61 protein-coding genes and 1 tRNA gene (2 of these 62 only partly in view) are annotated in these 55,189 nt (G+C 67.5%); 41 read left to right on the top strand and 21 right to left on the bottom strand.

The window, feature by feature from the left end:
- On the top strand, positions 1–480 hold the final stretch of the coding sequence (locus tag PBN85_RS16150) for a dicarboxylate/amino acid:cation symporter (RefSeq protein ID WP_271299625.1). It extends 741 nt beyond the left edge of the window; 480 of the gene's 1,221 nt are visible here — the last part of the coding sequence; the start codon falls outside the window, past its left edge; its stop codon occupies positions 478–480.
- Between the two features lie 116 nt (positions 481–596).
- Here the strand turns inward: PBN85_RS16150 and PBN85_RS16155 are convergent, their stop codons facing one another.
- Complete coding sequence (locus PBN85_RS16155; protein ID WP_271299626.1) at positions 597–2,198, bottom strand: peptide MFS transporter; 1,602 nt, start codon at positions 2,196–2,198, stop codon at positions 597–599.
- 117 nt (positions 2,199–2,315) lie between these two features.
- Here PBN85_RS16155 and PBN85_RS16160 point away from each other — a divergent pair, with 117 nt between their 5' ends.
- Both PBN85_RS16160 and PBN85_RS16165 read left to right on the top strand, forming a co-directional pair.
- Positions 2,316–2,894, top strand: coding sequence for a nitroreductase family protein (locus PBN85_RS16160; RefSeq protein ID WP_271299627.1), 579 nt, complete (start codon positions 2,316–2,318; stop codon positions 2,892–2,894).
- Positions 2,895–2,946: 52 nt separating this feature from the next.
- Complete coding sequence (locus tag PBN85_RS16165; protein ID WP_037535159.1) at positions 2,947–3,303, top strand: GntR family transcriptional regulator; 357 nt, start codon at positions 2,947–2,949, stop codon at positions 3,301–3,303.
- Between the two features lie 161 nt (positions 3,304–3,464).
- On the opposite strand, the gene PBN85_RS16170 is transcribed toward PBN85_RS16165, so the two are convergent.
- Positions 3,465–4,283, bottom strand: a complete 819-nt coding sequence (locus PBN85_RS16170; protein WP_037535160.1) for an arylamine N-acetyltransferase family protein — start codon at positions 4,281–4,283, stop codon at positions 3,465–3,467.
- Between the two features lie 147 nt (positions 4,284–4,430).
- Positions 4,431–6,149, bottom strand: coding sequence for an acyl-CoA dehydrogenase (locus tag PBN85_RS16175; RefSeq protein ID WP_271299628.1), 1,719 nt, complete (start codon positions 6,147–6,149; stop codon positions 4,431–4,433).
- Positions 6,150–6,185: 36 nt separating this feature from the next.
- Here PBN85_RS16175 and PBN85_RS16180 point away from each other — a divergent pair, with 36 nt between their 5' ends.
- On the top strand, positions 6,186–7,109 hold the full coding sequence (locus PBN85_RS16180; RefSeq protein WP_271299629.1) for an L-threonylcarbamoyladenylate synthase: 924 nt from the start codon (positions 6,186–6,188) through the stop codon (positions 7,107–7,109).
- Positions 7,110–7,448: 339 nt separating this feature from the next.
- Here PBN85_RS16180 and PBN85_RS16185 read toward each other — a convergent pair whose 3' ends face one another.
- Positions 7,449–8,477, bottom strand: a complete 1,029-nt coding sequence (locus tag PBN85_RS16185) for a flagellin N-terminal helical domain-containing protein (RefSeq protein ID WP_037535163.1) — start codon at positions 8,475–8,477, stop codon at positions 7,449–7,451.
- 268 nt (positions 8,478–8,745) lie between these two features.
- Here PBN85_RS16185 and PBN85_RS16190 point away from each other — a divergent pair, with 268 nt between their 5' ends.
- Genes PBN85_RS16190 through fliS form a run of 18 tightly spaced genes read left to right on the top strand, consistent with a single transcriptional unit; the run spans position 8,746 to position 25,219 of the window.
- A complete protein-coding gene (locus PBN85_RS16190) occupies positions 8,746–10,056 on the top strand; it encodes a sigma-54 interaction domain-containing protein (RefSeq protein WP_037535164.1) in 1,311 nt (436 codons plus the stop codon).
- Positions 10,053–10,406, top strand: coding sequence for a flagellar hook-basal body complex protein FliE (gene fliE / locus PBN85_RS16195; protein ID WP_037535165.1), 354 nt, complete (start codon positions 10,053–10,055; stop codon positions 10,404–10,406). The genes PBN85_RS16190 and fliE overlap by 4 nt, the downstream gene beginning before the upstream one ends.
- A gap of 3 nt (positions 10,407–10,409) precedes the next feature.
- On the top strand, positions 10,410–12,089 hold the full coding sequence (fliF, locus tag PBN85_RS16200) for a flagellar basal-body MS-ring/collar protein FliF (RefSeq protein WP_037535166.1): 1,680 nt from the start codon (positions 10,410–10,412) through the stop codon (positions 12,087–12,089).
- Positions 12,086–13,108 carry a flagellar motor switch protein FliG gene (gene fliG, locus PBN85_RS16205; RefSeq protein WP_271299630.1) on the top strand — a complete coding sequence of 341 codons (1,023 nt, stop codon included), beginning with the start codon at positions 12,086–12,088 and terminating at the stop codon, positions 13,106–13,108. Before fliF ends, fliG begins: the two co-directional genes overlap by 4 nt.
- On the top strand, positions 13,101–13,850 hold the full coding sequence (locus tag PBN85_RS16210; RefSeq protein WP_037535168.1) for a FliH/SctL family protein: 750 nt from the start codon (positions 13,101–13,103) through the stop codon (positions 13,848–13,850). The genes fliG and PBN85_RS16210 overlap by 8 nt, the downstream gene beginning before the upstream one ends.
- Entirely contained in the window at positions 13,844–15,169 is a 1,326-nt protein-coding gene (locus tag PBN85_RS16215) for a FliI/YscN family ATPase (RefSeq protein ID WP_271299631.1), read from the top strand. The genes PBN85_RS16210 and PBN85_RS16215 overlap by 7 nt, the downstream gene beginning before the upstream one ends.
- The gene (locus tag PBN85_RS16220; protein WP_271299632.1) at positions 15,162–15,593 is read left to right on the top strand and encodes a hypothetical protein; all 432 of its coding nucleotides are present in this window, start codon (positions 15,162–15,164) and stop codon (positions 15,591–15,593) included. The genes PBN85_RS16215 and PBN85_RS16220 overlap by 8 nt, the downstream gene beginning before the upstream one ends.
- Positions 15,594–15,632: 39 nt before the next feature.
- Positions 15,633–18,062, top strand: coding sequence for a flagellar hook-length control protein FliK (locus PBN85_RS16225; RefSeq protein WP_271299633.1), 2,430 nt, complete (start codon positions 15,633–15,635; stop codon positions 18,060–18,062).
- Between the two features lie 22 nt (positions 18,063–18,084).
- The gene (locus PBN85_RS16230; protein WP_271299634.1) at positions 18,085–18,696 is read left to right on the top strand and encodes a flagellar basal body-associated FliL family protein; all 612 of its coding nucleotides are present in this window, start codon (positions 18,085–18,087) and stop codon (positions 18,694–18,696) included.
- Positions 18,697–18,700: 4 nt separating this feature from the next.
- Positions 18,701–19,639, top strand: a complete 939-nt coding sequence (locus PBN85_RS16235; RefSeq protein ID WP_037535172.1) for a flagellar motor switch protein FliM — start codon at positions 18,701–18,703, stop codon at positions 19,637–19,639.
- Complete coding sequence (gene fliN / locus PBN85_RS16240) at positions 19,636–19,938, top strand: flagellar motor switch protein FliN (RefSeq protein WP_037535173.1); 303 nt, start codon at positions 19,636–19,638, stop codon at positions 19,936–19,938. The genes PBN85_RS16235 and fliN overlap by 4 nt, the downstream gene beginning before the upstream one ends.
- Before the next feature lie 9 nt (positions 19,939–19,947).
- Complete coding sequence (locus PBN85_RS16245; RefSeq protein WP_037535174.1) at positions 19,948–20,202, top strand: flagellar biosynthetic protein FliO; 255 nt, start codon at positions 19,948–19,950, stop codon at positions 20,200–20,202.
- Positions 20,199–21,077, top strand: coding sequence for a flagellar type III secretion system pore protein FliP (gene fliP / locus PBN85_RS16250; RefSeq protein ID WP_271299635.1), 879 nt, complete (start codon positions 20,199–20,201; stop codon positions 21,075–21,077). The genes PBN85_RS16245 and fliP overlap by 4 nt, the downstream gene beginning before the upstream one ends.
- Before the next feature lie 10 nt (positions 21,078–21,087).
- Positions 21,088–21,357: a flagellar biosynthesis protein FliQ gene (fliQ, locus tag PBN85_RS16255; protein ID WP_037535176.1), complete on the top strand. Its 270-nt coding sequence runs from the start codon at positions 21,088–21,090 to the stop codon at positions 21,355–21,357.
- Between the two features lie 3 nt (positions 21,358–21,360).
- A complete protein-coding gene (gene fliR / locus PBN85_RS16260; protein ID WP_037535177.1) occupies positions 21,361–22,131 on the top strand; it encodes a flagellar biosynthetic protein FliR in 771 nt (256 codons plus the stop codon).
- On the top strand, positions 22,131–23,270 hold the full coding sequence (locus PBN85_RS16265; protein WP_271299636.1) for an EscU/YscU/HrcU family type III secretion system export apparatus switch protein: 1,140 nt from the start codon (positions 22,131–22,133) through the stop codon (positions 23,268–23,270). Before fliR ends, PBN85_RS16265 begins: the two co-directional genes overlap by 1 nt.
- A gap of 49 nt (positions 23,271–23,319) precedes the next feature.
- Positions 23,320–24,819, top strand: coding sequence for a flagellar filament capping protein FliD (gene fliD, locus PBN85_RS16270; RefSeq protein WP_271299637.1), 1,500 nt, complete (start codon positions 23,320–23,322; stop codon positions 24,817–24,819).
- A gap of 1 nt (position 24,820) precedes the next feature.
- Positions 24,821–25,219 carry a flagellar export chaperone FliS gene (fliS, locus tag PBN85_RS16275; RefSeq protein WP_037535180.1) on the top strand — a complete coding sequence of 133 codons (399 nt, stop codon included), beginning with the start codon at positions 24,821–24,823 and terminating at the stop codon, positions 25,217–25,219.
- A gap of 12 nt (positions 25,220–25,231) precedes the next feature.
- On the opposite strand, the gene PBN85_RS16280 is transcribed toward fliS, so the two are convergent.
- Positions 25,232–26,083, bottom strand: coding sequence for a LysR family transcriptional regulator (locus PBN85_RS16280; protein WP_271299638.1), 852 nt, complete (start codon positions 26,081–26,083; stop codon positions 25,232–25,234).
- Positions 26,084–26,244: 161 nt separating this feature from the next.
- Here PBN85_RS16280 and PBN85_RS16285 point away from each other — a divergent pair, with 161 nt between their 5' ends.
- Positions 26,245–26,838 carry a hypothetical protein gene (locus PBN85_RS16285; protein ID WP_271299639.1) on the top strand — a complete coding sequence of 198 codons (594 nt, stop codon included), beginning with the start codon at positions 26,245–26,247 and terminating at the stop codon, positions 26,836–26,838.
- Here PBN85_RS16285 and PBN85_RS16290 read toward each other — a convergent pair.
- Genes PBN85_RS16290 through argH form a run of 5 tightly spaced genes read right to left on the bottom strand, consistent with a single transcriptional unit; the run spans position 26,805 to position 31,428 of the window.
- Positions 26,805–27,758, bottom strand: coding sequence for a CorA family divalent cation transporter (locus tag PBN85_RS16290; RefSeq protein WP_271299640.1), 954 nt, complete (start codon positions 27,756–27,758; stop codon positions 26,805–26,807). The two genes, PBN85_RS16285 and PBN85_RS16290, sit on opposite strands and share 34 nt — an antisense overlap.
- A complete protein-coding gene (locus tag PBN85_RS16295) occupies positions 27,755–28,519 on the bottom strand; it encodes a precorrin-2 dehydrogenase/sirohydrochlorin ferrochelatase family protein (RefSeq protein WP_037535183.1) in 765 nt (254 codons plus the stop codon). Before PBN85_RS16295 ends, PBN85_RS16290 begins: the two co-directional genes overlap by 4 nt.
- On the bottom strand, positions 28,516–29,793 hold the full coding sequence (gene lysA, locus PBN85_RS16300) for a diaminopimelate decarboxylase (protein ID WP_271299641.1): 1,278 nt from the start codon (positions 29,791–29,793) through the stop codon (positions 28,516–28,518). The genes PBN85_RS16295 and lysA overlap by 4 nt, the downstream gene beginning before the upstream one ends.
- A 22-nt stretch (positions 29,794–29,815) precedes the next feature.
- A complete protein-coding gene (locus PBN85_RS16305) occupies positions 29,816–30,064 on the bottom strand; it encodes a hypothetical protein (RefSeq protein ID WP_037535185.1) in 249 nt (82 codons plus the stop codon).
- Positions 30,061–31,428, bottom strand: coding sequence for an argininosuccinate lyase (gene argH / locus PBN85_RS16310; RefSeq protein WP_271300915.1), 1,368 nt, complete (start codon positions 31,426–31,428; stop codon positions 30,061–30,063). The genes PBN85_RS16305 and argH overlap by 4 nt, the downstream gene beginning before the upstream one ends.
- A gap of 16 nt (positions 31,429–31,444) precedes the next feature.
- Between argH and PBN85_RS16315 the strand changes: the two genes are divergently transcribed.
- Positions 31,445–32,038: a TlpA family protein disulfide reductase gene (locus PBN85_RS16315; protein ID WP_271299642.1), complete on the top strand. Its 594-nt coding sequence runs from the start codon at positions 31,445–31,447 to the stop codon at positions 32,036–32,038.
- Between the two features lie 294 nt (positions 32,039–32,332).
- Here the strand turns inward: PBN85_RS16315 and PBN85_RS16320 are convergent, their stop codons facing one another.
- Complete coding sequence (locus PBN85_RS16320) at positions 32,333–32,890, bottom strand: isochorismatase family protein (RefSeq protein WP_271299643.1); 558 nt, start codon at positions 32,888–32,890, stop codon at positions 32,333–32,335.
- 7 nt (positions 32,891–32,897) lie between these two features.
- Complete coding sequence (locus PBN85_RS16325) at positions 32,898–33,731, bottom strand: DUF429 domain-containing protein (protein WP_271299644.1); 834 nt, start codon at positions 33,729–33,731, stop codon at positions 32,898–32,900.
- A gap of 216 nt (positions 33,732–33,947) precedes the next feature.
- Between PBN85_RS16325 and PBN85_RS16330 the strand changes: the two genes are divergently transcribed.
- The 9 genes from PBN85_RS16330 (at position 33,948) to PBN85_RS16365 (ending at position 42,642) form a co-directional block, all read left to right on the top strand.
- Complete coding sequence (locus PBN85_RS16330; protein WP_271299645.1) at positions 33,948–34,292, top strand: hypothetical protein; 345 nt, start codon at positions 33,948–33,950, stop codon at positions 34,290–34,292.
- Positions 34,289–37,366: a phage/plasmid primase, P4 family gene (locus PBN85_RS16335; RefSeq protein WP_271299646.1), complete on the top strand. Its 3,078-nt coding sequence runs from the start codon at positions 34,289–34,291 to the stop codon at positions 37,364–37,366. The genes PBN85_RS16330 and PBN85_RS16335 overlap by 4 nt, the downstream gene beginning before the upstream one ends.
- A gap of 777 nt (positions 37,367–38,143) precedes the next feature.
- A complete protein-coding gene (locus PBN85_RS16340; protein ID WP_271299647.1) occupies positions 38,144–38,440 on the top strand; it encodes a hypothetical protein in 297 nt (98 codons plus the stop codon).
- Positions 38,437–38,898: a hypothetical protein gene (locus tag PBN85_RS16345; protein ID WP_271299648.1), complete on the top strand. Its 462-nt coding sequence runs from the start codon at positions 38,437–38,439 to the stop codon at positions 38,896–38,898. The genes PBN85_RS16340 and PBN85_RS16345 overlap by 4 nt, the downstream gene beginning before the upstream one ends.
- Positions 38,899–39,022: 124 nt before the next feature.
- Positions 39,023–39,688, top strand: a complete 666-nt coding sequence (locus PBN85_RS16350; protein WP_271299649.1) for a hypothetical protein — start codon at positions 39,023–39,025, stop codon at positions 39,686–39,688.
- On the top strand, positions 39,685–40,215 hold the full coding sequence (locus tag PBN85_RS19025; RefSeq protein ID WP_443026753.1) for an HK97 family phage prohead protease: 531 nt from the start codon (positions 39,685–39,687) through the stop codon (positions 40,213–40,215). Before PBN85_RS16350 ends, PBN85_RS19025 begins: the two co-directional genes overlap by 4 nt.
- A gap of 1 nt (position 40,216) precedes the next feature.
- Complete coding sequence (locus PBN85_RS16355; protein ID WP_271299650.1) at positions 40,217–40,597, top strand: hypothetical protein; 381 nt, start codon at positions 40,217–40,219, stop codon at positions 40,595–40,597.
- Positions 40,594–41,094, top strand: a complete 501-nt coding sequence (locus tag PBN85_RS16360; protein WP_271299651.1) for a S49 family peptidase — start codon at positions 40,594–40,596, stop codon at positions 41,092–41,094. Before PBN85_RS16355 ends, PBN85_RS16360 begins: the two co-directional genes overlap by 4 nt.
- A gap of 189 nt (positions 41,095–41,283) precedes the next feature.
- Positions 41,284–42,642 (top strand): hypothetical protein, encoded by a 1,359-nt coding sequence (locus PBN85_RS16365; protein ID WP_271299652.1) that lies wholly within the window; start codon positions 41,284–41,286, stop codon positions 42,640–42,642.
- Positions 42,643–42,724: 82 nt separating this feature from the next.
- Here the strand turns inward: PBN85_RS16365 and PBN85_RS16370 are convergent, their stop codons facing one another.
- The 5 genes from PBN85_RS16370 to PBN85_RS16390 all read right to left on the bottom strand — a co-directional run bounded on the left by PBN85_RS16370 (position 42,725) and on the right by PBN85_RS16390 (position 46,392).
- A complete protein-coding gene (locus PBN85_RS16370; RefSeq protein WP_271299653.1) occupies positions 42,725–43,279 on the bottom strand; it encodes a hypothetical protein in 555 nt (184 codons plus the stop codon).
- Complete coding sequence (locus PBN85_RS16375; RefSeq protein WP_271299654.1) at positions 43,276–44,022, bottom strand: hypothetical protein; 747 nt, start codon at positions 44,020–44,022, stop codon at positions 43,276–43,278. Before PBN85_RS16375 ends, PBN85_RS16370 begins: the two co-directional genes overlap by 4 nt.
- A 338-nt stretch (positions 44,023–44,360) precedes the next feature.
- Positions 44,361–45,242 (bottom strand): hypothetical protein, encoded by an 882-nt coding sequence (locus PBN85_RS16380; protein WP_271299655.1) that lies wholly within the window; start codon positions 45,240–45,242, stop codon positions 44,361–44,363.
- Positions 45,243–45,392: 150 nt separating this feature from the next.
- Positions 45,393–45,623: a hypothetical protein gene (locus PBN85_RS16385; RefSeq protein WP_271299656.1), complete on the bottom strand. Its 231-nt coding sequence runs from the start codon at positions 45,621–45,623 to the stop codon at positions 45,393–45,395.
- Between the two features lie 70 nt (positions 45,624–45,693).
- On the bottom strand, positions 45,694–46,392 hold the full coding sequence (locus PBN85_RS16390; protein ID WP_271299657.1) for a DUF4145 domain-containing protein: 699 nt from the start codon (positions 46,390–46,392) through the stop codon (positions 45,694–45,696).
- 509 nt (positions 46,393–46,901) lie between these two features.
- Here PBN85_RS16390 and PBN85_RS16395 point away from each other — a divergent pair.
- Genes PBN85_RS16395 through PBN85_RS16415 form a run of 5 tightly spaced genes read left to right on the top strand, consistent with a single transcriptional unit; the run spans position 46,902 to position 50,003 of the window.
- Entirely contained in the window at positions 46,902–47,375 is a 474-nt protein-coding gene (locus PBN85_RS16395) for a hypothetical protein (protein ID WP_271299658.1), read from the top strand.
- Complete coding sequence (locus PBN85_RS16400; protein ID WP_271299659.1) at positions 47,372–48,154, top strand: hypothetical protein; 783 nt, start codon at positions 47,372–47,374, stop codon at positions 48,152–48,154. Before PBN85_RS16395 ends, PBN85_RS16400 begins: the two co-directional genes overlap by 4 nt.
- 60 nt (positions 48,155–48,214) lie before the next feature.
- Positions 48,215–48,736, top strand: a complete 522-nt coding sequence (locus PBN85_RS16405) for a MerR family transcriptional regulator (RefSeq protein ID WP_271299660.1) — start codon at positions 48,215–48,217, stop codon at positions 48,734–48,736.
- Positions 48,736–48,930 carry a hypothetical protein gene (locus tag PBN85_RS16410; RefSeq protein WP_271299661.1) on the top strand — a complete coding sequence of 65 codons (195 nt, stop codon included), beginning with the start codon at positions 48,736–48,738 and terminating at the stop codon, positions 48,928–48,930. The genes PBN85_RS16405 and PBN85_RS16410 overlap by 1 nt, the downstream gene beginning before the upstream one ends.
- A complete protein-coding gene (locus PBN85_RS16415; RefSeq protein ID WP_271299662.1) occupies positions 48,927–50,003 on the top strand; it encodes a tyrosine-type recombinase/integrase in 1,077 nt (358 codons plus the stop codon). Before PBN85_RS16410 ends, PBN85_RS16415 begins: the two co-directional genes overlap by 4 nt.
- Before the next feature lie 10 nt (positions 50,004–50,013).
- Here the strand turns inward: PBN85_RS16415 and PBN85_RS16420 are convergent.
- Positions 50,014–50,087 (bottom strand) — tRNA-Gln (locus tag PBN85_RS16420).
- A 174-nt stretch (positions 50,088–50,261) separates the two neighbouring features.
- Between PBN85_RS16420 and PBN85_RS16425 the strand changes: the two genes are divergently transcribed.
- Positions 50,262–51,284 (top strand): Ppx/GppA phosphatase family protein, encoded by a 1,023-nt coding sequence (locus PBN85_RS16425; RefSeq protein WP_037535188.1) that lies wholly within the window; start codon positions 50,262–50,264, stop codon positions 51,282–51,284.
- 13 nt (positions 51,285–51,297) lie between these two features.
- Positions 51,298–51,984 carry an RlmE family RNA methyltransferase gene (locus PBN85_RS16430; RefSeq protein WP_037535189.1) on the top strand — a complete coding sequence of 229 codons (687 nt, stop codon included), beginning with the start codon at positions 51,298–51,300 and terminating at the stop codon, positions 51,982–51,984.
- Between the two features lie 518 nt (positions 51,985–52,502).
- Here the strand turns inward: PBN85_RS16430 and rpoZ are convergent.
- On the bottom strand, positions 52,503–52,847 hold the full coding sequence (rpoZ, locus tag PBN85_RS16435; RefSeq protein ID WP_271299663.1) for a DNA-directed RNA polymerase subunit omega: 345 nt from the start codon (positions 52,845–52,847) through the stop codon (positions 52,503–52,505).
- A gap of 123 nt (positions 52,848–52,970) precedes the next feature.
- Here rpoZ and PBN85_RS16440 point away from each other — a divergent pair, with 123 nt between their 5' ends.
- Positions 52,971–54,140 carry a phospholipase D-like domain-containing protein gene (locus tag PBN85_RS16440; protein WP_271299664.1) on the top strand — a complete coding sequence of 390 codons (1,170 nt, stop codon included), beginning with the start codon at positions 52,971–52,973 and terminating at the stop codon, positions 54,138–54,140.
- Positions 54,141–54,149: 9 nt separating this feature from the next.
- On the opposite strand, the gene PBN85_RS16445 is transcribed toward PBN85_RS16440, so the two are convergent.
- A complete protein-coding gene (locus PBN85_RS16445) occupies positions 54,150–54,635 on the bottom strand; it encodes a MarR family winged helix-turn-helix transcriptional regulator (protein WP_037535192.1) in 486 nt (161 codons plus the stop codon).
- A gap of 90 nt (positions 54,636–54,725) precedes the next feature.
- Positions 54,726–55,189: the 3' portion of a class I SAM-dependent methyltransferase gene (locus tag PBN85_RS16450; RefSeq protein WP_037535324.1), read on the bottom strand. It continues 148 nt past the right edge of the window; the window shows 464 of its 612 coding nt (coding positions 149–612); the start codon falls outside the window, past its right edge; the stop codon is at positions 54,726–54,728.

Consider the following 55,189-nt stretch of genomic DNA (forward strand, 5'->3'; position numbering starts at 1 on the left):
GGCGGCGTGCCGATCGGCCGCTTCGCCCGCGCGGTCGCACCGGCGCAGGCGGTGGCGATCAGCACGCAATCGTCGCTCGCCTCGCTGCCGGCGATGCTCAAGGGCGCGGACGAGGTCGGCGTCGCGCCGGCGACCGCGGGGATCGTGTTGCCGGTCGCGGTCGCCATCTTCCGCGCGACCAGCCCGGCGATGAACCTCGCGGTGGCGCTCTACGTCGCGCGCTGGCTCGGCGTGCCGATCGGCACGGGCCAGCTCGCCGCCGGGGTGGCGACCGCGGCGATCACGACGATGGGATCGGTGTCGTTGCCGGGCACGATCAGCTATTTCGCCAGCGTCGCCCCCGTCGCCTTCGCGATGGGGGTGCCGATCGAGGCGCTCGGCCTGCTCGTCGCGGTCGAGACGGTGCCCGACCTGTTCCGCACCGTCGGCAACGTCACGATGGACGTCGCCGTGACCAGCGTGGTGCAGCGGCGGGATTGAGGCCGGCGTTCCGCCCTGCCCTCACCCGTCGATGGCTGCGCCATCTCTCCCTCTCCCGGCGGGAGAGGAAGGGGCCCGCTGCCGCAGCAGTGGGAAGGGTGAAGACAGGCCTCTGATCAGCGGCGTGGCCGCTGCTCGTCCCGCGTATCCACGCCCGCCGCGGCGGGTTCGCCGATCGCCGCCTCGCCGGCGAGCGCATGCTCGGCATCCTCGCCGATCGTGTCGAGGTGCATCAGCCGCGTCACGAACGGCGCCAGCACCAGCACGACGAGCCCCACGCCCATCGAGAACCAGCCGATCCGTCCATAGACGACCAGCACCTGTGCGGGTCCGGCGCCCTCGCCGCCGGTCGCCTGCGCGATCAGCCCGGCGATGAAATTGCCCGCCGCGGTGGCGAGGAACCAGGTGCCCATCATCAGTCCGGTCATGCTCGCCACCGAGAGGCGCGTCATCGACGACAGGCCGATCGGCGAGAAGCACAGCTCCCCCATCGAATGCAGCATGTAGAGCAGGATGACGAAGATCGCCGGGGTGAGGCCGCTCGCCGGCGCGCCGAGGATCAGCGCGAAGAAGCCGGCGCCGACGAGGACGAGGCCGATGCCGAACTTGAACGGCGCCGACGGCTCCAGCCCGCGCTTGCCGAGCGCCGTCCACAGCAGCCCGAACAGCGGCGCGAGCGTGATGATGAAGAAGGAGTTGACCGACTGGAACCACGAGGCCGGCATCTCCCAGCCGAACACCGTGCGGTCGACCGACTGGTCGGTATAGAGGTTGAGCGACGATCCCGCCTGTTCGAACAGCGCCCAGAACAGCGGCGACAGCGCGACGAGGAACAATGCGGCGAAGATGCGATGCCGCTCGACCCGCGGCAGCGCGCGAAACGCGGTGAGCAGGATATAGCCGACGGTCAGCGCCGAGCCGACGATCAGCACCAGCCCGACCGCGCCCTGGCTGCGCACCAGCCACCATGACAAAGCGACGCCGACCAGCGCGCCCGCATAGATCGTCCATTCGACCGACAGGCCGATCGGCGACTTGACGCTGAGCCCGCCGACGACCGGCGGCTCGCCGACATCGTACAATTCGCGGCGCAGCATGACGAAGACGATCAGCCCGAGCGCCATGCCGATCCCCGCCGCGCCGAAGCCCCAGCCCCAGCCCATCCGCTCGCCGAGATAGCCGATCAGCAGCGGGCCGATGAAGGCACCGGTGTTGATCCCCATGTAGAAGATCGAGAAGGCGCCGTCGCGGCGGCTGTCGTCACGCGGATAGAGCTTGCCGACCAGCACCGAGATATTGGCCTTGAGGAAGCCGGTGCCGACGATGATGAAGGCGAGCGCGAGGTAGAAGCCGTTGAGCGCGCTGCCCTGCACGCCGATGGGCGCCTCGAACGCGGCGATCATCAGATGGCCGATGGTGATCAGCACGCCCCCGGCCAGCACCGCCTTGCGCGGCCCGAGATAGCGGTCGGCGATATAGCCGCCGATGATCGGCGTGACGTAGATCAGCGCGGTATAGGCGCCGTAGACCGCGAAGGCGGGCTGTTCGCCGAACAGAAAGTGTTTGGTCAGGTAGAAGACCAGGATGGCGCGCATGCCGTAATAGGAAAAGCGTTCCCACATCTCGGCGAAGAACAGCATGAACAGCCCGAGCGGATGTCCGAGGAGGGTGCGCGCGTGGGCCGGTACGCCGCCCCCGCTCGCCGATGTGATGGCCATAAGGTCTGACAACTCCGACACAAACATGGAGCCTGCCCGATCGGGCGGCGGATCGCGTCAACCTAACGGCTGATCCCCTGCTGTAAACATCGCCGCCAGCGGCTATGGGCGGGCATCATGTTCAACGACACCGCCACGCCGCTCTCGCTGCTCACCACCCGCCGCTCCGGCAAGCCGCGCGATCTCGTCGCCCCCGGCCCCGATGCGGCGCAGCTCGATCAGATGCTCGCCATCGCCGCGCGCACCCCCGATCACGGCAAGCTGTCGCCGTGGCGGTTCGTGGTGATCGACGATCGCGATGCCTTGTCGCAGCTGCTGGCCGACGCCTATCGTGCCGAACGCCCGCAGGCGCCGCGCGGCGACACGGATGCGCTCGACCAGTTCGCGCGGCAGGCGCCGGAGCTGGTCGTGGTGCTGTCCGCGCCGGTGACGACCAGTCACATCCCACTGTGGGAGCAAGAATTGTCCACGGGTGCAGCGACGATGAACCTGCTGCATGCCGCGCATGCGATGGGCTTCGCCGCGGGCTGGCTGACCGGCTGGCCGACCTTTTCCGATCGGGTGCGCGACGCATTCGGCGCCGCGCCGGAACGGATCGCCGGCTTCGTCTTCATCGGCACGCCGGGACGGCCGCTCGACGAACGGCCCCGCCCGGATCTCGCACGCATCGTCTCGCACTGGCCCAAGGCGGGATGACGCCGCGTCGGTGCGCGATGGACCTTTGTCGGGAATAGTGTATTAAGTCAGCATGACAGCGCTCAGCAACGAGGACAGCCCGGTCTATATCCGGCTACGCGGCACCATCGCGGCAGGCATCCTGCGCGGCGACTATCGCGCCGGCGACCAGCTTCCCTCGGTGCGCGCCTTCGCCGCCGAACATGGCGCCAACCCGCTCACCGTCGCCAAGGCCTATCAGAGCTTCCAGGACGACGGCTATGTCGAGGTGCGCCGCGGCGTCGGCATGTTCGTGCTGCCCGGCGCGGCGGAAAATCTGCGCGCCGCCGAACGCGCCGCTTTCGTCGAGACGCAATGGCCGCGCATCCGCAGCTATATCGACCTGCTCGGCCTCGACGCCGCCGACCTGCTCGCCTGCGAACGGGCGTAGCCCCGCGGGCAGCAAGCCCGGCGCAGGTGTTTCGAGCCTCATACCCTCATCCGTCAGCCCCGGGCCCGTCGAAGGGCGGCTTGCCCGGGTGAGCCAACGTGTGGGAGGGGGCGGGCTTCGACAGGCTCAATCCGAACAGCGGGGAGCCCCCCGCCCCCGGTTCAGAACAACTCCAGCGCCGCCACCTCGTCCGGCGTCAGGTCGATCCCGAACATCAGCGACATCCGCATGCGATAGACGCGGGGGTCGGTGATCTCGGCGACGCTGCTGTTGTCGCCGGCGCGGCGGTGATAGCGGCGGTCGGTCAGCCCGGCGAGGCCGTGCGGCAGAACGATGCTGGCGATGGTCCGCTGGGTGAAGCGGCTCTCCGGCGCGGTCGCGGTCCAGTGGTTGGACAGCGCGAGATCGGCGTCGAACACCTCGGCCTCGTGGAAGCTATATTGCCGCTGCCAGCCCTCGCCGGTGCCGCGCCCGTCGGTCGAGCCGGGATCGCCGCGGCGGCTGAGCATCCAGCCATGCTCCGCGTCGCGCTCGAGTTTGAACGCGGCGCCGTCGGGGGCCTCCGCCTGCCAGCCGTCGGCCAGGGCCATCACCGGCGCGTAGCTGCCGCCGAAACCGGGGTCGGCGATCCAGTCGCGGCCGTCGATCGTCACCAGGCTGAACGTGTGCGTCAGCGGCGGCGCCTGCTCGGCGCCGAGCCAGACGCGGGCGAGCAGCGGGCGGACGGTGAAGCCGAGCGCGGTCAGCGCATCCATGAACAGCCGGTTCTGCTCGAAGCAATAACCGCCACGCTTGCCGGTGACGAGCTTGGCGAACACCGACGCGCCGTCGATCGCGATGCCGCGGCCGAGCCGCACGTCGAGATTCTCGAACGGGATCGACAGGCGATGCTCGCGCTGCAACCGGCCGAGCCCCTCGGCATCCGGGGTGACGCGCGCGGGCAGGCCGATGCGGGCGAGATAGGCGTCGAGATCGAACATGGGGTTTCCTTAAAATCCTCCCCGCTCGCGGGGAGGGGGACCAGCCGCAGGCTGGTGGAGGGGGGCTGCCGCACACGTAGCGCCTGCGGAAGCCCCCCTCCGTCAGCGCTTGCGCGCTGCCACCTCCCCGTATCGGGGAGGATTAGGTCAGGCGGCGAACGCCTCGGCCGGCACCGCGTACAGCACCTCGGCACTGGCGCAAGCCGCCGCCTCCAGCCCCAGCGCCTCGGGCACGATCTGGTCGAGGTAGAAGCGTGACGCCGCACGCTTGACGGTGGCGAAGCCGTCGTCGCCCGCGACCAGCCGGCCGGAGCGCTCCATCAGCCAGCCGCAGACCGCGACCGAGGTCATCGTCAGGAACGGATAGCTCGCGGCGAGCCTGTCGTCGGCATCCGCGGTGGCCAGCCGGCGCGCGATCCGCTCGACCGCGTCGATCAGCGCGACGAGCTGCGGATGAGCCGCCTCGCTGCGCATGTCGGCGACCAGCGCCGCGAAGGCGCCGCCATTGTCGAGCGCCAGCTTGCGCCCGACCAGATCGGCGGCCTGGATGCCGTTGGTGCCTTCGTAGATCGGCGTGATCCGCGCATCGCGGAAATATTGCGCCGCGCCGGTCTCCTCGACATAGCCCATGCCGCCGTGCACCTGGATGCCGAGGCTGGCGACCTCGTTACCGATGTCGGTGCCATGTGCCTTGGCGAGCGGCGTCACCACCTCCAGCCGGTTGCGCGCCGCCGCGTCGCCGAGCGCGGCGCGATCGACCTGCCCCGCGGCATAATAGACGAGCGCGCGCGCCGCCTGCGTCTGCGCCTTCATCCGCAGCAGCATGCGGCGCACGTCGGGATGATCGACGATGCGCACCGCCTCCTTGCTCGCCGCACCGGCCCGCGCCGACTGGACGCGTTCGAGCGCATAGCCGACCGCCTTCTGCGTCGCGCCCTCGGCGATCTGCACGCCCTGCAAGCCGACGTTGAGCCGGGCATTGTTCATCATCGTGAACATCGCGCGCATCCCGCCATGTTCCGCGCCGATCAGCTCGCCGATGCAATCGTCGTGATCGCCGAAGCTCAGCACGCAGGTCGGCGAAGCGTGCAGGCCCATCTTGTGCTCGATCGACACGACGCGGACGTCGTTGAAGTCGCCCGGCCGGCCCTCGGCATCGAGGCGGAATTTGGGGACGAGGAACAGGCTGATGCCGCGCGTCCCTGCCGGTGCATCGGGCGTGCGGGCGAGGACGAGGTGGACGATATTGTCCGCCATGTCGTGGTCGCCGAACGAAATGTAGATCTTGGTGCCCTTGATCGACCAGCGCCCGTCACCGAGCGGCTTGGCGGTGGCGCGCAAGGCGCCGACGTCGCTGCCCGCCTGCGGCTCGGTCAGGTTCATCGTGCCGGTCCATTCGCCGGTGGCGAGATGCGGCAGATACTGCGCCTGCTGCGCATCGCTGCCATGGTGGATCAGCGCCTCGATCGCGCCGACGGTCAGCGTCGGGCAGAGCGCGAAGCCCATGTTGGCGCTGCCCAGCGTATCGAGCACCGCGGTCTGGATCGCGAACGGCAGGCCCTGCCCGCCGAAATCCTCCGGCACGCCGATGGTGCCCCAGCCACCCTCGACGTAATCGTGATACGCCTTGATGAAGCTCGCCGGCATATGCACGCCGTCGGGCGACCATTTGGCACCCACCGTATCGCCCTCGCGATTGAGCGGCGCCCATTCGCCGGCGGCGAACTGGCCGACGCCTTCGAGCACCGCGTCGACCACGTCGGCGCTCGCGGCGGCGAAGCGATTGGTGGCGGCGAGTTCGTCGATGCGGACGACATGCTCCAGCACGAAACGCTGATCGGCCACGGCTGCGGTAAAGGACATCATTCTCTCCTGGTGAGGGAGACGATATAGCCCCGACGGATGGCCGATCCAAACCCGCGCATCTTACCCTACGGCATGGCCGCGCTCGCCGAGGCGGCGGCGCGAATCACCGCCGGCGAATGCGTCGCGGTGCCGACCGAGACGGTCTATGGCCTCGCCGCCGACGCCGGCAACGCCGATGCGGTGGCGGGCATCTATGCCGCCAAGGGCCGGCCGAGCTTCAACCCGCTGATCGTCCACGTTCCCGATCATGCCGCCGCCGAGCGGCTGGTGGTGTTCGACGCCGATGCGCGCGCGCTCGCCGCGCGGTTCTGGCCGGGGCCGCTGACGCTGGTGCTGCCGCTGCGCGACGGCGCGCCGATCGCCTCTTTGGTGACGGCAGGGCTGGCGACGCTGGCGATCCGGGTGCCGCGCCACCGCGCGATGCAGGCGCTGCTCGCCGCGACCGGCCGACCGCTCGCCGCGCCCTCCGCCAATGCGAGCAACCAGCTGAGCCCGACCCGCGCCGCGCATGTCGCGCAGAGCCTCGGCACCCGCGTGCCCTTGATCCTCGACGACGGGGCGACCGAGGCGGGGCTCGAATCGACGATCATCGCCGGGCGGACGATCCTGCGCCCCGGCCCGATCACCGCCGCCGACCTGCCGTTTCCCGCCCTCCCCTATATAAAGGAGTCTGCGATCACCGCGCCGGGGCAGCTCGCCACCCATTATGCGCCGCGCAAGCCCTTGCGGCTCGACGCGACCGAGGCGCGGCCGGGCGAGTGGCTGATCGGGTTCGGTGCGGTCGGCGGGGAGGATACGCTGTCCGCGACGGGCGACCTGCGCGAGGCGGCGGCGCGGCTGTTCGACGCGCTGCACCGCGCCGATGCGAGTGACCGCGCCGCGATCGCGGTGGCGCCGGTGCCCGCCGAAGGACTGGGCGTCGCAATCAACGACCGGCTCGCGCGCGCCGCGCATCGCTAGGCGGGCATCTACCCGCCTGTCATTTCCGCGCAGGCAAGACCTGAATAATACTGGCCAGTGCTCCTGCGGACGCAGGAGCCCAGGGGCGCAAGGCAAGTCAGTCGTTGCTCTGCTTGACCTGGGTTCCTGCTTGCGCAGGAACACTGCGACGCTAGGCAACGACACCCACCTCCGTAGTGTTCGCCGCCGAATACGCATCGCCTGCCTGCCAAAGCCTACCAGACGCCGAAAATCCCGGCGGCACGAGGGCCACCGGGATTCTGGCTTCGCCTGTCCTTGGGGAACAAGCTCGGTCGGCGCCTTTGCCCTTGGGGGGCGGCGCCAGCGCCGATCTGAGGATTACTGGAGCAGCTTGAGCACGCCCTGCTGGCTCTGGTTCGCCTGCGAGAGCATCGCGGTCGACGCCTGGCTGAGGATCTGCGCCTTGGCGAGCGCGGTCGTCTCGGCCGAGAAGTCGGCGTCCTCGATGCGGCTCTTCGCGTCGGTCAGGTTGGTGACGTTGGTGGTCAGGTTGTTGACCACCGACTGCAGACGGCTCTGGCCGGCACCGATCGAGGCGCGGGTCGTGTTGACGGCGCTCAGCGCGGTGTCGAGCGTGGCGAGGGCGTTCTGCGCGTTCGTCGCGTTGCTGACCGAGATACCACCGGTGATGCCGTCGGAACCGGCCGGCTGATACATCTGGTCGCCGGTGGCGAGCGTCTTCTCGGTGCCGATGTCAGCCGAAGTGACGGTCGCGCCGCCGAGCTTGCCGCCATAGGCCACGTCTTCCGCGGTGACGGTGCGCTTGGTGCCGACGAGCGGATCGCTCGCGCCGAGCGCGGTGGTCAGGCCGGCGGTCACCGAACCGGCGGTGACGGTGCCGCTGACCGGAACCAGGTTGAGCTTGTTGATCGTCAGCTTCATCTGGTCGCTCGAATTGGCGCCCGCCTGGATCGCGATGCTCTGGTCGGCCGAGGCGCTGAACAGCGACACGCCGTTGAACTTGGTCTGCGAGATCGTCACCAGCTGCTTCTGCAGCTCGGCGATTTCCGTGCCCATGTTGGTGCGGTCCGAGTCCTGATAGGTGCCCGACGCCGACTGGACGGCGAGTTCGCGCATCCGCTGCAGGATGTTGCTGGCTTCGCCGAGCGCGCCGTCGGCGGTCTGGGCGAGCGCGATACCGTCATTGGCGTTGCGCACCGCCTGGTTCATGCCGCGGACCTGCGCGTTCATCGAGGTCGAGATCGCGAGGCCGGCGGCATCGTCCTTCGCCGAGTTGATGCGCTTGCCGGTCGACAGACGCTCCATGGCGGTCGACAGCTGCATGTTGGCGGTGGTCGAAGCGTTCGCCGCACGCAGCGACGCGATGTTGGTGCCGATAACGGTCATGTGATGTCTCCAAAAGCTGCGGCGCTCCCCGCCGCCCCCAGAGCGGAGGGCCGAGCCGCCAAATGGGGAAACGGCCAAGCCCCCGGGCGATTTAGCGAAAAAATCCGGCGCCGCGATTTTGCCGGCCTCACGCACGCGTCTACGCGCGCGTAGACACGCGGGCGGCACGCGCGTGTCGCGCCCGGAAAAATTTTGCCGGCCTGAAACGGATTTTAATCCCGCATTTACTAGCCGGCCCGCATTGCAGCCTTGTCCTTGGGGGATAGCAATGCGTTCGATTTTTCCTTCCGCTGCGGTGTTGCAGCGTCACTATCCGCTCGTCTCGAGCCTGCGTGCGCAGGGCTTCGGGCTTGGCTCGTTCGAGACGGCGCAGCCGGGTCCGGGCGACCTGTTCCTGATCGCCGAGGGCGAGGCACCGCCGGCGCCGGCGCGCACCGTCATCATCGGCGGTGAGCAGCGCCAGGTGCTGCCGTCTCGCAACGGCAATCCGGCACGGATCGCCTTCGATGCCGAGGATGCCGCGGTTGGCCACGGCTTCGCCCGCGCGCTCGTCGCCGGGGCGGAGATGCCGACCGCCGCCGATCCCGAAAGCCTCGCGCTGCTGGCGCTCGCCGAGCGCGTCGCGCAGGCGGACATCACCGTGCTGATCAACGGCCCGACCGGCACCGGCAAGGAAGTGCTCGCCCGCGCGATCCACAACCAGTCGCCGCGCCGCGATGGCCCGTTCATCGCGATCAACTGCGCCGCTTTGCCCGAAACGATGCTCGAAGCCTTGCTGTTCGGCCATCAGAAGGGCGCGTTCACCGGCGCCTCGTCGGGCGGCGAAGGCTTCTTCCGCGCTGCCGACGGCGGCACCATCCTGCTCGACGAGATCGCCGAGATGCCGCTGCAATTGCAGGCCAAGCTGCTGCGCGTGCTGCAGGAGCGCGAGGTCGTGCCGATCGGCGCCTCGGTGCCGCAGAGCATCGACGTGCGCGTCGTCGCGTGCGCCAACCGCGATCTTCAGGCGGAGGTCGCCGCCGGCCGCTTCCGCGCCGATCTCTACTACCGCCTGTCGGTCTTCCCGCTGTCGACCAAGCCGCTCGCCGAGCGCCCGCAGGACATTCCGGCGCTCGCCGCGACGATGATCCTGCGCCATGCCGGATCGCGCGCGGTGGTGCCCTGGCCGACCGCCGCGGCGATCGAGACGTTGATGGGCCACGACTGGCCGGGTAACGTCCGCGAGCTCGAGAACGTGATCCAGCGCGCGCTGCTGTTCGCCGGCGGCGACACGATCGAGGCGAGCCATATCGTCTTCGACCGGCCGGTCAGCTTCACCTTCCACCGCGATCCTGCGCCGGTGACGCAGCTGTTCGCGGCCCCGGCGCCCGCGCCGGCCGAACCGGCGACCCTCGGCAACGTCGTGCAGATGAGCGAATTCCAGGCGATCCGCGAAACGCTCGCGGCGTGCGGCGGCAGCCGGGTCGAGACCGCGCGCCGGCTCGGCATCTCGGAGCGCACGCTGCGCTACCGCCTCGCCAAGGCGCGCGAACAGGGTGACGATCTCGCCCGGCCGCTCAGCATGGCGGCATCGGCATGACCGGCGTCGCCAATGTCGGCGGCGCGATGAGCGTCGACCGGGTGATGCAGCTGCGCGCGCAGATCCTCGAACGCAATCAGGCGCTGAGCCGCGCCAGCGCGACCGACGGCGCACCGGCGGCAGCCAAGCCGACCAGCTTCGCCGATACGCTTCAGGATGCGCTGAAGGACGTCAACGCCGGCCAGAACAAGGCTTCGGCGCTGTCGGAAAGCTACGAACGCGGTGAGACGGTCGATATCGCCAAGGTCATGCTGGCCCGCCAGCAAGCCTCGGTCGGGTTCGAGGCGACGCTGCAGGTCCGCAACAAATTGCTGTCCGCCTACAAGGACATCATGAGCATGCCGGTGTAATCGATGAGCACTGCCCTCGCCCCCGTTTCGACCTCGGCGCTGCCCGAGAAATTCGCCAACCCGCTGTTGCAGATCAAGGGCGTGCTGGCGCAGCCCGCGGTCCGCCGCAGCCTGCCGATGGCGATGCTCGTCGCGCTGATCGGCGCCGCCGCGCTCGCCTGGATGACCTTTTCGACGCCGACGCAGAAGACGCTGTTCACCGGCCTGACCGATGCCGACAAACAGGCGGTGACCAGCGCGCTGACGCAGGCGAACATCGCCAGCAAGATCGACGAGGGCACCGGCGCGCTGACCGTCAACGAGGATCAGTACAGCAAGGCGCGGATGCTGCTCGCCGGCCAGGGCCTGCCGAAACAGGCGCCGGGCGGCTATGCGATCCTCGACCAGCTGCCGATGGGCGTCAGCCGCGCGGTCGAGGGCGAGCGGCTGCGCCAGGCGCGCGAGACCGAACTCGCCCGCTCGATCGAGGATATCGACGCGGTCGCCGAGGCGCGGGTGCATCTCGCCATGCCCGAAGCCAGCGTGTTCGTGCGCGACAATGCCTCGCCCTCCGCCTCGGTGGTGGTCAAGCTGCAGGGCGGCCGTGCGCTCAGCCAGGCGCAGGTCCAGTCGATCGTCAATCTCGTCGCCTCGTCGGTGCCGGGGATGAAGCCCGAAAGCGTCACGATCGTCGACCAGATGGGCGCCTTGCTGTCCAAGCCGGGTGCCGGCGGCGCCGATGCCGACAGCGACGCGCGGCTCGAGATGCAGCGCAAGACCGAGGACAAGGTCCGCCAGCAGCTCGTCCAGTTGCTCACGCCGCTGGTCGGCGCCGGCAATTTCACCGCCGAGGTGCAGGCCGACATCAACCTCGATCAGACGCAGGCGACGCGCGAAACCTATGACAAGGCCGGCGCGCTGCGCGCCGAGACGGGCAATTGGGTCGGCAATCAGGCGAACGCGCCGGCGACGCCGGGCGGCATCCCCGGTGCGCTGTCCAACACGCCGCCGCCCGCCAGCCAGCTCCAGACGCCGCAGCCCGCGGTCGGGGCGAGCGGCAATCCCGCCGCCGCGCCGACGCCGACCGCCGGCGGCCCCGCCCCCAATCCCAACAAGCAGAGCGACAGCTTCCAGCGCGCCTATGACCTCGGCAAGGAAGTGTCGGTGACGCGGCAGGCGCCGGGCTCGGTCAAGCGGCTGTCGGTGGCGGTGCTGCTGCGCGATCCCGACAAGTCGCGGCGCACCGCGGCGGAGATCACGCAGATCACCGATCTGGTGAAGAGCGCGGTCGGCTTCGATCAGGCGCGTCAGGATCAGGTGACGGTGATCAGCCGCAAGTTCGCCGACACCTCGGCGGATACGAGTGGTCCCGCCTGGTATGACAATGCCTGGCTGCCGGTGCTCGCCCGCAACGCCACCGCGATTCTGATCGCGCTGCTCGTCCTGCTGCTCGGCGTGCGTCCGCTCGCCAAGGGTCTGATGAAGAAGCGCGAGGATGCCACCCCGGCGCTCGCCGGCCCCGGCGGCACGATCGCCGGCGGCGAGAGCGACGGCATCACGGTGCACGAGGCGGTCAGCCTCGACCGGCTCGAGGCGACGCAGACCGTCGACGACCGGATCGGTGCGGTGCGCGGCTTCACCCGTGACAATCCGGCACGCGCCGCGCTGGCGATCCGCGACATGATCAAGGCCGACGCCAAGTGACCGCCGCCCCTGCCCCCGCGCGCACCTATACCGGCGTCGAACGCGCCGCGGTGCTGATGATGCTGGTCGGCGAGGACGAGGCCGCGGCCATCCTCCAGAAGCTCGACCCCGAGGAGGTACGCCAGCTCGGCTCGGCGATGTTCGCGGTCGCCGACGTCTCCGAACAGGAGATGGAGGACGTGCTCGACGATTTCGTCGGCAAGGCGCGCGAGCGCACCGGCGTCACCTTCGAACCGCGCCCGCGCATCGAGGCGGTGATGAATCGCGCGCTCGGCGCCGAGAAGGCGGAGAGCGTGCTCGCCCGCATCACCCCGCCCGAAGCGGCGTGCGAACTCGAATTGCTCGACTGGCTCGACGCCAGCGAGATCGCGCAGATGATCGAGAAGGAGCATCCGCAGATCGCCGCGGTGATGATCGCCAACCTCGACCCCGCGGTCGGCGGCCAGGTGCTCGAACTGCTCCCCGATGCGGTACAGCCCGACATCCTCCACCGCATCGCCCGGCTGGGGCCGATCAACGCCGATGCGATCGACACGCTGAAGACGGTGCTCGCCAACCGGCGCGGCGGCAGCGGCGGCGGCTCGACGAGCGGCCTGTCGCTCGGCGGCACGCGCGAGGCGGCGAAGATCCTGCAGGGCGCGCGCAAGGCCACCGAACAGCGCGTGCTGCCCAAATTGTTCAAGATCGACAAGGATGTCGCCAAGGCGATCGAAGAGGCGATGTTCGTCTTCGACAATCTGCTCGACATGGACGACAAGAATCTCGGCACCCTCATCCGCAACGTCGACGGCGACATCCTGTCGCGCGCGCTCAAGGGCGTCGACGAGAATGCGCGCAACCGCTTCCTCGGCTGCATGTCGGCGCGGGCCGCCGACGGCATCCGCGACGAGATGGAGGCGCGCGGGCCGATGAAGCTCGCCGAGGTGCTGGAGGCGCAGAAGGCGATGATCGGTATCGCGCGCAACCTCGCCAAGGACGGCACGATCATGATGGGCGCGGGCGACGACGATTATGTCTGAGTTCGTCGCCGGCTTCGCCGCCCGTCACGACACCGCCGCGCATCTGTTGCAGGCAGCCTTCGCGCCGCAGGCGGGCTTCTCGCCGCGCGACATGTGGGCGACGCTGGAACGGACGATGGGCGCCGCGCCCGATCCCGAACCGCGCTCCGGCCCGCGCCACTTCAGCCCGGCCGATCCCGGCGGCGACAAGCCGACGCGCGGCTGGGACCCGCTCGACAGCGAGGCGGAGCCGACCGGCTTCATCGATCCGATCGAGACCGCGCATGCCGCCGGCTATGCCGAGGGCCTCGCCGCCGCCGCCGCCGCTGCGCGGGAAAGCGGCGACCGCGACCGTACGCTGCTCACCCAGCTGACCGCCGCGCTCGCCAACGGCCATCAGCTCGACCGCGACCGTATCGCCGGACAGCTGCGCCAGACGGTGCTGCTGCTCGTCAACAAGCTGGTCGGCGAATGCGGCGTCGCGCCGGCGGTGCTGACCGCGCGGATCGAGGCGGCGGCCGAACTGCTCGCCGAGGCGGGCGAATCGGCGCTGCTGCGGCTGCATCCCGACGACCTGCCGCTGGTCGACGGCGCGCTGCCCAAATCGATCTTCGCCGCGGGCGATGCGGCGCTGGCACGCGGCAGCTTCGTGCTCGAAAGCGCCTCGACCCTGATCGAGGACGGCCCGGCGCTGTGGCTCGGCCAGCTCGCCGAGGCGATCGACCGGATCCCCGTGCCGCCGCTGGAGGCGCGCGCGTGTTGAACCGCTTCACCAGCGACTATCTCGAAACGCTCGCCGTCACCGATTTCCGCCCGGCGCCCAAGGTGTCGGGCCGGCTCGCCTCCTATGACGGCCTGCTGATGGAAGCGGTCGGCCTGTCGCTGCCGGTCGGCACGATCTGCGAGATCGGCGAAACCGGCGCCAAGGTCGAGGCGGAGGTGATCGGCTTCCGCAACGGCCGCACCTTGCTGATGAACCTCGGCGGTCCCGCCGCGCTGCTGCCGCGTGCGCCGGTCCGCCCCGTCGGCCCGCCCGGCGAGGCGGAGGTCGGCGCGGCGCTGCTCGGCCGCGTCGTCGACGGCGCCGGCCGGCCGATCGACGGGCTCGGCCCGATCCGCGGCGCGGGCAGCTGGCCGCTCGCCGGCAAGCTGCAATCGCCGCTCGACCGCGGCCGCGTGCTCGAACCGATGGACGTCGGCGTCCGCGCGATCAACGGCCTGCTGACGATCGGCCAGGGCCAGCGCGTCGGCATCATGGCGGGATCGGGCGTCGGCAAGTCGGTGCTGCTCGGCATGATGGTGCGCGCCGCGCAGGCGGACGTGATCGTCATCGGCCTGATCGGCGAACGCAGCCGCGAGGTCGCCGACTTCCTCGAAACCAAGGTCGCCGGTGCCGCGCGCCAGCGGTCGGTGGTCGTCGCCGTACCCGCCAACCATTCGCCGGTGCTGCGCATCCGCGGCGCGCTGCGCGCCACCGCCATCGCCGAAGCCTTCCGCAACGAAGGCAAGAAGGTGCTGCTGATCATGGACAGCCTGACCCGCGTCGCCCACGCCGGCCGCGAGATCGGGCTGGCGCTCGGCGAACCGGCGAGCGCGCGCGGCTATCCGCCCTCCGCCATCGCGATGCTGCCCAATCTGATCGAGCGTGCCGGCACCGACGTGCGGACCGGCGGATCGATCACCGCCATCTACACGGTGCTCGCCGACGGCGACGACGGCAACGATCCCGTCGTCGATTCGGCGCGTTCGATCCTCGACGGCCATATCGTGCTCAACCGCCATCTCGCCGAGCGCGGCGTCTATCCGGCGATCGACATCGGCCCGTCGGTCAGCCGCGTGATGACCGACATCGCTCATGCCGATCACGTCCACGCCGCGCGCGTGCTGCGCCGCCACCTCGCCACCTATGAAGAGAATCGCGACCTGGTGCTGATGGGCGCCTATCGCCCCGGCGCCGATCCCGCGATCGATGCGGCGATCGCCGCGCATCCAGCGGTGATGGAATATATCCGCCAGGGCTCCGACGAGGTCGTCGGGCTCGGCGATGCGATCGCCGAACTGACCGGCGTCTTCGGTGCCTGACGCCAAGAAGCTCGCACGCATTTATCGCGTCCGCACGCTCCAGCTCGGGCTGAGCCGCGCGGACGAAATGCGCGCGCACGAGAAATTCGCGAGCGAGGCGCATCTCGCCCGCCGCATCCAGGCGCTCGCCGATGCGGTGTCGCCGACGCCGGCGTCGCATGACAGCGCCGCCGCGCTCGGCGCGCAGGCGCATTTCCGCGAGCGGCTGCATCAATCCTCCGCCGCGGCGCAGGCGCGCGTCCAGTCCGCCGAGATGTTCGTCAATCGCGCGGTCGAGGCGACGCGCTCCGCCAAGCGCGATCAGAGCGCGATCGAGAAGCTGATCGACCGCGCCCGCCGCGCCGCGGTGGCGAAGGAGATGCGCGCGCTGGAGGATACGCCGCCTGTGTCGCCGCTCAAGGCAAAACGGCACGATCCTTGCTAAGTGACGCGGGACACCCGTGTTGCTGACGAGATTGCCCCGATGATCACCCCCGCCTCCGCGCTGCTCACGATCGCCCCCGGCCAGCCGGGCAAGGGCGTATCCACCGCGGATGGCGACCTGTTCGCGCTGTCGATGCTCGCGGCGGGCGGCGATGCGGCGGATGCCACCGCGCCGATGCTGCCGCCCACGTCCGTGGGGGTGACGCCGATCCGGCAAGAGCTTGCCGCCCCCGGCATGGTGCTGCCGACCGCCCCCGTCGCAACCGTCGCGCCGCCGACGCCTGCCGTCGATCCGGCGCTGGCGTGGCTGGCCGCGGTCGATATGCCGGTGCCCGCACCGCTCGACGTCCCCACCGCACCGCCGACGACGCCGAATGGCGCGACCGCAGCGGCGCTGCCGGTCCGGCCCATGCCGGACGCTGCCGCCCCGACGATCGTGGTGGCCGCGCCGCCGGCACGTCGCCAGCCGGCGGCGCCTGCTGCCGCTGTCGCCGCGCCGGTACCGGCGCAGCCGAGCGCGCCGGACGCACCGACGCCGTCGCTCCAGCCCACCGGCGATGCCGCGCCGGCCGAACCGATCGCACCGACGGAGCCGCCTGCGACCGCTCACGTGGATCCCGATGCGGCTCCCGCGAAACCGGCCGCGCCTCCGCTCCAGACGACGGCGGCCCCGGCGACTCCGCTGCCGGGTGGACGACAGACCGCGCCCAGACTCGCTGCGGTCGCAGATCCGTCGACCACCATGGCCGGCCCGATGCCGGCGGAGGTCGATCTCTCCGCACCGCTGGACGAGGACGAGCCCGCCGAGACGGAGGATGCGGACACCCCCGCAGCCGACACCGCCGCGGTCCTGCCGGCCCCGCCGCAACCGGCGATGATCGCCGCGCCACCGCCTGCCGAAACGCCGGCCCCGCCCCCGCCGGCCCCGTCGACAGCGCCCGCAGTCGCGGCGCGCACCGCCGCACCGGCGACGCGATCGACGGCGGTGCAAGGCGCGCCTCTCGCCGCGCAACCGCAACCGACCTCCACGGTCGCCAGCGCCACGCCGCAGGGCGCGCTACCGGACGCGCAGGCCGACACCGTCGGGCGGCCCTTGGCCGCGCCCGAGCAACGCCCGACGCGCGCCACGCAGCCTGCCGCCGCACCGGCTGCGGACATGGCCGCACAGCCGCCGGTCGCCGCTTCCGTTCCGACGCAGTCCGCGTCGGTCCGGGCGACCGCGTCGACATCCTCCACCGAACAGCGCTCCGATCCTACGCGCCCGCCCACATCCTTTGCCGCAGCACGGCCAGCCATCGCGCGCACGGTCACGGGCGAAGACGCTCGCCTGGCCGTCCCGGTCGCGGCGCCGATGCCGACTGTGCCGGCCCCCGCCGCCGCGACCGCCGTCATGCCGCAAGCCACCCCCGCCGCCGCACCGACGCCAGCGCCGCTGGCGACGCCCGGCGCATTCGTGACGGACGCCGCGCCGGTCGCACCGACGTCAGCGGCAGCGATCGTGCCGATGCCGGCGCCCAGGACCGTATCAGCGCCCGCATCCGCGCCGCCGCCCGCCCCGGTCGCGCCAGCCTCCGCCCCGTTGATCGCCGCCGCCGCGCCGGTCGCGGTCGCCGGCGCACCGGTGATCGCCGCGCCCGCGACGCCCGCCCCCGTCGCGACGCCGCCCGCCGCGCCTGCGTCGACCGCTTCAGCCGTCGCGGCGACCGCCGTTTCCCCCCGTGCCTTCGTCCGCGAGGTCGACGGCCGGCGCCAGAACGTGACGCTCCGCCCGCAGGCCGCGCTGCCGCAGCCCGCCGCGGGCACCACCGCCCCGGCGGCGCAGGTGTTCGGCGCGGCGATCCAGGCGGCCGGACGCGAGGAGCGCCGCGCCGCCGATCCGGCAGAGCTGACCCCGGCGCTCACCGCCACCGGCACCGCTGCCGTCACCACCGCCGCACCGCTCATCACCGACGTGCAGCCGACCCTCGACATGCGCCAGACCGGCTGGCCGACCGCGATGATCGACCATATCGAGACACTGCGCGATGCCGCCAACGCGCAGGACACGCGTATCCGCCTCGTCCCCGATGCGCTCGGCGTCGTCGATATCGCGGTCAAGACGGTCGGCGATGCGATCCACGTCCGCTTCGCCGCCAGCGACGCGACGACACGCAGCCTGATCGAGGAGGCGCAGCCGCGCCTCGCCGCGATCGCCGGTGAGCGCGGCCTGCATATCGGCCAGTCGGTGGTCGAGGCGGCGCCGGTGACGCCGCCCGCCGCCACCTCGCCCCAGACCGGCGCGCAAAACCAGCCGCAGGGCCAGGGCAACGGCACGTCCGCGCAACAGAATAATCCATCGACCGCCCAGCAGGCGCAAACCAACCAGCAGCAACAGCAGCAGCGCCAGCCGCAGGCCACACGTCAGCCGGCCGCCCCGGCCCGCGCCCCCTCCCCCGATCGTGACGCCGCCGACGACGGCCGCGTCGCCTGACCCTGACCGAGGATCCGAAACGATGAGCGACAAACCCGCAGAGGCCCCCAAGAAGAAAGGGGGCAAGATGAAGATCGTGATCATGGCGGTCGCGCTGATCGCGCTGGTCGGCGGCGGCGTCGGCGCCGGCGTCTATGCGGCAAGCAGCGGGCTGATCGGCGGCCATGCCGCCGTGCCGGAGGACCACGGCCCCAAGCTCGTCCCGAAGTCCGAACAGAAGCGTCCCGCCGCGGGCGGCGAAGGCGGTGAGGGGCATGGCGGCGACGCGGCGGCGAGCGGCGGCAAGCACGTCCCCTCGGGCGGCGACGGCGACAAATATGCGTCCAATTACTACACGATGGACCCGCAGTTCACGTCCAACCTGCAGGATTCGGTGCACGTCATCCAGGTCGGCATCGCCATCTCGACCCCCTATGACGACACCGTCATCGAGAATCTGAAGACCAACGATATCGCGATCCGCTCGGCGGTGCTGCTCGCGCTCGGCGACACGCCCGAGGAGCAGGTCTTCACCTCTGCCGGCAAGCAGCAGATGCAGCAGCGGCTGGCCAAGGCGATCAACGCGGTTCTCGAACAAAAAGAGGGATTCGGCGGCGTCAGTAACGTCTACTTTACCAATTTCGTTGTTCAGTGAGCCCATGGTTAACGCCGGATCAACCACGGAACGACGCGCGCGCGAACGCCGCCCTGCCGCCCATGCGGCGGGGCTGGGCGAAGCCAAGCTCAATCCGTTCGGTGATCTTCACACGTTGCAGCACCTCTCCGCGCGCCTCGCGCGGGCGTTGCGCGGCGTGTTCGAGCCGTTGCTGCGGCGCGAGGTGCGCGCCTGGGCGGAGCCGCTCGTCGTCCAGCGCTTCGGCGACTATCGGGCCGAGCGCGCCGACGGACTGACCGCCTGGCTGCCGCTGATCATGGCGCCGCAGGGCGCGACCGGCCTGTGCGTGCTCGACGGCGTGTTCGTGCTCGAGATGCTCGACCTTTTCTTCGGCGGCACCGGCGCTGCGCCGGCGGTGATCCCGACCGAATTCTCGCCCGCCGCCGAGGCGATCGTCGGCAAGATCGGCGCGGCGATCGCCGGGCCGCTGCGCGCCGCCTGGGAACCGCTCGCCAAGATGGACTTCACGCCGACGCGGGTCGAGATCAGCGCGGCGATGCTCGCCACCGACGCCGACGACGCGATGATCGTCACCCGCTTCGGCATCGCCGCGGGCGACGCCCGACCGGTGTTCATCGACCTGCTCTACCCGGTGACCGCGCTCAAGCCGCATGCGCCGACGCTGACCGGCAAGGTGCTCGACAAGCAGGAGGCGGACCCGGCGTGGCGCACCTCGCTGACCCGCGCCGCGATGAACGTGCGCTTCCCGATCCGCTCGGTGCTCGCCGAACCCGTGGTGCCGCTGTCGATGCTGATGAACCTCAAGCCGGGCGACGTCATCCCGATCAGCTTCGGCCCGGAAGTGCCGGTGATGGTCGGCAGCGACTGCCTCGGCCGCGGCACCGTCGGCACCTCGAACGGCCATGCCGCCGTCCGCCTCACCTCCATTGCCCGATTCGACGACGAAGGACCTGACGCATGAACGATATGACCGGCGGCTTCCCGCTCGATGCCGGGGTGGCCGCCAATTTCCGGCTGCTTCAGGACGTCGACGTCAAGCTGACCGTCGAGATCGGCTCGACCCAGCTGACCTTGCGTGAACTGCTCGCGCTCGGCGAGTCGAGCGTGATCGAGCTCGACCGGCAGGCGAACGAGCTGCTCGACGTCTTCGTCAACGGCACGCTGATCGGCCGCGGCGAGGTGGTCACCGTCGGCGACCGTTTCGGCGTGCGGATGACCGAGCTGGTCACGCCGGACAAATCCACCCCCTCGCGCGGCTGAAGACACCCGATGCTCTGGTCCTATATCCTCAAGCTCGTCATCCTGCTGCCGCTGGTCTGCGGCCTGATGATCGGTTGCCTGTACGCGTGGCGCAAGCTCGAGACGCGGATGCCCGGCAAGGCACCCAACCGGCTGATCGGCATCAAGGAAACCATGATGATCTCGCCCGGCCTGCGGCTCGCGGTGCTCGATTTCGAAGGCAGGCGGCTGCTCGTCTCGGTCGGTCGCGGCGGCGTCACCCTGATCGACAAGGCCGACCTGTGAGCGTCACCGTCACCCGCAGCGGCCATGGCCCGGCGCTGATCCGCAGCGCCCGCCCGCGCGGCGCCCGCCCCGCCGCGCGCCGCTGGATCTGGGCGATGCTCGCGATCGCGCTCGCGCTGCTGATCGCGATGCCCGCCTTCGCGCAGGGCCAGCCCGCCGCGCCGGCGCCCGGCGTCGGCGATGCGGTCGACCGCGCGCTCGGCCAGCTGAGTTCGGGCGCCGCCTCGGGCGGCACGCAGAGCGCGCCGCTGTCGCTGTCGCTCCAGGTCCTCATCATCATGGGCCTGCTGACGATCCTGCCGGGCATCCTGCTGATGATGACCAGCTTCACCCGCATCGTCATCGTCCTCGCGGTGCTGCGCCAGGCGCTCGGCCTGCAACAGACGCCGCCCAATCAGGTGCTGATCGGCCTCGCGCTGTTCCTGTCGCTGTTCATCATGGCACCGACGATCAGCCAGATGAACACGCAGGCGATCCAGCCCTATGCCGCCGGCCAGCTCGCCGGCACGCAGATGATCGAGCGCGCCGGTGCGCCGCTCCATGCCTTCATGGTCAAGCAGACGCGGATCAAGGACGTGACGATGTTCGCCGACATGGCGAAGTCCGGCCCCTATAGCTCGTCCGCCGACATCCCCTTCGCGGTGCTGCTCCCCGCCTTCGTCACCTCCGAACTCAAGACCGCCTTCCAGATCGGGTTCCTGATGTTCCTGCCGTTCATCGTCATCGATCTCGTCGTCGCCTCGGTGCTGATGGCGCTCGGCATGGCGATGCTGTCGCCGACGATCATCTCGCTGCCGTTCAAGCTGCTGCTGTTCGTGCTGGTCGACGGCTGGGCGTTGACGATGGGCAGCCTCGCCAATTCGTTCGCGACCTGAGGAGCCAATCATGGACGCCGATTATTTCCTCACCGTCGCCAATCAGACGATGTGGGTGCTCGCGCTCGCCAGCGCGCCGATCCTGATCCCGGCGCTGCTCGCCGGGTTGATCCTCGGCATGATCCAGGCGGCGACCTCGATCAACGAACAGACGCTGAGCTTCGTCCCCAAATTGCTGGTCGTCGCCTTCTCGATCATGATCTTCGGCAGCCTGATCCTCGGCCTGCTCACCGATTTCACCGTCGGCATGTTCGAACGCATCCCGGATCTGGTGAAGTAGTCGATGCTCGGCTTCGGCCTCGCCATCGAACCGCAGATCTGGGCGCTGATCTTCGTCATGGTGCGGATCGGCGCGGCGTTCATCGTCGCGCCGGTGTTCGGCGCGGTGGCGGTGCCGCTGCCGGTGCGCGTCGGCCTGTCGGGCGCGATCGGCATCTTCGTGCTCAAGGTCCATCCGGTGGTGCCGCCGGCGCAGATCTTCGCGGCGGCAACCTTCCTCGCGATCTTCGCCGAGGCGCTGGTCGGCACCGCGATCGGCTTCATCCTGCAGATCGCCTTCGCCGCGCCGATGATCGCGTCGGAGATCATCGGCGGATCGATGGGCATCGGCTTCGCCTCGTCGATCGATCCGCAGAACGGCCGCTCGACGCCCGCGCTCGGCCAGTTCTTCACGGTGATGCTGACGCTGCTGTTCCTGTCGGCGGACGGTCATCTCGTCCTCGTCGAGCTGCTGGTGAAGAGCTATGAGACGATGCCGCCGGGCAGCTGGATCGCGCCCGAACGGCTGCGGCAGATCGCCTTCTTCGGCGGCTATGCCTTTCTCGCCGGACTGCTGCTCGCGTTGCCGGTCGGCTTCCTGCTGCTCTGCCTCAACCTGATCGTCGGCATGGTCAGCCGCGCCGCACCCGCGCTCAACCTCTTCTCGGTCGGCCTGCCCGCCAGCCTCGCCGTCGGCGTCGTCGCGCTCGCCGTCGCCTTCCCGGCGATGGGCGATTACATGCTCGTCATCGTCCGCGAAGGGCTCGCCGCGACCCAAGGTCTGGTGATCGGCTGATGTCGGAGGGTGGCGACAAGACGGAAGCCCCGACGGCCAAGCGCAAGCAAAAGGCCGCCGAAGACGGCAACATCCTCAAGTCGAAGGATTTCGCCACCGCATTGGTGGTCATGGCCGGCGTCGCCTGGCTGATCTTCGCCGGCCCGTCGCTGATCGCGGCGTGCAAGGCGGTGATGGCGGCGAGCTTCCAGTTCGACCGGACCGACGTCGAGGATTTCTCGCCGTGGCGGCCGTTGCAGCAGGCGGGATGGAAGCTGCTGCCGTCGCTGATCACCTTGTTCGCAGTCAGCATGGTCGCGACGATCCTCAGTTCGGCCGGGCTCGGTTCGCTGACCTGGAACAACAAGCTGATCGCCTTCAAGGGCAATCGCATCAATCCCGCCTCCGGCCTCAAGCGGATCATCGGCCCGCAAGGATGGATCGAGCTCGGCAAGTCGCTGCTCAAGGTCGTGCTGCTCGGCGCGATCGGCGCCTATATGCTGTGGTCGTCGAGCCGCGCGACGCTCGGCCTCACCTCGTCGAGCCTCGGCGATGCGGTGACGGAGCTCGGCGGCACCTTCACCGGCATCATGATCGCGATGGCCGGCGGCCTGTTCGCGATCGCGCTGTTCGACGTGCCGGTCCAGATCCTGCAACTGCTCAGCAAGCTGCGCATGACCAAGCAGGAGGTGCGCGACGAGCACAAGGAAACCGAAGGCTCGCCCGAGGCCAAGGGCCATCAGCGGGCGATGCAGCGCGCGCTGGCGAGCGGCGGCGTGCGCAAGGCGGTGGCAGAGGCGCATGTCGTGCTGACCAACCCGACGCATTTCGCGGTCGCGCTGCGCTATGATCGCGGTCAGGATCAGGTGCCGGTGGTCGTCGCCAAGGGCCGCGGCGCGATCGCACTGGCGATCCGCGAGGCGGCGGGTGAGATGCGCGTGCCGGTGCTCGAATATCCGATGCTCGCCCGCGCGGTCTATTACACCAGCCGCGAAGGCCAGGAGGTGCGCGACGACCTCTATGTCGCGATCGCCACCGTCCTCGCCTTCGTCTTCAACGTCAATGCCGCGGCGCGCGGCATCGTCCAGCCGCCGATCGACGTGCCGGAAGGCGCCCGCTTCGACGAACACGGCATCAAGATAACCGGCAACAAAGCCTAAACGTCCGGCGGCGGCGGCCGTTATCAGAGATGAAGCGCGGAGTGCGACGATGACCACCACCACTGCCACCACGACGTCGACCAGCACCGCCACCACCACCGCGACGAGCAGCGCCAGCGTCACCAAGACCGCCGCGCAGCAGGTGCTCACCTCGCTCGATACCGGATCGGGCGTCGACACCGCCTCGCTCGTCACCGCGCTGGTCCAGGCGCAGTTCGCCGCCAAGAACGCCTCGATCACCAGCCGCAACACCGCGCTGACCGCGCAGATCTCGGCCGCGGGCACGCTCAAGAGCACGATCAGCAATTTCGCCACCGCGCTCGGCACGCTCAGCACCGGCGGCACGCTGCAGACGCAGCCGGTCAGCTCCAATGCGACCGCGCTCGGCGTCTCGGCGATCAGCGGCGCCAAGGTCGGCGACCTCAGCACCAGCGTCACCGTCAGCGCGCTCGCCTCGGCGCAGGGCGCGCGGTCCGCCGCGGTCGCCGATCGCACCGCGACGATCGCCACCGGCAAGCTGACGCTCCAGCTCGGCAGCGCCACCTACAACAGCGCCGGCACCGCGATGACCGGCTTCACCGCGGGCAGCAGCGCGGCGGTCTCGATCGACGTCACCGACGGCAGCCTCAACGGCATCGCCAGCGCGATCAACGCCGCCAAGGCCGGCGTCACCGCCAGCATCATCACCGATGCCGACGGCAAGGCGGTGCTGTCGCTCAAGGGCACCACCGGCACCGATCAGGCCTTCACCCTCACCGCAGACGATTCGTCCAGCGCGCTCAGCCAGTTCAACGTCGGCCCGAACAGCGGCATGACGCTGACCGGCACCGCCGCCAATGCGCAGCTGACGGTCGACGGCGTCGCGGTGCAGCGCAGCAGCAACACCATCTCCGACCTGGTCAGCGGCGTGAAGCTCCAGCTCAACGCGGTGACCGGCGGCCCGGTCGCGCTGTCGAGCACGCGGCCGACGAGCGCGGTCGCCCAGGCGGTGGCGGATTTCGTCGACACCTACAATCAGGTCTATGCCAGCGCCAAGGGGCTGACCGATGCGAGCACCGGCGACCTCAAGAGCGACACCGCCGCCAAGACGATGGTGCGCTCGCTCCAGTCGCTGACCACCAAGACACTGGTGTCCAACCCGGGCACCAACGCACCGACGACGCTGGCGCAGATCGGCGTCTCGACCAATCGCGACGGATCGCTGTCGGTCGATACGGCGACGCTCAACAAGATGATGGCCGCCTATCCGGACGAGGTCGAGGCGATGTTCGCGCCCACGACCGGCAATGCCATCGGCCTGTCGAGCACGCTCAACGGCATCTCGCTCGCCGCGGCGAGCAGCATCACCGGGCTCGGCGCCTCGACCACCCGCTATACCAAGGCGCAGACCGATCTCACCGACGAACAGGCGAAGATCACGACGCTGTCGGATGCGATGTCGACCCGGCTGACCCAGCAATTCTCGACGATGAACAGCAAGGTCGCGGCCTACAAATCGACCCAGACGTTCCTCGAAAACCAGATCAAGGCGTGGAATTCGGACAAGTAAGATGGCGTACGCAACGGCTCTTCGCGGCGATCCCTACGCCACCTATCGCCAGATCGACGTCGTCGGCCGCACCGCCGAGGCGCAGGGGCCCGGCCTCGTCCAGCTCCTGTACGAGGAACTGGTGTCGGCGCTGCGCGCGGCGGCCTGGGCGGTCGAGCACAATCAGCTGCGCACCAAGAGCGAGCGCGTGACGCGTGCCACCGCCATCCTGTTCGCGCTCGAATCCGGCCTCGACTTCGAGCGCGGCGGCGAGGTGTCGACGACGCTGGCGCGGCTCTATGCCGGTATCCGCCAGACGGTGATCGCCGCCTCGGTCGGCTACGATCCCGCGCCGTTCCGCGCCGCCGCCAACAGCCTCAGCGAGATCGCCGAAGCGTGGCGCACCGCGCGCGCGGCGTGAGGACGCGGTTGGTCAACGGTTCGATACGACGTGATTGGTCATGCAACGCCGGATGTCGTCGGCAATCGCCGTCGCCGCCGGGGTCGCGCCGCGGTTGACCAGCACGAATTGCGCAGGGGGCAGTGCCGGCAAACCGTCGACCTCGCGCAGATCGGCTGCCCGGCAGGCCGATCGCGTCATCGGCATGATCCCCAGCCCGGCGGCGACCGCCATCAACAGGCCCTCCCCGCTCGGACTCTGGCAGGCGATCCGCCAGCGTCGGTCGGCCCGCGCCAGCGCCTCGATCGCCGCGGCACGATAGGGGCAGGCGTCGGGATAGACCGCCAGCGACAGGATGGGTTGCGTCGCGTCGACGTGCGCCGCCGCCGCCCAGACGAGCGGTTCCGTCCATAACGCCTCGCCGCGCGGGTCGCTGCCGCAGCGGCTGCCGAGCACGACATCGAGTCCGCCCTGATCGACCAGGTCGAGCAGATCCCCCATCAGGCCGATCTGCAACGCGACTTCGACCCCGTCGTGCGACGTGCCGAAACGCCGCAGGCATTCGATCAGCGGCCCCTTCGCCATCCCTTCGCTCGCTCCGACGCGGATTCGGCCGCGCAGGTGGCGGCGGGCGTCGAGACTGAGGCGCGCCTCGGCAGTCAGCGCCAGGATACTGCGCGCATAGCCAGCCAGCTGCCGTCCCGCCGCTGTCGGCACCACCGTCCGCGTCGTCCGGTCGAACAGGCGATGGCCGACATCCGCTTCCAGTCTCCGCAAATGGGCACTCACCGCGGATTGGGTCAGGTGCAATGTCGCAGCGGCCTGCGTGAAGCTGCCGGTATCGGTGACGGTGAGGAAGCTTCGGAGGAGGACCGGATCGAGCATCAATCGATCATTAACCGCACTGAATGGCGCTAGCAATCGTCGTTTGTTTGCTGAATGCCGGCCATGCATAGCGCTTGGCATTCCGATACCGAATGAGGTGCAGCATGCCCGCTCCCGCCAACGCCGCCCACGCCCCCGTCATCCGGTGAGGGGGATGGCGATTGACCGGCATCGTCACAGCAGTCGTCCTAGCGTCAGCCTTGGTCCTGATCGTCGGGATCGGCGGCAGCATGGGGGCGCGCTCCGCCCTCCGCATGACCGCGCGTGCCTCGCTCGTCCTGTTCCTCAGCGCCTTCACCGCATCGGCGCTCCATCGCCTTCGGCCCATGCCGCTATCGCGCTGGCTGATGCGGAACCGTCGCTACCTGGGCGTTGCCTTCGCCGGATCGCACCTCGTCCATGCGCTGGCGATCGGGGCCTCTATCCGGGCCGATGCCGATGCGTTCTACGCTTCGCAACAGCCGTCGGGCTATATGCTCAACGGCATCGGCTATGCCTTCATCCTCGCCATGGCGGCTACGTCGTTCCGCGCCCCGGCGCGCATGATCGGGACGACTGTGTGGCGGTGGCTGCACTGGGTCGGCGGCTATTACATCTGGTTCGCCTTCGCCAAATCCTATGTCCCCCGCGCCCTCCACGATAGCTTTTACCTACCCTTCGCCGCGGCGCTGTGTCTCGCCTTGGCCTTGCGCCTGTCTGCGGCGATCCGGACGGCACGCCCCTATTTCTGGAACCAGTGGCGGTGCGCGAAATAGCCGAGCACCGTCGCGGCGATCGCGGCGCAAAGCCCCATGATCGCATCGAACGCCCAGGGCTCCTGCGCGTAGGGCAGGTCGGCGACGTTCATGCCGTAGACGCCGGTGATGAAGGTCAGCGGCAGGAAGATCATCGCGATGATCGAGATGATCAGCGAGCGGCTGTCGATCTGTTCGCTGCGCAGGTCGGTGAGCGCCTCGTGCATCAGCGAGGCGCGCTCGCGGATCGATTCCACCTCCTCGGTCATCCGCGCCGCGCGATCGGCGGCGGCGGCGAGGTGGCGACGATCGTCCTCGGCGAGCCACGCGCCGGGCAGCGCCGCCAGCTTTTCGAGCGCGGCGCGCTGCGGGCTGAGGAAGCGGCGGTAGCCGATCGCGGTGACGCGCACCCGCGTCACCACCCGGCGCAGGTCGAAGACGCGATTGGCGTCGAGCCGCTCCTCGCAATCGTCGAGCTCGTCGCCGAGGTCGGCGACATGCGGATCGAGATCGGTGGTGATCGCGGTCGCCACCGCGGCGATGAAGTCGCCGGGGTCGACGATCGTGCCCGCCGCGATCTGCGTCTCGACGTCGGCGATGCCGATCAGCGGCCGGCGCGTCACCGAATAGACCCGCCCCTTGATCGCCCAGATCCGCACCGAGGCGAGCGGATCGCCGCTCGCCATCTCCTCCGACGACCGGCCGCGCAGGTTGAGCAGCGCGCCGTCGGCAAAGGCTTCGCAGCGCGGCCGCGTCTCCGAAGCGGTGAGCGCGTCGACGACGTAATCATCGAGTTTGGCGGCATCGCGCAGCCAGGCCTGCGCCTCCGCCTCGTTGCTGGTGAGATGCACCCAGACGAAATCGGCGGTGCAGGCGAGCGCCTCCTTGACCGCGACGCGCTCGACCGCGCCGTCGGTCACGCGATAGCCGAATCCGCTCATGCCATCACCAATTCGACGGTCAGCCCCTCGCCCGCCGCCGCCGCGGGCCAGGCCTCGCGCGCCGCATCGGCACGGGCGCGGTCGAGGATCGCGGCGGGCACGCCGGGATGGTGGATGACGCGATCGGCATTGGCGAGCGCACGCGCCTGCCGCAACGTCAGATCGTCGGGATCGGGCGAGCCGAGCGTGATGCGGACATGGCCGCGGCCGCGCGGCTGGTCCGCGGCGAGCCAGCCGTCGACATCGACGTCCGCGACAGCGCCGAGCGGATCGAGCGGGCCACCCGCCGCCATCGCCGCGCCGAGCGCGCGTCGCCGCTCGCCGCCATCGGGGTAGCGCGCGCGCAACGCCGGCCGCGCCGCATGCAGCCGGGTGGCGAGCGCGCCGAGCCCGGCGGGCAGCCATGCCTCGAGCCGCTGGCGCAGCGCCGCCGCCAGCCCCGCCGACACGCCGCCGGTGCCGATCGCGACGAGGACCGGATCGCGATCGACGATCGCGGGCGTGGTGAAATCGCACAATTCGGGCCGGTCGACCGCGTTGACGAGGATGCCGCGCGCCCTGAGCCGCCCGACCGCCGCCACCGCCGCATCCTCCTCCTCGATCGCGACCACCGCCAGCGCCGCATCGACCTCCTCGCCGACGATCACCGCGCCAGCGCGGTCGAGCAGCCGCCGCTTGGCCTCGGCCGGCTCGCCGGTGCCGAGCAGGATCACCGGGCGGCCCGCCAGCCGCACGAACAGCGGCAGGCTGTGCAGCGTCACGCCGGCTCGCGTCCCGGCATCAGCCAGTCGGGAACGCGCTCGGCGGCGAGGATCGTCTCCGCGGCGATCCGGTCGGCGACGACCGCGAACCGGTCGCCGTCGACGAGCACCTCGGGCACCAGCGCGCGGCTGTTGTAGGTCGACGCCATCGTCGCGCCATAGGCGCCCGCTGTGCGGAACACCGCGAGGTCGCCGCTCACCACCGCATCGATGTCGCGCCCCATCGCGAAGGTATCGCCGCTCTCGCAGACCGGCCCGGCGATATTGGCCGTCATCCGCTCGCCGCTCGGCGCGACCGCGTCGAAATCGTGCCAGGCATCGTAAAGCGCGGGGCGGGCGAGGTCGTTCATCGCCGCATCGACGATGACATAGGGATTGGTGACGCCCGGCTTGACCCAGATCACCTCGGTGAGCAGCACGCCGGCATTGCCGGCGATGACCCGGCCGGGCTCGAACATCAGCTCGACGTCCCAGCCTTCCGTCACCCGCGCGACCATCGCGCCGTAATCGGCCGGGCTCGGCAGCGTGTCGCCGGCCTTGTACGGCACGCCGAGCCCGCCGCCGAGATCGACATGGGTGATGCGATGCCCCGCCGCGCGCAGCTCGGCGACGAGCACGCCGATGCGGCGATAGGCTTCCTCGAGCCGCGACAGATCGGCGAGCTGGCTGCCGATGTGGCAGGCGACACCGCGCAGATCGAGCCCGTCGAGCGGCGCGAGCCGTGCGAACATCGCCGCCGCCTGGTCGATCGGCACGCCGAACTTGTTCTCGGCGCGCCCGGTCGAGATCTTGGCATGCGTGCCGGCGTCGACATCGGGATTGACGCGCAGCACCGCCGGCGCGCGCTTGCCCTTGGCATGGGCGAGCCGCGCGAGGACGACGCCTTCCTCCTCCAGCTCGAGGTTGAACTGGCCGATGCCCTCGTTGAGCCCGCGCGACAGCTCGGCCCGGGTCTTGCCGACGCCCGAGAAGACGATGTCCGCCGCCGGTATGCCGGCGGCCAGCGCCCGCGCCATCTCGCCGCCCGACACGACGTCGGCGCCATAGCCTTCCTCGGCGAGCAGGCGCAGCACCGCGACATTGGGATTGGCCTTGATCGCATACGCCAGGTGGATGCGGCCGAGCGGCTTCAGCCCCTCGCGAAACACCTGCGCGTGGCGGCGGAAGGTCGCGGTGGAATAGACATAGACCGGCGTCCCCACCTCATCGGCGATACGGGTCAGCGGCACGTCCTCGCAGTGCAAGATGCCGTCGCGGTGGTCGAAATGGTTCATCGGGCGTGGATCGATTCGAATGTTAGTTGGGCGGCAGATCGAAATCGTCGGCGCGCCGCTGTTCGGAATTGCGCAGCAGCTCGTCGCTGCGCTGCGGTCGCTGCTGCGTCGTCGGCGTGATCAGCTGCGCCGGCGTCGGCGTCGCCTTGGCGCCGTAAGGCGCGACCGGCAGCGGCCGGCCCGGCGCGGGCTGCAATTCCTTGGCGGCGCCGCAGCCGGCGAGCACCAGCAGCAGCGAGACGACGGGGACGAAGGCGATCGGACGTTTCATCGCAGACTCTCCCGCGCCGCGGCGATCGCGGCGCGCACATTGGCGGGCGCGGTGCCGCCGAAGCTCGTCCGGCTGGCGACCGAGGCATCGACCGACAGCACGTCGTACAGGTTCTGGTTGACGCGGGGATCGATCGCCTCGAACTCGGCATAGGGCAGTTCGTCGAGCCGCACGCCCAGCTCCTCGGCGCGCTTGACCGCGCGGCCGGTGACGTGATGCGCCTCGCGGAACGGCAGCCCCGCTTCGCGCACCAGCCAGTCGGCGAAATCGGTCGCGGTCGCGAAGCCGCTCTCGGCGAGGCCGCGCATCCGGTCGGTGCGGAAGGTCGCGCTGGCGATCATCCCGGTCATCGCCGCGATCGACAGGCCGAGCAGGTCATGGCATTCGAACACCGGCGGCTTGTCGTCCTGCATGTCCTTCGAATAGGCGAGCGGCAGACCCTTCATCGTCACCATCAGGCTGGTCATGCAGCCCATGATCCGCCCGGCATGGCCGCGCACCAGCTCGGCGGCATCGGGATTGCGCTTCTGCGGCATGATCGAGCTGCCCGTCGACCATTGATCCGAGAGGGCGACGAAGCCGAACGGCTGCGACGCCCACAGCACGAATTCCTCGGCGAGCCGCGACAGATGCAGCGCGGTCTGTGTCGCCGCGGTGAGATAGTCGAGCGCGAAGTCGCGGTCGCTCACCGCATCGAGGCTGTTGCGCGTCGGCCCGTCGAAGCCGAGCGCGGCGGCGGTCATCGCGCGGTCGAGCGGAAAGCTCGTCCCCGCGAGCGCCGCCGAGCCGAGCGGGCAGAGGTTCATCCGCGCGCGGGCATCGCGGAAGCGCGACACGTCGCGCGCGATCATCTCGACATAGGCCATCAGATGATGGCCCAGCGTCACCGGCTGCGCGGATTGCAGATGGGTGAAGCCCGGCATCACCGCATCGGCATGCGCCTCGGCGCGGGTCAGCAAGGCGTCGGTCAGCGCGGCGAGCGCGCCGAGCACCTGATCGATCGCGTCGCGCACCCACAGGCGGAAATCGGTCGCGACCTGATCGTTGCGCGAGCGTGCGGTGTGCAGCCGCCCGGCGACCGGGCCGATCAGCGCGGCGAGCTTCGCCTCGGTCTGCATATGGATGTCTTCGAGCGCGAGATCCTCGGCAACGCCGTTCGCCTCGTAATCCGCGGCGACCGCGTCCAGCCCGGCATCGATCGCCGCGGCATCCTCGGCCGCGACGATGCCCTGCTGCGCGAGCATCGCGACATGCGCCTTCGATCCGGCGATATCCTGTCGCCACATCCGCTTGTCGAACGGGATTGACGCGTTAATCTCCCGCATCACCGCGGCGGGCCCTTCGGCGAACCTGCCGCCCCACATCGAATTGGAACCGCTCATGCTCCCGGCCTCTTCCACGCGCGTCGCGATCGTCTGTCTCCTGGCGCTCACCGCCGCGGGCTGCGATAGGCAAAGCACGTCCTCCGGGCAAGCGAACGCGCAAGCCGATGCGACCACCGTATCGCCCGACGAGGCGACCGGCACCAGTTCCGGCGCGGCAATCGGCCTCGATCGCAGCCACAAGGGCACCGCGGCGCCGACCACCCCCTTCACCGATGCCGCGGGCAAGCCGGTGACGCTCGCCGCCTTCCGCGGCCAGCCGGTGCTGGTCAATCTGTGGGCGACCTGGTGCGGCCCCTGCGTCGCCGAGCTGCCGACGCTCGAGGCGCTGGCGAAGAGCGGCCATATCCGCATCGCCGCGATCAGCCAGGACAGCGGCGCCGGCGCCGACGTTCCCGCCTTCCTCAAGGCGCATGGCGCGCCGACGCTCGTCCCCTATCACGACAAGGCGATGGCGCTGGCGACGGGCTGGGGCGCGACGCTGCCGACGACGGTGCTGTTCGACGCTGCGGGCAAGGAGGTGTGGCGCTGGAACGGCGGCAACGACTGGAACAGCGCCGCGGCGGCCAAGCTGATCGCCGAGGCGGGGTGAGGCTGATTCGCGGGATGGTGATTGCGCGGGCAGGCGGGCGTGCCCTCGAATGCAATCCGGACGGGGAAGGTTGAGGCTCGCTGCCCACCATCACGTCCCGGCTGGAAAGGCGCGGCTCTGCAGGTGCTGTCTCGCTTGGGGAGGGGGTGCGTTTCGACACGCTCAGCGCGAACGGCAATTATATCGGGATCGGCCATCCCCCCGCCGTTAGTCCTGAGCTCGTCGAAGGGCGGGGTTCCGCAGGTTGACTTGCGAGGGACCCACTCGGCGACCCGATATGCGCTTCCAACGCGATCAGCTGAGGGTGACCGTCTCCAGTTTCACCACCCGCGCGATCTGCGGCAGGATCTCCCGCACCGCAAAGTCGTGCAGCTCGGCCGAGCGCGACGTGCTCGCATCCTCGACGACGACCACGTCATAGGACAATTCCCACGCGACGCGCGCCGTCGACTCGACGCCGAAATTCGTCGCGATGCCGGCGATCACCACCGTCTTCACGCCGCGGCGGCGCAGCAGCAGATCAAGGTCGGTGCCGGTAAAGGCACCCCAATGATGCTTGAGCACGACGAGGTCGCCGTCCTGCCGCAGCCCGTCGACCAAGGCGCTGAACGCCGGCGGCGTCCCCTCGGCCGGCAGGCGGGGCTGGTCGACATTGAGGCTCGGCATCGTCTCGGGCGTGACGCCGACGTGGACGAGCACCACCGGCGCGCCCGCCTCGCGGAACCGCGCGGCGAGCGTCTTGCCCGCGGCGACGACGGCGTCGGCGCTGTGCGGCCCCTTGTCGCCGGCAACGATGCCGTCTTGCAGGTCGATGAGGATCAGGGCGGTGGAGCGGGGGTCGAAGGTCGGCATGTCGCGCTCAACCGGCCGCGCCCGCCGCGGTTCCCGGCGAGTCGCAGGGCGAGAGGGCGCGCGGCACCCAGATCGCCGAATCGTCGTCGCCATAGGCCTCCGCCTGCCCGTCGAGCGCGGTGACGCCGACCCAGGCGCAGACGATCGCGTCGAGCATGTCCTCATGCGCCTTGGCGTCGATGCCCGAAGGGCGGTCGGCAAGCGGCGGCAGGCGGTCGGCAAGCCCGTCGAACCGCGTCGCGAGCAGCGCCGCGATCCGCCGCCATTCGGCGTGGAGCAACCCGCGCCGCACCGTGAGCGGTTCGCTCGGCCAGTATTTGGCGCTGTTGCCCGCCTTGTACGGCAGGCGCCGCGCGCCACCGGCGAGCCGCACGAGCGCCGGATGCGGATAGACCTCGATCAGGCCGCCCGCCGGCGCATCCTGCATCCGCAGCGGATATCCCGCCGCAGCGAAGCCGGCCCGCAGCCTGTCGCTCAACGCGCCCGGCCGTTCCGCGCTCGGCGAATGGGTCGCGCAATGCCAGGCGCCGAACGCCCGCGCGATCGCGTTATCCGACGGCCTTCGCGCGGTGATCGGCGTCAGCGCCAGCGGCATGTCGATCGCGACCAGTCCGACCGGCGCTCCCGCCAGCCGCTGCGCCGCATCGAGCAGCGCCGGCACGTCGGGCACCGCCCCGGTCGGGGCGCCGTCCAGCGTCTCGCCATGCGCCAGCGCCAGGAAATGCGCATAGGACGGCGCCACCGCCCGCAACGTCCACCGCCCCGCCTGCCGCACGGCGAGCGCGACGCCGCTCGGCCGCGTCGCCGTCCACGCCGCGTCGATGCCGAGCACGACATCCATGATCACAGGAGATGGGAAACCGCCGGAACGGCGAAAACTGGATGCCCGACAAGGGCTGGACTTGCCGAGCAAAAACAACAGCTTGCGTTGTCAAACCTCCCCTCAACCAATCGACTTCTCCCGAGGGGCGCACATAGCGCACTGGCTAACCTTTCACGCGAAATTTCGATCTGCAATCGCTGCAACGCGAAGTGCGCGAGGCCGGAGGCTGTGCCGATGGAGACCGCCCTCGCCCGCGCCTTCGCGAAGGGTTGCGGCACCTGGCCGGTTGGCCCGGAGAAGCAGCGCGGACGTGGATGGTACACGCCATGCCGGACAGTGCAGCTGCTTCGCCGACGCAAGAACGAGGTCGGCCCCCGCTACACGATCTGGACATTCTTCAGCGGCCGACGCGTCGACCTGCGGTTTCCACCTATCGGCTGCAACACCTTCGCCAAGGCGCAGCGCATGGCTTTCGACCGGCTGGAAGAGGCAGGTGGCGCGCGGGTCCTGACGGGTCGGCGCGGTGGCCTCGATCTGGCGCGCGCGGGTGACGTCGTCGGTCTGGAGGACGTCGCATGATCGCGGTCGACGATCTGCTAAAGGTGGCGCTTCGTTATGCGGCGCGCGGGTGGCCGGTGATCCCATGCGACCCCAGGACCAAGCGCCCCTACTTGCCGATGGATCGCGATGGGGACGGCAATCCGATCCGCGGGACCGGAGGCGCAAAGAAAGCGTCGACCGATCCGGAGCAGATTCGGGGGTGGTGGACCAGATGGCCAAAGGCCATGATCGGTGTCGCGGTCGGCGCGGCGGGCTTCATCGTCGTCGATCTCGATCCTCGCACGGACACCATCGTAGACGAAGCGACCGGCGAGATCGTCGGCCAAGACGTCTGGACCCTCGACAGGCTTAAAGCCGAGCTCGCCGCCGCGATGGGTGGCGAGTTGCCGCCGACGCTGATCGGCCTCACCCGATCGGGCGGAGAGCATCACTGGTTTAAGATGCCCGCCGGCATGAACATCGGCAACGTAGGCAGCCTGCCGAAGCACATCGATGTGCGCGGCGCCGGTGGCTACGTCATCGTAGCGCCCAGCCACTTCGCCGGGAACGCCGAGGACGCGGCCGGCGATTACCACTGGCTGACGGACGACGACCCATCCCGGATAGCGGAACTGCCGGACGCCCTGCTCGAGTTGATGCTGCGTCCGGTCGGCAAGGACGTCGCCGCGGCACCTACGCCGGCCCAGAACATGCCTCGGTTCGCCGTCGACATCGACGAAGCTCATCGCCGGTATGCCATGAACGCTCTGGACCGCGAGGTCGGCGAGCTCGCCGCCACGCCCAAGGGCGGTGGCCGGCACGGTGGCCGAAATCAGGGAGCATATCATGCCGCCTTCAACCTTGGACAATTCGTCGGTGCCGGCGCGCTGTCCGAGATCATCGTACGTCAGTCGCTACTGGAGGTGGTCCGCGGCTTCGATGCTGCCGCATACCAGGCGCACGCCAGCGCGATCGACAACGGCATCGAGAATGGGCGGGCCAAGCCTCGCGATCTGACGGCGATCGGCACCAACCGCCGCCAGTCGGGCCGGCCGTCTGCTTCAGGAGACCGGCGATCTTGCGCGCCATCGACGTCCTACGGCGCGACCTCGGCCGACCACTCGGCTGCCGGCCGGCGCAACGGCGGCCGGCCCGACGATCAACCCTCCCGCAATGGGAAGAACAGCTTCGTTTCTCTTCCAGTGGGGGTGGAGCGCGATCGCCATGCCAGCATTGCCGCCGCATGGTTTCGCCGCGCTGTACAGACTCTGGACGGCTCCGCCGATGCGGTAACCGCTCTCGCGTTCGGCGCGGGGCGGCGTTGCGCTGCGGGTCTCCTGGATGACGCGGCCGTCGCCGAAGAGCTGGCTTTTGCTGCCAAGGACCTGCCGGCCGCGACGGCAGCGTCTATCGAGCAGGCGACGTCGGCCGGTCGCGAACGCGGCTTCGACTTGGGCCCTGTTATGCTGACGCTGCGCTGTGCGCGCTACGCCCTCACCGACTTCGGGATCGCCGAGCGCTTCCGCGAGCGCTACGGAGACGACTATCGCTTCACGACCGCGAAGGGTTGGCTCGGCTGGGACGGCCGGCGGTGGAAAGAGCTCGACCAGGACGAGAAGACCACACCCGCGGAGGTGATCGCGGCGGTGTTCAACACCGTGCGGCTGATCCAGCGCGAGGCGCAGCTCGTTGCCGATACTGGATCCAGCAACGCGCTCGATGACGACGGCAAGGCGATAGTCCCGGGGGCTGGCAGTGCGACCGGATTGGACAAGTGGCTGCCGAAGGGCAACTCATTCCAGCTGTTCTCTGACGTCATCCGTGCGTTCGGCCGGAAGTCGGAGACGACGGGCAAGCCTGCCGCCGTCGCGCTGCTCGCCCGACAGTGGTTGACGGTGCCGATCGAGCAGTTCGACCTCGATCCGTTGGCGATCGGCGTGCTGAACGGCACCCTGCGATTTTCGAGCGGCAAGAGCGAGGACGGGAGCCGATGGGCGACGGTCGAGCTGTCTGAGCATCGGCGCGAGGACTACAACACGAAGCTGGCCCCGGTAGATTACGACGCGCAGGCCTCGGCCCCGCTCTACGATGCTATGCTTGCGTGGGCGCAGCCGGAGGAGCCTGTACGGCGCTACCTCCATCAGGTCGGCGGCTATGGGTCGACCGGCCTGACCGGCGAGCACAAGCTTTGGTACAATTACGGACGCGGCCGGAACGGTAAGTCGACGACGATCGATGCGTGGTGTCACGTCCTAGGGGACTATTCCGGGACGACGCTGATCGAGACCTTCCTCGATCAGGGGATCAAGAAGCGCGGCGATCAGGCGTCGCCCGATCTCGCCCGCCTCGGCGGTGTCCGCATGCTTCGCGCATCGGAGCCGGACCGCGATGCCAAGCTCAACGCCGCGTTGGTGAAGTTCGCCACTGGCGGCGAGCCGGTCCCGACCCGGGCGCTGCATCGCGGCTTCTTCGAGCTCGTTCCCCGCTTCAAACTCATCATGAGCGGCAACAGCAAGCCCGGCATCCCCGACACCGACGACGGCATCTGGAGCCGGATGAAGCTGGTCTCCTGGCTGAAGAACATCGACCTCGAATTGAACGAGGACGGGACGCCGAAGAAGGACCCGGAGCTCCTCGACAAGATCAAGCGGCAAGAAGCGTCCGGCGTATTCCTGCGCCTGGTGCAGGGCCTACTCGACTATCTGCGGCATGGGCTGGTCGAGCCGTCGTCGGTAACGGCCGACACGCAGGCCTATCGCGATGCCAGCGATCCGCTCGCTCGCTTCCTGCGTGAATGCGTCGTCCCCGACGACAAGGCGAGCGTCCAGTCGTCGATCCTGCATGGCGTGTTCGTGGCGTGGGCTCGCGCTGCCGGCGAGCGCGAGTGGACCAACAAGGGCTTCTCCAGCGCGATGACGGAGAAGGGCTACCGCAAGCACAAGTCCAACGGGATGTATTGGCTGGAGCTGCGCCTGACCCGCGCCGCGTCCGACTTTGTCAACGACGACGGGACCGTGCGCGTCCTCGACGACAGCGCGTCCGCCGCGCCGCGCGCGCCACCCGCCCCCGCCCCGCCCGACCCGGCCGACTGGCCGGACGACTGGCCGGTGTGATCCTCCCAAGCTGGGATGGTCGTGGGAAGATTGTGGGAAGCAGAAACGGCAGTTTTCTGCGGGATTGGGAGGGTAGGAAGGGTTTCGATGATGTTCCGTACAACGTGCATGCGCACACATGCGCGCATGTGCGCGACAAAACATACGATAACTATTCCAACCCTCCCAATCCTCCCATGAAAAGAAACTAAGTCATTGGGATATAACGATATGACTAAATTTGATGGTGGGAGGTTCGAGGCTTTTGGTGGGAAGGTTGCGGGAGGATCGACAGCGGTAAGCTGCTCCCCGGCCATGCTGCCCCCCGCCTCATGCGATCGACCGCTGTCCAAAATTGGACAGCAGACCCGCCCTGGCGAGGTCGGCGCGCCTGATGGTTTGCTGCGCAAAAGTGCACAGCAGTTGCACACCGTCGACAAGCCGAAAGTTTGCTATCCAGAATTGTGCAGCAAACATCTCGCCTGCTGCGCGATGGGCACCCCCCCGGGGGGGGGGTATAATCTGGTGGGGAGGCGTTCGACCTAGACCGCAACGGTCTCACGCGGGGACTTTTTTCTCGCTGAGCGGATTTTCGAGGTCGCTGACGGTTGAATTAGCCGCCCTAGACGCCCGTGGGCGTGCTGTAGGTGGCGAGACTGCCGCGAAAGGTCTCCTCCCCGCGAGTCGCCGGCATGCACAGCGTAGCGCGGCCGATGTGGCAATGGCGGTACCACCCTCCGCTGCCAACCTGCGGCTCGCTCCGGCGTCATTTAATTTCCCAGCCGCTACGGTGCGCGCATGAGCCTCGGGACGCTGACCGATCTCGCTCAACTCGACGGGATGCCGAGCTACCCGTCGCTGGCGCGGTTCATCGCGACGCGCAACGATTTTCCGGTCATCCAGCACGGGCAGTACGGCAAACCGTTCATCCTGGACCTCGACGCCGCAGCAGTCTTCGTGCGGGAGCACTGGCGGGACGGCCGCAACGAGAGACGTCGCCGTCGTCTCGCCGCGATAATGGAGGCCGCCCCGATCGGCACGACGGGCCAGCTGGACCTGTTCGACGATGCTGTTCGTGGAAGGCCGCCGCGATGAGCGGCAGCATCCGCCTCGGCGCACCGGGCGTGCGACCGACCGTCGGCGATCTCCGCCGAGTCCGGGACATGCTGGCGTCCGCCGGCGACTCCTCGGCGGCTAGCGTCGCGGGAGCCTTGGGGATCATCCTTCGCGGTGGAGACGCGGTGACCGCACTCGGGCTGAAGGCTGCGACGGGCCGGCGGTCGGCGCTGACGATCGACCGTATCGCGGCTCGCGACGATCTCCTCCGTCGGCTGGCTTCGGCGCACTACCAAGGTATGTCGACGAGCGGGCAAGCGCGCGAGATCGCCAAGGAGGCGAACTCGTACGCGCGCCGAGCTGCTGGCCTCGACGTCGACTTGGACGACATGCCGACGAGCTATCTTGGCCGGCCGCGCGAATACCTGTTCCACATCGCCCGCCTGCCGGCCTCTGTCCCCAGCGAGCGAACGATCCGCGTGATCCTGTCCGTGTGAGCGTCGCCGATTGGCAGCAAGCCGCAGCTTTTCGCTGCCAGCGGCTGGGCGCACGAAGCAACCGAAACCAGACGACACAAAGGAGGTAACGATGGCTCGAGCACTAAACCTGACGGGAGAGGATGTGTTAGTCCCGACCCGGAGCGACGTCGATCGCGAGGCGAATGACGAACTTGCCAACACTCGACGGATTCAACGTTTCGAAGGTGCCTTGCGTCGACGTAAGCAGGAGTCCGACGCCGTTAAGGAGCGTTTTGAGATCCAGCTTGTCCCGCTTGCTGAGCACCCGGACTATGCAGAACTCGCGGTCAAGCACCTTCGGATCGGCACGCGTCGCGCCGAACTCAGCCGCGAATTGAGCGAGACCATCACATCGATCGCGCGCGGCATGTCCGCGTACAACAAGCATCGCATTGATCGGCAGGCGCAGGCGATCATCGACGGTGTAGAGGCCGACCCGTTTCAGGGTTTCGAAGAGTTGAGGAGCCGCCAGACGCGCCTCGAAAATGAGGTCCGTAGCCACGTCAGGGCGCAGGCTCAGGTCTGGTCTGACATGGAGACGATGCGTTCGGAGCGGTCGATCGATGCGGCCGAGGCGGTGCGGCCCGCGCACATGTCGATCGCCTCAGTGATCGCCGACGCGTGCGCGACCCTCCAGGAGGCGCTGCGCCTCGAGACGGCGATCCACGACGTCGCGAAGGACGCTGGCTACGACGATCGCCTCCGCAACCTTCAGGGCATTGCCAACCTGGCCGAACTGGAGTCGCGCGCGCGCGAGTGCGCCCGGTGAGCTGGCGCGCGGGCATCCATGGCTACGTCGCCCGGTGGGGGGTCGTCACGGGCGTCATCGGACGCCCGCATGCGCCGCACCTAGCGCGCCCCGCGAGGTTTGAGCGCAACTGCTTTTCCTACGACGCTGCCACGGTGGAAATCTGGTTCATGCACCGTGAGGCACAAAAGGTCGGTGGAGGTAAAGATATCGGTCTTCAGATTTGGTCCGACGACTACGGTCTGGCGTTCGCCTTCAAACCCCCGTCAACTGCCTGGAGCCTCGTCTGCGGGATTTCCGAAGGCCGGTACGATCAATGCTCCGCTGGGTACGACATGGAAGCCGCTACCACACAGCGGCAGGGCAACGTCTTCTTCGACAGCGTTTCGAGAGCGACTCTTAACGAGATAAGCATCTGCCCTCGTGGAGCATGTCCGGGCGCTGTCTGCTGGCACGCTGCCGCGCATCCGCTTGGCTTGCCACCCCACGCGGCTGCGCTGCTCCCGATATGGGAAGCAAGCCGGGTTATCTCCCAGCGAGCGGCCTAGCATGAACGAGCTTCCGGCCGCCTCCACCTTGTGGGCGTTACATCCACGCTACCTCGATGCCATCCAGCGGCAGACGGCTACCGCTGCCCTGATGCCCAGCTTTGTATCGCGTCTGGTCGCGGGCATGGCAGGCGCGGGGCGTCCGGCACAATCAGCTACGCCGGAGCGCCAGGGCTCCACCCTCATCGTGCCCGTGACAGGTGTCCTTGCTCCTCAAGGCATGGTCGCGGGCGGCACGCCTTACGACCTGATCGCCGATCATGTCCGCGAGGCCGCCGCGGACAAGTCCGTCGCAACGATCGTCCTGGCTGTGCGCAGCCCCGCGGGACGGTGTGGGGATGCGAGGAGGTCGGTGACGCGATCCACGCGGCGCGCACCGTGAAGCCGGTGATCGCCGTCGCCGATCCCTACTGCTTCTCGGCCGCTTACTGGCTATCGACGCAGGCCAGCAAGTTCTACGTCACCAAGTCCGGTGAGGTCGGATCAGTCGGCGTGCGTTCCGGTCATACCGACATGTTCGGCTTCGAGGCGAAGATCGGCATGAAGACAACGCTGATCGCGTCGTCTTCGGACAAGATCGCCGCGCACCCCTACGCGCCCCTTTCCGACAAGGACCGAGCCGAGATCCAAACCGGCGTTGATGCCGCCAATCGACGCTTCATGGTCGCAATTGCCAGGGGGCGGGGGTTGCGACTGGCCGACGTCGCTCGCGTCCATGGCACTGGCAAGACATTCTCCGCCGCGCGCGCTCTGGCGCGCGGTGCCATCGATGGCGTGGCCACGATGCGCGAAGTTTTGGCCCGTCAAGGGTCACCGCAAATACGGCTTGGCCTCATGCGCCGGCAGGCCGCACTGATGGAGATCGCGGCCTCCATTTGATGCGAACTGCATAGTTCGATACGAGGCTGCAATAGCTGTCATTGAGGTTAGCCTTTCGAAACGGTCACAAGCAACTACCTTTTGCCAGCTCGATCGGGTTGGGAGAGCGACCGACAGTGCCCAAAGCGGCCATGAGCGGCTCCGCGCCACCCATTGAATTTAACACTTCAAAACCGATAGTCTCTGTTCATGGCTACCGACACTGACATCCGCCTGCGAAGCCGGCTCGACTCCAATCAGCGTGACCGCGAGCAGATGTGTCGCGCAGTTCTCTCGCTTGATGCTCGCTACACCGAGGTGAGGCCGCGCCATCCACTCGGCGGACGTGACGGCGGTCGTGACATAGAGGCTCACTTCGGCGGCGCTCTCAAAACATTTGGAGCAGTCGGCTTCGCGAACAGCGCGAACGACTCCGACGAGCAGAAGAAGAAGATTCGACGCAAATTCAAAGACGATCTTAAGTCGGCGATGGCTGCCGAACCGGCGCCAAAAGCCTTCGTATTTCTTACCAACGTACACTTCACGATGGGTGAACAGGACGAGATGAAGAAGGAGGCGAGCAATGCGGGGATTGAGCACTGCGACATCCTAGACCGCGAACGCCTTCGCATCGAGCTGGATTCACCTAGCGGCTTCTTTATTCGCTTTCAGTATCTTGGCATCCCGCTTTCCGAGGCCGAGCAGGCGAGCTTCCTTTCGCGCTACGGTGCCCAGATCCAAGATGTTGTTACCAGTGGCTTCCAGAAGGTCGAGAAGACGTTGGACCGGTTACTCTTTCTATCAGAGGCGAGGGACCCCCTTGACGCGCTCAGCTTTCGCTTCGTCCTGAAAAAGCCCTACCTCGCTAGCGAGATCGGACATTTTCGGGCGTTCGTGTTCCTTACCCTCAATGAATTTCGACCTGGGATGCACACGCTCTGGTTCGGCAGCTCCGACAAATCCGACCGTTTCCGCGATGACTTGGACGACAAGCGTCGAGACACGACGGCGGGCATCGGAAACGGCATAGGATCTGGACAGTGGGAGCTGTATCTTCCCGCCGACCTAGAATCCTACAACCAGAAGGCGGAAGACGCGCCCGTTGGGCAAGACGCTTCGGAGACCGCCAAGATTAGACTCGAGTATGAGCAGACAAGCTGGACAAGCGGGCGTGGCCTTGATCCGGTGCAGGCGCTCGTCGCGACTTACCGCCATGCGGATTGCCATCGACCGCCGTTGCCGACGCTCGCGCTTCGAAATCTTGAGGATGGAATGTTTCTCCCGTTTGTTAATGGCGAGCTTGCGGATAAGATCCACTCGATCCAAGTGTTCGCAAATGGATATAAGCTCGCGGATTTCGGTCCGTCTGACTTTCGGATTGACCGCAGCAGATGCGGAGAAAGCATGCCGACCAAGTTTAGTGATGCTGAAATGGCGGATCCATGGGTCAGACTTCGCCCAACTAGCATGAACTCAGCTTACAGGTTCCGCTTCGGTGAGGTAACGCCGAAGCGAACCTATGGGCATGAGCAACCGATCGACAGTCCACCTCCGCCCGAGCTGAGCTGAGCTGATCAACGAGGCATTCAAGTTAAGACAGTTTGACGGGATCCTGTGCTTTTCTCTGCCACCAGTATTTGTGAGGCCTCTCTTACAAGGCTACGGGCGGTTTTCGGTCGATCTCGACGCCTGCGGCCGAGAAGAGTGTCTCCTCCGCCTCAGGCAGCGGCAATTCCCATGTGCTCACCACGTCCATATCAAGCGCCTTAGCGAAAGTGATGAGGTTGCGATCATCGGCATAAAGGCGCGTGGTCCGATGCACACGTGCGATTGCGACGATCTGACGATCGATCTTCACCTTCTGATAGGGTGCTGACGAACCGCCGCGCTTATCGCCGGCGTCCTTCGCGGCGCGGGTCATCATGGCAGTCTCTACCGCCGCCCGAATGTCGAACGGCTCGATCCGAAGTCTCGCCTGACTGGTTAGCTGCTCCAGCACGGCCGGTGCCCCGTCGCCGGCGATCACCAGCATCTCCGCCAGCACGGGGGTCGGTACGATGATCGTATCCGAGGCGTTCAAGCTGGCAAGCAGATGCTCGATGCGTTCGCGAGCATTGCTGACCGGAACGCCAGACTGATCAGTCGGTGGTTCCCCCGATGGATTTACGAGCAGCGCGAGAGCAGAGCTGTCCACCGTCAGGATCAACGATCTTCATCCTCTTGGGAGCGGAGCGACGCGGTTCGGCGATACGCATCAGGATCCATCAGGCCGTTGCCGGCTGCCGATCGGATGGCAGCAAGGGTGTCGGTCACGGGGCGTTCGTCTAGCCGCTCGACTCGCTCGACCTTGAAGTCCGACATCCGCCACACGCCGTCTGTCTGCCGCTCGAAGCGACCGTTCCCGTGCAGACGGACGGTAGGTCCGTATAGAAGGGGCGCGAGATCGCGTGCCATGTCGCGCTTCATCTCCACCCCGGTGTGGAAGACATCCCCGTCCTGAAGCGTCGCGTGTGCGGTAGTGTCCCGCCCGCCGATCGCGACGATCATGCCATCGATGGTGGCACTCTCGCGGAACGGAGGAAATGTGAGAGGCTTGGGACGGTTGCGCCCTACGAACGGCAGCACGACGCGGCCCGTAGCCTTCTCGCGAAGAACTCCCACCGCGTTATCATTTGCGAGAAGATCCTCGAGCTGCTGACGAGCTTTCACGCCGTCCTTGGTGCCGGCACCGATGCGAATGTCATTGATGCGGGTTTCGACCTTCGGCGCGTCCACGGCGTCCACCATATGGACGAGTTCCGCGCTGCCTGGGTCGACACGCAGAAAATGGGTGTGCTCCGGATGCCCGAGCATCCTCGATAGGGCTGTCAGATATTCCGCAAGGCGGGCCATAGGCAGGCTCGTGGGTGAGAATGCGTCGATGCTGAAGACATATTCAACCGGTCCCACGGTCAGCCTCCTACCGCATCGCAGGGCATACGCCCAAGATGCCGGACAGCTGCCGCACGGCGCGCGGCGTAGATGTCGGCTGCATGGGCTGCGTCGTCCATGACGCAGCTATAGCCATATTGGCTTACCGGATTACAGCTACATTCTGCGCCGCCTGCCGCAGCCGGCCGAGCGAGATCGGCTACCCCTTTTTTTCACGATCCCGTGAAGCCGAAAGGTCCTTCGTCTCATAGCCATCCTGGAGCTTCGCGAGATACTGAGGCCCAGGCCTATTGGGTTTCACCGGAGACTGCTGGGTCGCGGTGCCGGGCTTAATTGGAGGATCTTTAGCCACGACGTCAGTCTTCCCGCTTGCCGCTCGGCGAACTGGGCGGTGCGCCCCCGCCGGGCTGCTTGACCCGACCAGTGACGCTGTTGCCGAGCTCTGTGCCACGTTTCGCCATGTACTGCGGCGACGGAGGCGTTGGCCGAGTCGGCGCCTGTACCGTGCCGGTAGGACGTTGGGTTGGCCGCTTCACCATCTCTACTTCTCGCGTACCTTTGGCGGCTTGGATTTCATTCCCCAGAAGCTCGCGCCCTCGGTCACCATCCGGGACTTCGGCGGAGTTGGGCGCACCGGCACGAACTGCCCCGTTGCGCTGCTCCTGTGAACCGACTTGCCGTTCTTCTGCGCCATTTTGCACCTCAGCCGGACCAGAGAAATCCTTGTAAACGAATATAGTCGCTTCGCATAGGAATGCGAGCACGAAGCCCGTGAGCATGAATAGCAGCGCCTTGCTCCGAGCGGCCATCCGGGTGCCGTTCAGGACGAAATTGGTGCGTGCGGCCGACCCATGTTGATCGATCATGAATAGGCGAAGCTCTTCAACGACCTTCGCGTCTAGATCGTCCCCTTCCAAGCCGAGCGCAGAATGATACTCGTTCATCTCCTCCGCGAACCTTTTCACCTCCTCGTCACTGGAGGGATATTCGTATTCTCTTTTACGAAGGATCGGTACGAACCATCTAAGAGCCCAGGCCAAGCTACCGATCGCAAGTATCAAGAAGATATGCGAAACGACTGGAATGAACGACCCCGCGATCTTCGGCGTATCAGTTGCCGCACGCCCGGCCATGGCGGCGATGAATGCGAACGTAGCAGCGAAAAAGGGCAATGACCGCCATACCGATTCGTCGAGTTCGAGCTGTCGCTTGAACGATTCGTTGGCGAGCTCACTCATGTACTTCAACGCGTCGGGACCAATTCCCGGCTCTTCTAAATCTTGATCTTGAGGAGTTACTACCGGGTCGAAAGTATCAGCTCCTCGACGTAGGAGGTCAGCGACTGCAGCGCGTCCTGCACTTAGAGCCTTTTGCATGCCGGCGGGGACTTAAAGAAACGCTTTCATATCATACGCGCGCGGCTCGTCTTTCAGCCAAACACAGGCAACAAAAGACTCACCGTCCTGTATAAAACCGGCACGCTCAACTAGGAGATCGGCAGGCTCGTGGTTGGTGTAGCGCAGCATCTGCCCGACCGCAGGCACTGCCTCGAAGTCGAAGTCTTCTCCAAGATAGTCAAAATCCGCGTCGTTTGCTGGGCGGAATACACGTACCTTCATGCGATTATCCTTGGGCTGGAGAGGCTACAAGCTGATCCGGCTGCATGGTCTGTTTAGTGGATTGGCTCCATTACCCAGATGGTGGAAGACGTCGCCTCTCTCGTCGCTCGACGTTCTGTGCAATTCGTCCAGGCCGAGTGTAGAGAGTCTCTAAAATCGATGTAGTAAATTCCTGGAGGTCGAGCGCCCCTTCTTCACCGATAGTTTCGGAAGCATGTGCGGCGTCGTTGCCGTCCTGATGAACACAAGAGGCCAGATCGGCTAAATCGCTCGGGAGTATTTTTCGCTCGAAAAGCCAATCCAAACGAAGCCTGAGGTCCTTCGCCACCTTCCATGAAAGATAATTTGGGTCTGACTTGTCAACCGATTGGGGCTCAACCGGGATCAGCTCGCGTGTGGCAGCATCAAGCACCTTGCGCGACATCGCACCACTGGCGTCGAAAGCTCCAATGGCGTAACACAAACTCGCCTCTTCAAAAATCGTTCGAATATTGTCAGGTACGAACTCTGGGCAAGTAGCGGTGTTACGTAAGACTGGTTTTGACACTACCAATTCGAATACGGAATTGATAATTTCACCAGCAAAGTCGGATGAAAGTGGCGACTTGTTGCCGCGAACGTTATGCAGCTCGAATATGGTTGGCTGGTAACAGGCTCGGCATCTGCCGAACGTGAAATACCTATCGGCAGTTCTGGGCACAATCGATGCGGACAGGGCGTCGAATGTGACTGCCTTAGTTGTACAGCGAGGGCAGTCGGTAACGAACATCGGATCTGCGTTTCCGGCCATTCAATCCTGCTCCGCTACTGGTCGCGCATTCTGTATGAAGGCACCGAGGATCCTGCGCATTGCCTCTGGCCTCGTTGGTCTCGGATCCTGTTGCAATATCCATGCGTCCAGTGCGGCCAATTGCTCCGGATGAAAGCGCACCGTCACAGGCGTTCCGATGCCTGTAGCAGGCCGTCCAATCTTTTTGACGTCAGAAACCTTTGACATAGCCCGTTCTTGATGTCAGAAAGGGCGAGCCGAAGCAAGGCTTAGGACCCTCGCTCCGGCTCTGACCAATCGCAGGAGCGTCTTCCATGCAACAGGCTACCCGCGCTCATAGCGCCACGAGCATGCTCGCGTCACCCGGAACCGATCGGGTAAATTCCACTAACATTCCCAGCCGCCGGGGCGTCCTGAGCTTCGCCGTAGGCGCGGGTGCTCTGGCCGTATCCGCGACTGCGGCATCCGCTGCTGCGATCACCCAGAACTCGCGGTCGTGGGATCGCTGCTTGGCCGACTATCGTGCTGCTCTGCAACGATCGGATGCCTTCAACCAATCGACCTATAAACCAGCCTGGGAGCGGATGGTCAGGCTCGCTGGTGAGCAGCCCCCTCTATCTTTCACGCACACCGCCCGCAGCGGCCACGTCGCGACGTTGCACATGACGCTGGCCGATATGGATGAATACGCCGTCAATCCTGCTTACCGCCACCTCGCTGCTCCACTGCGCGATGCTTGGCGGGCATGGAAGAAGAGAGACGACCAGGCACAGCACGTAGTTGGCTGGCCGGCGATCGAACATCGTCAGGACGTTCTGGATGCAGAGGAGTATCGCACCCAGGCGCTCCTAATTGCGGAATCCGCACCAGATCACGAAGCGCTGGCCATCAAGCTGAAGATCGCCCTGACGCGGGTCGCTGGCGAATTGCAGGATGACGATCGCGATGCGCTCGCTGCTGATCTGGAAAGGCTGGGCGTGTGACGCTTCTCCCCGATGATGACCTCACCGAGCTGACCCGGTTCGGATCAGGTGCTGATTGTGAGCGGCTTCGCGGCCGTAAAGCTGATCGACAGGCACGAAAGCGATCTGTTGACGTCACCCATAAACAAACGCATAAGGTCCAAATGCAATCGCAAGAGGACCATCGGCTCATGTGGCAGATTCCCGACAACGTTCCGCTCTTCACCATGGCCACGGTAGCCAAGGCCGCTGAAGTTGCGCCTGCGACCATAAGGGCCTGGTTCCAGCGAGAGCATGTTCGGCTGAACGAGGGCGACGCAAAGGCGCATATCAATGGAGCGCCGAACAAGTTCACGCTTCGGAGTGTGCTGATGCTGACCGTCACAGCGGAATTGGTCCGGCAGGGTAGCTCCCCCAGTGCCGCGTCGGTGGCAGCAGAGCATTGGATGCTTCACGGCGTCCTGGAGGGACAGTTCGGTGCGCCTGCTCGTCGCGAAGGCGGCGGCCTCTTCCCTTCGCCGTTCACGACATATCTGATCACCGGCTCGGATGCAGCCGTAGCAGCGACCCCGGATCGGCCGTGTCAGATCGTGGGCATCGATCGGAATGACCCGCGAGCATATTCGGCGCTGTTCGGCGCGATGTTCTTCCGCGGGCGGCCCAGCGCGAAGATCGTCCTGCTGAACCTGATCGACCGGAGAGTGCGTCAGGTCTGTCAGGAGTCGATCCTGGGCGATGCAGGACAACCCGAACCCGACTGGGACGACGTCGCCGAAAAGATGCTGGCAGCCGACGAATAGCGTGAGACGTTGACACGCTTTCGCCTTTCTCTAAAACCGTGTTGCTCCACCGAGGTTTGAATGGCTCGCCGCAATCATGTCCTGGAACGTTACACACCTGCCGAGGCCGAGATGGTGACCGGCGTCAACGTCGCCCTTCAGCGGGACTGGCGCCGTCGCGGCCTTCTGCCTGAGACCGGCGGGTCCCATGCCCGCTACACGGCGTCTGAACTCGCGGAGATGCTGCTGATGCAGGACTTCGCGAGCGAGGGGCTTGGCCCGAAGATCATGAAGGACCTCCTGGGATCGGCCGCGGAACCCCTGCGGAAGTGGGTCGAGGCACTCGGCTGGACCAAGGGCGTGATTGAGCTCAACGACGCGATCCCGCGCAACCAGCTCCCCGAGCGTTACGTCCTGAACGTCGCTGGCCGCACACTGTCTGTCGGAGACCTCAACGAAGCGTTCGATCGCCTCGCTGCCGACACCGATCGGCGTTATGCCTTCGTATGCGATCTGCGTCGCGTCGCAGAGGCCGTGGTCAACAAGATCCCCCGGCCGGTCTGGCGCCGCGAGCCGCCGGCCGCTGCGAAGGCGGTGGCGTGATGGCCAAGCGCGCGGCCCTCTTCACCAAGGCCGACGTGAAGCGGCTCATCAGCGGCGCCCTCGCATCTGGCCTCGAGGTCGGTGAGATTCGTGTTCTTCGGGACGGCAGCATCGTGTTGCATCCGACCTCGTCGCGTCCCGCGATCCTGGATGACGATATCGACGAGAAGCTGGAGGCGTTCGCTCGGAAATGACCGGCAAGCTGCTCTACGTGACGCCCTTCTTCGATCGCCACGGCAAGCGCCGGTGGCGCTTCCGTCGGAAGGGCTATCCCCATCACTCATTCAAATCGCCGCACGGTACGAAGGCCTTCGAGCGCGAATATGCAGCCTGCCTCAATGCCGATCCGGAACCTGTAGTCCTGCGCGCGACGATCACCGGCAGCGTCGGAGACGTCATCGCGCGCTACTACAGCGACAATGCGTTCCTGGATCTGAAGCCCGCGACTCAGAAGGTATATCGTGGCGTCCTGGAGCGGTTCCGGGCTGATTTCGCCGACGTCCCCATCAAGGCGTTCGACGCTGATCGAATCCAGCGTCTGATGACCGCCATGCGGCACAAGCCGCATGCCGCAGCGCGCCTCCGCAAGCTGCTCGCGCAGCTGCTGCGGGTGGCCCGCCGCGGGAAGCTGGTCAGCGCGGGCTTCGATCCGATCAGCGACACGCGCGCACCGAAGACGTGGGGTGGCGGCTATCATCGCTGGACGGAGGAAGAGCTGACCGCGTTTGAGAACCGATATCCCCTCGGGACGAAACCTCGTCTCGCCTTCGATCTGCTGCTCTACGGGGCGCAGCGTAGTGGCGACGTTCGGTTCATGACCGATGCCGACATCGCCGGTGGTCGCATTCGACTCGATCAGAGCAAAACCAACAACGCAGTCGACATTCCCGTCGTCCCACCACTGCAAGCCTCGCTGGAAGCTGGACCGCTGGGCACCGCTACGTTGGTCGAGACACGGGACGGAAAGCCGTTCACCGAGAAGGGCTTCTACGGCATGTTGAAGAAGGCCTGCCGCGCTGCGGGCGTTCCGCACTGCTCGCCTCACGGCCTTCGCAAGGCCGCCGCCAGGCGCTGCCGGGAGGCCGGTTGTACTGACGAGGAGGGGATGGCGATCACCGGCCACAAGACGGTGAAGGAGTACCGTCACTACGCAGGATCGGACGCTCGTCCGGAGGTTGCCGATGCCGCTATGAGAAAAGTGATGGCTAACCGTTCTGATCGGTTAGCCAGCGGATCGGCGCAACCCATTGAAAAGGCTGCGGAATGACCGCTAAAACTGGATGCCCGACAAGGATTCGAACCTTGATTGACGGAGTCAGAGTCCGCTCTCTTACCATTAGAGGATCGGGCAATCGCAGGCGGCGCGTTTAGGGCGGGGGTGGAGGGCTGTCAACGGCTATCGCGCCTCGACTTGTCGCAAGGCCTTTGCCGCGCTACCTAGGGGGCAAGCACCGAGCGGGTATCGTCCCGCGACGGCAGTATAAAATAGAAAGTCACCACGGCTATGGGGGATCGATCCGCCCGAATGCCGTACCGGCAGGACACCCCTGCCCGTCCGGCGCCGAGCCGGCCGCCCCGCGGCCGCTGGTCCGATGCGCAGGCCTTCGCCGCGCTGGATCTCGGCACCAACAATTGCCGCCTGCTCATCGCGCGCCCGCAGGGCGACGGGTTCGCGGTGGTCGACGCCTTCTCGCGTATCGTCCGCCTCGGCGAGGGACTCGCCGCGACCGGGCGGCTCAGCGATACCGCGATCGAGCGGACGATCGCCGCGCTGCGCGTCTGCGCCGACAAATTGAAGCGCCGCAACGTCACGCTGGCGCGTTCGGTAGCGACCGAGGCGTGCCGTCGCGCTGCCAATGGTACCGACTTCATCGCGCGGGCCTATGCGGAGACCGGCATCCACCTCGACATCATCTCGGCCGAGGAAGAGGCGCGGCTCGCGGTGCTCGGCTGCCATGCGCTGATCGAGCCGGGCGACGACCCGGCGCTGATCTTCGACATCGGCGGCGGCTCGACCGAACTCGTGCTGATTGACACCAAGCCGGGCGAGATGCCGCGCGTGCTCGACTGGCATTCGGCGCCATGGGGCGTGGTGTCGCTCACCGAACATGCCGGCGGCGGCGACGGCGAGCCGGGCCGCCTTGCCGCTTACGTGCGGATGCGCGAGATCGTCGCGGACAGCGTGGCCGATTTCGCCCGCCGCCTGCCGCGCGACGTCGCGCGGCCGCGGCTGCTCGGCACCAGCGGCACGGTGACGACGCTCGGCAGCGTCCACCTCGGCCTCAGCCATTATGATCGCGCGCAGGTCGACGGGCTGATCGTGCCGGCGGAGGCGATGCGGCGGATCAGCACCGACCTGTCGCGCAAATCGGTGCGCGAACGCGCGCAGCTCGCCTGTATCGGGTCGGAACGCGCGGATCTCGTCGTCGCCGGCTGCGCGATCCTCGAGACGATCCTCGATCTCTGGCCGGCCGAACGGCTCGGCATCGCCGATCGCGGCATCCGCGAAGGCATTTTGCGACGTTTGATGGGAAGCCCCAGACCATGACGAGGATCAGGCGATGAGCCGGGATGGCGGCGGCCTGCGCACACGGGTCAAGACGGCGCGCGGCCGCACCGCGCAATCGACGCGCTGGCTCGAACGCCAGCTCAACGACCCCTATGTCAAACGGGCCAAGGCGGAAGGCTATCGCAGCCGCGCTGCCTACAAGCTGATCGAGCTCGACGAACGGTTCGGCATCATCCGCGGGTCGAAGCGGGTCGTCGACCTCGGCATCGCGCCGGGCGGCTGGAGCCAGGTGATCCGCCGGCGGCTGCCCAAGGCGGCGGTGGTCGGCATCGACCTGCTGCCCGTCGACCCGATCGACGGCGTGACGATCTTCGAGATGGACTTCATGGACGATGCCGCGCCGGGCAGACTGATCGAAGCGCTCGGCGGCGCACCCGATCTGGTGCTGTCGGACATGGCGGCCAACACCGTCGGTCATCCGCAGACCGACGCGCTGCGCACGATGGCGCTGGTCGAGACCGCGCTCGCCTTCGCGGTCGAGGTGCTGGAGAAGGGCGGGACCTTCGTCTCGAAGGTCTTCGCCGGCGGCGCCGACCAGCAATTGGTAGCCGAGATGAAGCGCAACTTCGCCACCGTGAAGCACGCCAAGCCGCCGTCGAGCCGCAAGGGCTCGGTCGAGTGGTTCGTCGTCGCGCAGGGGTTCAAGGGCAGGGATCGGCCAGCGGACCAGCCTCGCTGATCCGCGTCGCGGGCCGATCCCCGGCCAGCGTCGCAGCACGCGACGACTGACGGCGCGGCTTTGCCGCGGCGGGATCGGGACGCCACGCCGCGTCCGCACCTCACGCCGCTTCCTCTGTCGTCATTCCCGCGCGGGCGAGGTTTCAGACGCGCACGTTCCGGCCCGAGCCGGAGCGTGTAAAATCCCCGCCTGCGCGAGACCTCTGCGGAACGTCCTTCGTCATGACGGACCTGTTCCGGCATCCACTGCCCCGCAAGAGCTTAAGCCTTTGATTTTGCTGCACTGTGGACCACGGACCAAGTCCGGGGTGACCGCGCCTTTTGGGCGGGGCCGAGGCTTTCGCGGAGGCTCCGCCTGCGCGGGGATGACAATGGGGTGAGGCAGCCACCCTCTCTTCAGAGAACCAACCACAACCGCGCCCAAACGCAAACGACGCGGCAAGGCCGCGTCGTCCGTCATATTATGCCGGCAATCGGGTCGTGACGCGGGTCAGACAAGCCAATCCGCCGACCGATTGATCAGCCGTCGTAGTCGGCGCCGAGATTCTGGTTGCGCGGCGGCGCAGCGGCGGTCAGGCGCAGCGCTTCGGCGGAGGCCGTGAGAGAGCCGACCGCATCGACCTCGTCATCGTCGTCGATCTGGACGCGCTGCAGGCTGTTGACCACCGCCTCTTCGAGCGAATCGGGGCGGACCAGCTCGTCGGCGATCTCGCGCAGCGCGACGACCGGATTCTTGTCGCGATCGCGGTCGAGCAGCAGCTCGGCGCCGCCCGAAATCTGCCGCGCGCGCTGCGCCGCGAACAGCACGAGGTCGAAGCGGTTGGGGATCTTGTCGACGCAATCCTCGACAGTGACGCGCGCCATGGACGCTTTCCTTCGCAAATACCGATGCAGTGAAGGGAGACGACTAGGCCGCCGCGCGTGCCAAGTCAAGAAATGCGCTCGCCCGCGCTTGTGCGACGCCCGCGAGCCGGCCACAGACGGGTGATGGCCGATCCCGCTCCCCAGCCGACGTTCACCGTCGACGGCAACCGGCTGACGCTGCTCGACACCGGCCCGCGCCGGCTCGACGCGCTGCTCGCGCTGATCGACGGCGCCCGGCACGACCTGCGCATTCTCTACTACATCTATGCCGACGACGCGACCGGACGGCGCGTCAATGCCGCACTGGTCGCCGCGGCGGAGCGCGGCGTCGCCACCGCGCTGATCGTCGACGGCTTCGGCAGCGAAGGGCATGACGCCTTCTATGCGCCGCTGCGCGCGGCGGGGATCTCCGTGTGCCGCTTCTCGCCGCGCTTCGGGCGACGCTACCTGCTGCGCAACCATCAGAAGCTCGCGCTCGCCGACGCAGGCACCGCGGCGCAGCGGATCATCGTCGGCGGCTTCAACGTCGAGGACGATTATTTCGGCACCCCCGCCGACGCGGCATGGCGCGACCTCGGCCTGCTCGTCGAGGGGCCGGCGGCGGGGCGGCTCGCCGGCTATTTCGACGCACTGCACGACTGGACCCGGCAGCCCAAGGGCAAGATCCGCCGGCTCAACGCCGCCCTGTCGCGCTGGAGCGAGACGCGCGGGGCGACGCGCTGGCTGATCGGCGGGCCGACGCGGCGGCTGTCGCCCTGGGCGCGGGCGGTGCGCGACGACCTGCGCCGCGGCAAGCGGATCGACATCATCGCCGCCTATTTCACCCCCTCGCCCACCATCCTGCGCCGGCTCGACAAGGCGGGGCGGCGCAAGGCGAAGGTGCGCATCGTCACCGCCGCCAAGTCGGACAACAATGCGACGATCGCCGCCGCACGCTTCACCTATGCCGGCCTGCTGCGCCGGGGCGTGCAAGTGTTCGAATATCAGCCGACCAAGCTGCACACCAAATTATACGTGATCGACGATGCGGTGCACGTCGGCTCGGCCAATTTCGACATGCGCAGCCTGTTCATCAACATGGAGCTGATGTTCCGGGTCGAGGATCGCGCCTTTGCCGATCACGTCCGCGGCTATGTCGACGGCGAGATCGCCCGGTCGCAACCGATCACGCCAAGCTGGTATCGCGCGCATACCGGGCCGATCCAGCGCATCCGCCAGTTCTTCGCCTATCTGCTGATCGCGGTGGTCGATCCCGGCCTGTCGCGCGGGCTCAACTTCGGGATCGACGACTGAGCGCGAACCTCAGCGTCCCAGCGCGTTGACGTCGGCGCGGGCGGATTCGGGGATCAGCGCCTCGAGCACCGACCAATAGCCGGCCACCGCCTCCTGCCCCGCGCAGGAATAGGCCGACGCCATCCGCTCGCGCTGCTCTTCGTACAGCGCGAGTTCGAGCGCCGCGCCGCTGTCGGTGAGGCGGAGCAGGCGGTGGCGGCGATCGAGGTCGCCGTGCCGCATCTGGACGAGATCGCGGTCGACCAGATCCTTCATCACCCGCCCGAGCGATTGCTTGGTGACGCCGAGCAGGTTGAGCAGCTCGCCGACGGTGATGTCGGGCTTGCGGCCGATGAAGTACATGGCGCGATGGTGCGCACGCCCCAGGCCGATCTCCGCCAGCTTCTCGTCGGCGCTGCGGACGAAGCGCGACTGGGCGAAGATCATCAATTCCATGCCCCGCCGAATCGCGGCATCATGCAGAAACAGCGCAGACGAGAGCTTGGGTGCGTCCATAACGGACGGGCTATCTTAACCTGCGATGAAAGGAAAGCCGATTCGTACCCGCCAGCGATGTTAAATATCGATTTTACTGGTAGATTTGGATCATTCCTTCCAAGCCCAGTAGAGCTGGGCCGGCGGCACGTTCCACCATTCCATATCGTGGTCGATCGCATCGAAATGCGGGGTGAGGTAATCCTTCACCTTCGGCGAGAATTGATAGACCAGAAACGCGCCGCCGGTGCGGATGACGCGGTGCGTCGCCGCGGCGATCGCCGGGCCGACGCCGGCGGGCAGCGTCGAAAAGGGCAGGCCCGACAGGACATAATCGGCATGGTCATGACCGTGGTCGCGAACGATCTGCTCGACGTCCGCTGCCGAACCCTCAACCGCGACGAAGCGCGAATCGGTGATGGTGTGATCGAGGTAGCGGATGAAATCGGCGTTGGTGTCGATCGCGATCAGCGTCGCATCCGGCGCCATCCGTTCGAGGATCGGCCGGCAGAAGGTGCCGACGCCGGGGCCGTATTCGACGAACAGCTTGCACGCGCTCCAGTCGACCCGGCTCA

The sequence above is a fragment of the Sphingomonas sp. CV7422 genome, from assembly GCF_027945725.1.
In the GTDB taxonomy this organism is placed as follows: domain Bacteria; phylum Pseudomonadota; class Alphaproteobacteria; order Sphingomonadales; family Sphingomonadaceae; genus Sphingomonas; species Sphingomonas kyungheensis.

Bases quoted from the DNA above. Each gene is read 5' to 3' on its own strand.
- PBN85_RS16185 (WP_037535163.1), bottom strand. From the start codon at position 8,477: ATGACCGTTATCGGCACCAACATCGCGTCGCTGCGTGCGGCGAACGCT.
- fliN (WP_037535173.1), top strand. From the start codon at position 19,636: ATGAACGATATGACCGGCGGCTTCCCGCTCGATGCCGGGGTGGCCGCC.
- PBN85_RS16325 (WP_271299644.1), bottom strand. From the start codon at position 33,731: ATGGATGTCGTGCTCGGCATCGACGCGGCGTGGACGGCGACGCGGCCG.
- PBN85_RS16210 (WP_037535168.1), top strand. From the start codon at position 13,101: ATGTCTGAGTTCGTCGCCGGCTTCGCCGCCCGTCACGACACCGCCGCG.
- PBN85_RS16175 (WP_271299628.1), bottom strand. From the start codon at position 6,149: ATGATGTCCTTTACCGCAGCCGTGGCCGATCAGCGTTTCGTGCTGGAG.
- PBN85_RS16440 (WP_271299664.1), top strand. From the start codon at position 52,971: ATGGCCGATCCCGCTCCCCAGCCGACGTTCACCGTCGACGGCAACCGG.
- fliQ (WP_037535176.1), top strand. From the start codon at position 21,088: ATGGACGCCGATTATTTCCTCACCGTCGCCAATCAGACGATGTGGGTG.
- PBN85_RS16290 (WP_271299640.1), bottom strand. From the start codon at position 27,758: ATGAGCGGATTCGGCTATCGCGTGACCGACGGCGCGGTCGAGCGCGTC.
- lysA (WP_271299641.1), bottom strand. From the start codon at position 29,793: ATGAACCATTTCGACCACCGCGACGGCATCTTGCACTGCGAGGACGTG.
- PBN85_RS16430 (WP_037535189.1), top strand. From the start codon at position 51,298: ATGAGCCGGGATGGCGGCGGCCTGCGCACACGGGTCAAGACGGCGCGC.
- PBN85_RS16380 (WP_271299655.1), bottom strand. From the start codon at position 45,242: ATGAGTGAGCTCGCCAACGAATCGTTCAAGCGACAGCTCGAACTCGAC.
- PBN85_RS16330 (WP_271299645.1), top strand. From the start codon at position 33,948: ATGGAGACCGCCCTCGCCCGCGCCTTCGCGAAGGGTTGCGGCACCTGG.
- PBN85_RS16280 (WP_271299638.1), bottom strand. From the start codon at position 26,083: ATGCTCGATCCGGTCCTCCTCCGAAGCTTCCTCACCGTCACCGATACC.
- PBN85_RS16445 (WP_037535192.1), bottom strand. From the start codon at position 54,635: ATGGACGCACCCAAGCTCTCGTCTGCGCTGTTTCTGCATGATGCCGCG.
- fliE (WP_037535165.1), top strand. From the start codon at position 10,053: ATGACCGGCGTCGCCAATGTCGGCGGCGCGATGAGCGTCGACCGGGTG.
- PBN85_RS16390 (WP_271299657.1), bottom strand. From the start codon at position 46,392: ATGTTCGTTACCGACTGCCCTCGCTGTACAACTAAGGCAGTCACATTC.
- PBN85_RS16225 (WP_271299633.1), top strand. From the start codon at position 15,633: ATGATCACCCCCGCCTCCGCGCTGCTCACGATCGCCCCCGGCCAGCCG.
- fliS (WP_037535180.1), top strand. From the start codon at position 24,821: ATGGCGTACGCAACGGCTCTTCGCGGCGATCCCTACGCCACCTATCGC.
- PBN85_RS16180 (WP_271299629.1), top strand. From the start codon at position 6,186: ATGGCCGATCCAAACCCGCGCATCTTACCCTACGGCATGGCCGCGCTC.
- PBN85_RS16425 (WP_037535188.1), top strand. From the start codon at position 50,262: ATGCCGTACCGGCAGGACACCCCTGCCCGTCCGGCGCCGAGCCGGCCG.
- fliF (WP_037535166.1), top strand. From the start codon at position 10,410: ATGAGCACTGCCCTCGCCCCCGTTTCGACCTCGGCGCTGCCCGAGAAA.
- PBN85_RS16230 (WP_271299634.1), top strand. From the start codon at position 18,085: ATGAGCGACAAACCCGCAGAGGCCCCCAAGAAGAAAGGGGGCAAGATG.
- PBN85_RS16365 (WP_271299652.1), top strand. From the start codon at position 41,284: ATGGCTACCGACACTGACATCCGCCTGCGAAGCCGGCTCGACTCCAAT.
- PBN85_RS16345 (WP_271299648.1), top strand. From the start codon at position 38,437: ATGAGCGGCAGCATCCGCCTCGGCGCACCGGGCGTGCGACCGACCGTC.
- PBN85_RS16170 (WP_037535160.1), bottom strand. From the start codon at position 4,283: ATGTTCGATCTCGACGCCTATCTCGCCCGCATCGGCCTGCCCGCGCGC.
- PBN85_RS16305 (WP_037535185.1), bottom strand. From the start codon at position 30,064: ATGAAACGTCCGATCGCCTTCGTCCCCGTCGTCTCGCTGCTGCTGGTG.
- PBN85_RS16320 (WP_271299643.1), bottom strand. From the start codon at position 32,890: ATGCCGACCTTCGACCCCCGCTCCACCGCCCTGATCCTCATCGACCTG.
- PBN85_RS16405 (WP_271299660.1), top strand. From the start codon at position 48,215: ATGGCTCGCCGCAATCATGTCCTGGAACGTTACACACCTGCCGAGGCC.
- PBN85_RS16355 (WP_271299650.1), top strand. From the start codon at position 40,217: ATGAACGAGCTTCCGGCCGCCTCCACCTTGTGGGCGTTACATCCACGC.
- PBN85_RS16155 (WP_271299626.1), bottom strand. From the start codon at position 2,198: ATGGCCATCACATCGGCGAGCGGGGGCGGCGTACCGGCCCACGCGCGC.
- PBN85_RS16315 (WP_271299642.1), top strand. From the start codon at position 31,445: ATGCTCCCGGCCTCTTCCACGCGCGTCGCGATCGTCTGTCTCCTGGCG.
- PBN85_RS16245 (WP_037535174.1), top strand. From the start codon at position 19,948: ATGCTCTGGTCCTATATCCTCAAGCTCGTCATCCTGCTGCCGCTGGTC.
- PBN85_RS16165 (WP_037535159.1), top strand. From the start codon at position 2,947: ATGACAGCGCTCAGCAACGAGGACAGCCCGGTCTATATCCGGCTACGC.
- PBN85_RS16335 (WP_271299646.1), top strand. From the start codon at position 34,289: ATGATCGCGGTCGACGATCTGCTAAAGGTGGCGCTTCGTTATGCGGCG.
- PBN85_RS16415 (WP_271299662.1), top strand. From the start codon at position 48,927: ATGACCGGCAAGCTGCTCTACGTGACGCCCTTCTTCGATCGCCACGGC.
- fliD (WP_271299637.1), top strand. From the start codon at position 23,320: ATGACCACCACCACTGCCACCACGACGTCGACCAGCACCGCCACCACC.
- PBN85_RS16235 (WP_037535172.1), top strand. From the start codon at position 18,701: ATGGTTAACGCCGGATCAACCACGGAACGACGCGCGCGCGAACGCCGC.
- PBN85_RS16190 (WP_037535164.1), top strand. From the start codon at position 8,746: ATGCGTTCGATTTTTCCTTCCGCTGCGGTGTTGCAGCGTCACTATCCG.
- PBN85_RS16340 (WP_271299647.1), top strand. From the start codon at position 38,144: ATGAGCCTCGGGACGCTGACCGATCTCGCTCAACTCGACGGGATGCCG.
- PBN85_RS16410 (WP_271299661.1), top strand. From the start codon at position 48,736: ATGGCCAAGCGCGCGGCCCTCTTCACCAAGGCCGACGTGAAGCGGCTC.
- PBN85_RS16265 (WP_271299636.1), top strand. From the start codon at position 22,131: ATGTCGGAGGGTGGCGACAAGACGGAAGCCCCGACGGCCAAGCGCAAG.
- rpoZ (WP_271299663.1), bottom strand. From the start codon at position 52,847: ATGGCGCGCGTCACTGTCGAGGATTGCGTCGACAAGATCCCCAACCGC.
- PBN85_RS16385 (WP_271299656.1), bottom strand. From the start codon at position 45,623: ATGAAGGTACGTGTATTCCGCCCAGCAAACGACGCGGATTTTGACTAT.
- PBN85_RS16160 (WP_271299627.1), top strand. From the start codon at position 2,316: ATGTTCAACGACACCGCCACGCCGCTCTCGCTGCTCACCACCCGCCGC.
- fliR (WP_037535177.1), top strand. From the start codon at position 21,361: ATGCTCGGCTTCGGCCTCGCCATCGAACCGCAGATCTGGGCGCTGATC.
- argH (WP_271300915.1), bottom strand. From the start codon at position 31,428: ATGTGGGGCGGCAGGTTCGCCGAAGGGCCCGCCGCGGTGATGCGGGAG.